Raw genomic sequence first — 43,940 nt, 5'->3', positions numbered from 1 at the left:
TTGTCACTGTCTTCATCCAAATAATCCTGCTCGTCCTCACCGTCCGTGTTCACTGGGTCAAGGCCATCGGGATAGGCAGAGTTCAATCCGTCGTTCTCCGCATAGGTCGCCGCATCGTCATCGTTGGGAGCTACATAACCATCAGTGGTCTGGGCCTCTACATTGTCAGGGATCCCGTCATTGTCGGAATCGATGTCCAAATGGTTCGGGTAACCGTCACCGTCACTGTCCAATGGATTCGTCAATGGATCATTGTCGTTATCCAGGTTTGGATCTTCCGTTGTATCCAAAATTCCGTCGTTATCGTCATCTAGGTCCGTAACATCAGGTACCCCGTCACCATCGGTGTCAGTGCATATGTATGGCATAACATACATAGTAATTAAACTAGAAGCCGTTGAAGTAGTGTAAAACTCTATTTCAGAAATAGGAGACTCAGACTCCCATTCAACATTAATTTCAGGATGATTGTCATAAACAGTCGTATTCTGCACATAATAATCGTTTCCATCATTAAAAGGTAAAATACCAGAACTTAAAGTTCCAACGAAATTATATTTCACATTATCCAATGCTATAATACCATCTCTAGCACCAGCAAGTATCCCAGAAGAATGATGTGCCTTTACCATTACCGGAACAGACCCTTTTATTTTAAAAACAATCGGAGAATCCAATATCGTTCTAAAAAAACCATTAGAATCGGAACTGGCTCCCTCCACACTAATTAAAACACTACCTAATGGCAATCCCCATTTACTACTTAAGTCAACATCAACAGCACATAAACTACCATCACTAACGTTTTTTTGAAAACCAAAATCAGTTGCTTTAAGAATACTGGAAGACATAAGAGTACATCCATTGTCTATTGTATTTTCATACTCATCACCCCTGATATCCAAAGTACCGACTATATCGGAATCTAAATTATCCTTTTTTGTGTTAGATGACATAACATCAAAAGACGATAGCCCAACTAATAGGAAGAGTATTAAAACCAGCTTAATACCATTCAATACCTGATTTTTAAAATATAAAAAAGTAAAAATTTCCATAAGCGTCAGTAATTGATTACTAATCACCATGGCAAAAAGCTGTTAAGTGTATAAGAGATGGGATTCTATTATAAGCTCTGCAAGATATATTTAAAATTTTGATGGACAAATAGATTATAACACATTAATATCAAAATTCTGTCAACAACTAATATTATCGACCAAGTGCAAATTGGGATATATTCAATTGCCTGTTTATCGATGATTACCAACATTTTATGATTTATTGCCACAATAAAACGTTTTGAACATTTAAATAATTAAATAACGGAGTTACAATAATTCAATACTATTTCATCAAGCTAAAAAGAAGAACCGAATGAGGCCAAACATCTAACTGAAAAGAGGCATTCAAAAGAGTCTTATTCCTTAATTTTCCTTTATTTTTGCCGAAAATAAGAACATGGGGTTTACAAATCAAATTGAGCGACGACGCACCTTCGGTATTATTTCGCATCCAGATGCGGGCAAGACAACTTTAACCGAAAAATTGCTTTTATTCGGTGGAGCCATACAAGAAGCCGGAGCTGTCAAGAACAACAAGATCAAAAAAACAGCTACCAGCGACTTCATGGAAATTGAGCGACAAAGAGGTATATCTGTTGCCACATCTGTTTTGGCTTTTATTTATCGTGATAAAAAAATAAATATTCTTGACACCCCTGGCCACAAAGACTTCGCTGAAGATACCTTTAGGACACTGACTGCAGTAGATAGCGTAATTGTAGTGGTCGATGTAGCCAAAGGTGTTGAAGAACAAACAGTTAAACTCGTAGAAGTATGTAGAATGCGAAACATACCTATGATCGTTTTCATTAACAAATTAGACCGGGAAGGTAAAGATGCATTTGATCTATTGGATGATTTGGAACAAAAACTAGGACTATCGGTAACGCCATTAAGCTTTCCTATTGGAATGGGTTATGATTTCAAAGGCATCTACAATATATATGAAAAGAACATCAATCTCTTTAGTGGCGACAGCAAGAAGAATATAGAGGATACGATAGCTTTCGACGATATAAACAATCCGGAATTAGAAACGATCATCGGTGAGAACGCTGCTCAAAATTTAAGGGATAATCTGGAACTGGTACACGGTGTATACGCCCCATTCAATAAAGATAGCTACCTAAATGGGGAACAACAACCCGTTTTTTTCGGCTCAGCCCTAAATAATTTCGGGGTTCGCGAACTACTTGATTGCTTCATAGAAATTGCACCCTCCCCACGTCCGAAAAAAGCGGAAGAACGAATTGTAGAACCAAAGGAAAAGGAACTAACAGGCTTTGTATTTAAAATACATGCCAATATGGACCCTAAGCATCGTGACCGACTAGCATTCATAAAAATCGTTTCGGGAACTTTTGAGCGGAACAAACCTTATCTACACGTACGTCAAGGAAAAAAGCTTAAATTTTCAAGCCCTAACGCATTTTTTGCAGAAAAAAAAGAAATTGTAGACATTTCATATCCTGGTGATATTGTAGGTCTGCATGACACGGGTAATTTTAAGATCGGTGACACCTTAACAGAAGGTGAAGAACTACATTACAAAGGTATCCCCAGTTTTTCTCCTGAACATTTTCGTTACATCAACAATGCAGATCCTATGAAATCCAAACAATTAGGAAAGGGGATCGATCAACTAATGGATGAGGGTGTTGCTCAATTATTTACCCTGGAAATGAACGGAAGAAAAGTTATCGGCACTGTTGGGGCACTTCAATTCGAAGTAATCCAATATCGCCTGGAACATGAGTATGGCGCTAAATGTAGCTATGAAAACTTCCCAGTACACAAGGCCTGTTGGGTTGACCCACAAGACCCAAAAAACAATGAATTCAAGGAATTCAAAAGGGTTAAACAAAAATTCTTGGCAAAAGACAAGCAAGGCCAATTGGTATTCCTTGCCGATTCACAGTTCTCGCTACAAATGACCCAACAAAAGTACCCTTCGGTAAAATTACATTTCACCTCTGAGTTCAAGTAAAAAACCAAAATTGTTATTAAAAGAAAAAACCCATGAAAAAATTCATGGGTTTTTTTATTTGATCAAGCTTCTCCCGATGGACCGAAATTAATCGGAATGGGAGGCTGTTCATAATCCTTGATGGTGCCGTGTGCTTTTTCGAACCGACTCACATTCTCTCCTAAAGCCTTCAAAAACTTTTTGGCATGTTGTGGTGTCAATACGATCCTGCTTTTAACCTTGGCCTTAGGAGCCCCAGGCATCATACTGATAAAGTCTACTACAAATTCAGAAACCGAATGATTGATAATCGCTAAATTGGAATACGTTCCATCAGCCATCTTCTCATCCAACTCAATATTGATCTGCTTTTGTTTTTGTTCTTTATCACTCATAGGTCAAGATTAAAATTTCAACGCTTCCTTACGAGCCATGATCTCATCATACTCTTCTTTGGAACCAACAATGATATTTTCATAGTCACGCATACCGGTACCTGCAGGAATTTTATGTCCTACAATAACATTTTCCTTCAAACCTTCAAGTGTATCCACTTTACCGCTAACAGCAGCTTCATTCAACACTTTAGTAGTTTCCTGGAATGATGCTGCAGAGATGAATGATTTCGTCTGTAATGAAGCTCTTGTGATACCCTGTAAAATAGGTGTCGCGGTAGCCGCTACGGCATCCCTTGCTTCAACCAACGCTTTATCTGCTCTTTTCAGGATTGAATTTTCATCCCTTAATTCACGTGCCGTAATGATTTGACCCGCTCTTAAGTTTTCAGAATCTCCGGCTTCAGCAACTACTTTTTTACCGAATATTTCATCATTTTCAGTAATAAAGTCAGACTTATGCACCAATTGGTTTTCCAAGAAAATGGTATCTCCTGGATCTTGAATACGCACTTTTCTCATCATTTGACGAACGACGACTTCAAAATGTTTGTCATTGATCTTCACACCTTGTAATCGATATACCTCTTGTACTTCATTTACCAAATACTGCTGCACAGCTGAAGGGCCTTTTATTGCAAGAATATCTTCTGGCGTAATGGAACCATCTGAAAGTGGCATACCGGCACGTACATAATCGTTTTCCTGAACCAAAATCTGATTGGATAATTTCACCAAATATTTCTTTACTTCACCCAATTTGGATTCAATAATAATCTCCCTATTACCTCGCTTTATCTTACCGAAAGAAACTACACCGTCTATCTCTGACACTACTGCCGGATTTGATGGATTTCTAGCTTCAAAAAGTTCCGTAACCCTAGGAAGACCACCTGTAATATCACCTGCTTTAGCAGATTTACGCGGTATTTTCACCAAAATCTTACCTTCCTTGATCTTATCTCCATCATCTACCATAAGGTGAGAACCGACCGGTAAGTTGTAAGAACGTAATACCTCGTCCTTGTTGTTCATGATCAACAAAGTAGGGATGAGTTTTTTGTTCCTTGATTCAGAAATTACTTTCTCTTGGAAACCGGTCTGCTCATCAATTTCTACTTGATAAGTAACACCTTGCTCAATGTTCTCGTAAGCAATTTTTCCAGGGAATTCCGAAACGATAACACCGTTGTACGGATCCCATTGACAAATAACATCACCACTCTTTATCTTTGCACCGTTCTTAATGAACAATTGAGAACCATAAGGAATGTTATTGGTACTTAAAGTAATGCCTGTCTTAGCATCAACAATCTTGATTTCAGAAGTCCTTGATATTACAATATCTGCAATATTACCTTCTCCATCTTCACCTTTTACGATTCTTAAATCCTCAATTTCAGCAACACCTTCGAACTTAGCTGTTAACTTATTGTCCTCCGAAATGTTACCTGCAATACCCCCAACGTGGAAGGTACGTAATGTCAACTGAGTTCCTGGCTCCCCAATGGATTGTGCAGCAACAACACCTACAGCTTCTCCTTTTTGGACCATTTTATTCGTTGAAAGGTTTCTACCATAACATTTGGCACAAATACCTTTTTCGGCTTCGCAAGTCAATGCAGAACGCACTTCGATCTTTTCGATTGGGGATGCTTCTACCTTTTTGACATCTTCTTCCATGATTTGTTGTCCCGCTTCTAAAAGAAGTTCATCATTCAATGGATTATACACATCATGAAGGGAAACCCTACCTAGGATTCTTTCACCTAATGTTTCTACTATTTCCTCATTTTTCTTCAATGGCTCTACTTCAATACCTCGTAGTGTTCCACAATCTTCGGTATTGATAATAACGTCTTGTGAAACATCTACCAAACGACGAGTCAAGTAACCAGCATCCGCAGTTTTCAAAGCTGTATCCGCAAGTCCTTTACGTGCACCGTGCGTAGATATAAAGTATTCCAAAATCGATAAACCTTCCTTAAAGTTGGAAAGAATCGGGTTTTCGATAATTTCACCGCCACCAGCAGTCGATTTTTTAGGCTTGGCCATAAGACCACGCATACCGGTCAACTGACGTATCTGCTCTTTAGAACCCCTTGCACCAGAATCCAACATCATATACACCGAGTTGAAACCTTGCTGATCCTCACGGATACGTTTCATGGCCAATTCGGTCAACATTGCATTGGTAGAAGTCCAAACATCAATAACCTGATTATAACGTTCGTTATTGGTAATAAGACCCATATTATAGTTGGCCATAATACCATCTACCTGAACATTGGCCTCCGCGATCATCGTATGTTTTTCGGGTGGTATAATAATATCACCCAAACTGAAGGACAATCCTCCTTTAAAGGCGAACTCGTACCCCATTGTTTTAATCTTATCCAAGAAATCAGCTGTAGTAGGAACATCCGTTACAGCAAGGATTCCACCGATAATATCCCTCAATGATTTTTTGTTCAATACCTCATTGATATAACCTGCTTGTTGAGGCACGTTCATGTTGAACAACACCCTACCTACGGTTGTCGGGATGATTTGGTAAACCAACTCTCCTTCTTCATTGAAATCCTTAGCGCGAACTTTAATACCAGCATTAAGGTTAACCATTCCTTCATTAAAGGCAATCTCAACCTCTTCCGAAGAATAGAAAGTCAAACCTTCACCTTTAATTGGCACTTCGGGAGTAGACTTACGTTCTTTGGTCATATAATACAGACCCAAAACCATATCCTGGGAAGGTACTGTTATAGGTGAACCATTAGCCGGGTTCAGGATATTCTGAGATGCCAACATCAATAGTTGAGCTTCCAAAATAGCCTCTGGCCCTAATGGTAAGTGAACCGCCATTTGATCCCCATCAAAATCCGCATTAAATGCAGTACATGCCAATGGGTGTAAACGAATAGCCTTACCTTCTATTAGTTTTGGTTGGAATGCTTGAATACCTAAACGGTGTAATGTAGGAGCCCTGTTCAATAAAACTGGGTGACCTTTCAATACATTCTCCAAAATATCCCAAACAACAGGTTCTTTCTTATCTATTATCTTCTTGGCAGATTTAACCGTCTTAACTATTCCCCTTTCAATCAATTTACGGATTACAAAAGGTTTGTAAAGTTCGGCTGCCATATCTTTTGGAAGACCACATTCATATAAATGTAATTCAGGTCCTACAACAATCACGGAACGAGCTGAATAATCAACACGTTTACCCAAAAGGTTTTGACGGAAACGTCCTTGCTTACCTTTTAATGAATCCGATAGGGATTTCAAAGGTCTGTTAGACTCCGTTTTAACCGCAGATGCTTTTCTTGTGTTATCGAATAAAGAATCGACAGCCTCTTGAAGCATACGTTTCTCATTTCTTAGAATCACCTCTGGGGCTTTAATCTCTACCAATCGTTTTAGACGATTGTTCCTTATAATCACCCTTCTATAAAGGTCATTTAAATCGGAAGTAGCAAAACGACCACCATCCAATGGTACCAAAGGACGTAATTCAGGTGGAATTACCGGAATGACCTTCATGATCATCCATTCCGGTCTATTTTCCCTATTCTCTTGAGATTCCCTTAATGCTTCAACAACCTGAAGTCTTTTTAAGGCCTCAGTTTTACGTTGTTTAGAAGTTTCTGTATTGGCCTTATGCCTTAATTCGTATGATAATTCCTTAAGATCTATTCGAGCCAAAAGATCTATAAGACACTCAGCTCCCATTTTAGCTATAAACTTATTGGGGTCAGTATCTTCTAAATATTGGTTTTCTTGTGGAATGGATTCAAGGATGTTCAAATATTCCTCTTCGGTCAAGAAGTCCATTTTATTAACCTCTTCCCCTTCAGGTCCTTTTGCGATACCCGGTTGTATTACTACATAACGTTCGTAGTAAATGATCATATCCAATTTCTTGGAAGGTAACCCCAAAAGGTAACCAATCTTGTTCGGCAAAGAACGGAAGTACCAAATATGGGCGACGGGAACAACTAAATTAATATGTCCTACCCTATCTCTTCGTACTTTTTTCTCGGTAACCTCGACCCCACAACGGTCACAAACAATACCGCGGTAACGGATTCTCTTATATTTCCCGCAAGCACATTCATAATCCTTAACAGGACCGAAAATACGCTCACAGAAAAGACCATCACGTTCCGGTTTATGTGTTCTGTAGTTTATGGTCTCAGGTTTTAAAACTTCACCCCTTGACTCTGCCAAAATAGCTTCTGGAGAGGCCAATCCGATTGAAATCTTATTAAACCTTTTAACTGGGTTATTATCTTTTATTCTAGCCATAATTAATGGTGATACTAAATTAAATGTGTTCTAAAATCCTTTCTAAAATAGATTTATCTATTCCTCCAATCTAATGTCCAAACCTAATCCCTTAAGTTCGTGCATCAATACATTGAAAGATTCTGGTAAACCAGGCTCTGGCATAGTTTCTCCTTTGACAATTGATTCATAGGTTTTGGCCCTACCAATTACATCATCGGATTTAACCGTAAGTATTTCACGCAACGTTGCCGATGCGCCATATGCTTCTAGTGCCCAAACTTCCATTTCTCCAAAACGCTGACCTCCAAATTGTGCTTTACCACCTAATGGCTGTTGTGTGATCAAAGAGTATGGCCCTATTGAACGAGCGTGCATTTTATCATCTACCATATGACCTAATTTCAACATATAGATTACCCCTACAGTAGCAGGTTGGTCAAAACGTTGACCAGTACCACCATCGTGAAGGTAAGTATGTCCGAATCTAGGTATACCGGCTTCATCTGTATATGCATTGATTTCATCTAAAGTAGCACCATCAAAAATCGGTGTTGCATATTTTCTGCCTAATTTAAGACCTGCCCAACCAAGAACGGTTTCATAGATCTGACCAATATTCATACGCGATGGCACCCCTAATGGGTTCAAAACTATATCAACCGGTGTACCGTCTTCCAAGAAAGGCATATCTTCCTGACGAACGATTCTCGAAACGATACCCTTGTTACCGTGACGACCTGCCATTTTATCACCAACTTTAAGCTTACGCTTTTTAGCTATATAGACCTTGGCCAATTTCATGATACCCGCTGGTAATTCATCACCAACAGAGATTGTGAACTTGTCCCTTCTCAAGTTACCTTGAAGGTCATTAAGCTTGATCTTGTAATTATGTAATAAATCGGCCACCAAAACATTCGTATCTGCATCCGTAGTCCATGTACCTGCAACTAAATGCGCAAAATCATCTACGGAGTTCAACATTTTCATGGTGTATTTCTTGCCTTTCGGAAGAACCTCCTCCCCAAGATCATTCAATACACCTTGCGATGTTTTCCCGTTGATCAAAGTGAATAATTTCTCTACAAGAACATCCTTCAGTTGTTGGAATTTTACTTCATATTCCAATTCCAAGTTTGAAATCGCTTCTTTATCCTCAGAGCGCTTGCGCTTGTCCTTAATAGATCTAGAGAATAATTTCTTGTCGATTACAACCCCTCTTAATGATGGGGACGCTTTCAAAGAAGCATCTTTTACATCACCTGCTTTGTCACCGAAAATGGCACGAAGTAATTTTTCTTCCGGAGTTGGATCCGATTCCCCTTTCGGAGTAATCTTACCTATTAGGATATCACCTGGTTTCACTTCAGCACCGATACGGATCATACCGTTTTCATCAAGGTCTTTAGTAGCCTCTTCAGAAACATTAGGAATATCGTGGGTCAATTCCTCAGCCCCTAACTTGGTATCCCTAACTTCCAATGAATATTCATCAACATGAATGGATGTAAAGATATCTTCACGAACAACTTTTTCAGAAATTACGATCGCATCCTCAAAGTTATATCCTTTCCAAGGCATAAAGGCTACGGTAAGGTTTCTACCTAATGCCAATTCACCTTTTTCAGTTGCATACCCTTCACAAAGAACCTGTCCCTTTTTAACCTTATCACCTCTTTGAACAATAGGTTTTAGGTTAATACTGGTACCTTGGTTTGTTTTTCTGAACTTTACCAAGTTATAGGTTTTTTCATCTTCATCGAAACTAATCAACCTCTCTGTATCTGTTCTTTCGTATTTTATAGTGATCTTCTGAGAATCTACATATACGATAGTACCGTCACCTTCTGCATTTATCAATACCCTTGAATCGGAAGCAACCTGTCTTTCCAAACCTGTACCTACAATCGGTGATTGTGGTTTCAATAACGGAACTGCCTGACGCATCATGTTCGACCCCATCAAAGCCCTGTTCGCATCATCATGCTCCAAGAAAGGAATCAAAGATGCGGAAATAGAGGCAATCTGGTTTGGCGCAACATCTGTATAATTTATCTCTTTGGGATCTACAACAGGGAAATCACCTTCTTCCCTTGCAATAACCTTTTCAGCATCTATAGCACCGTCTTCTTTTAACGGAATGTTCGCTTGAGCGATTTTCATCCCTTCTTCTTCCTCGGCACTTAGATATCTATATTCATTAATATCAACAGTAGCATCGGTTACTTTTCGATACGGTGTTTCTAAAAAGCCCATTGGATTAACCTTGGCAAAAACCGCCAAAGAAGATATTAGTCCAATATTCGGACCTTCTGGAGTTTCTATAGGACATAATCTTCCGTAGTGCGTATAGTGAACATCACGTACCTCGAAACCTGCCCTTTCCCTAGAAAGACCACCTGGACCTAATGCGGACAATCTTCGCTTGTGCGTTATTTCGGCCAATGGATTTGTTTGATCCATGAACTGAGACAACTGGTTCGTTCCAAAGAATGAGTTGATAACGGAAGACAATGTCTTGGCGTTGATCAAATCGATAGGCGTGAACACCTCATTGTCACGAACATTCATTCGCTCACGAATGGTCCTGGCCATACGAGCCAAACCAACACCGAATTGAGAGGACAATTGCTCACCTACGGTACGTACACGACGATTGGAAAGGTGGTCAATATCATCGATCTCTGCTTTAGAATTGATCAACTCTATCAAATATTTGATAATCGTTATGATATCTTCCTTGGTCAAGACCTGCTTGTCCATTCCAATATCCAACTGTAATTTTTTATTCATTCTGTAACGCCCAACTTCACCTAAGTTGTAACGTTGATCAGAGAAGAACAATTTGTCAATTATACCACGTGCCGTTTCCTCATCGGGCGGTTCGGCATTACGCAATTGACGGTATATATGTTCTACAGCTTCTTTTTCAGAGTTTGTAGGATCTTTTTGTAAGGTATTATGGATTATGGCATAATCAGATTGTGCATTATTCTCTTTATGCAAAAGAATGGTCTTAACATCTGTTTCCAAAATCTCTTCTATATGGTCTTTTTCTAAAACCGTATCACGATCTAGGATAATCTCATTTCTTTCAATAGATACAACTTCACCGGTATCTTCATCCACGAAATCTTCATGCCAAGTATTCAAGACCCTTGCGGCCAACTTACGACCCAAGACCTTTTTAAGTCCGGCTTTTGATACTTTCACCTCTTCGGAAAGATCGAATATTTCAAGAATATCCTTATCACTTTCGAATCCGATGGCCCTGAACAATGTTGTTACAGGTAATTTTTTCTTTCTATCGATATAGGCATACATAACACCATTGATATCGGTAGCAAACTCTATCCAAGATCCTTTAAAAGGAATAACCCTTGCAGAGTATAATTTTGTTCCATTAGCATGGAACGATTGCCCAAAGAATACACCAGGAGAACGGTGTAACTGAGAAACAACCACACGTTCCGCCCCATTGATAACGAAAGTACCACTAGGTGTCATATAAGGAATAGTACCTAGATAAACATCCTGTACGATAGTTTCAAAATCCTCATGTTCGGGATCGGTACAATATAATTTTAACCTAGCCTTTAATGGTACGCTATAAGTTAGCCCACGCTCTATACATTCTTGGATTGAATATCTTGGTGGATCTATGAAATAATCGAGAAATTCCAACACAAACTGATTTCTTGTGTCTGTAATTGGAAAGTTTTCCATGAAGGTATTGTATAATCCTTCATTGCCCCTTTGATCAGATTTAGTTTCAAGTTGAAAGAAATCTTGAAATGATTTAATCTGAATGTCCAAGAAATCCGGATATTCCGGTGTGTTCTTAGCGGATGCAAAATTTATTCTCTCAGTCTGATTTGTGAACATCTATGGACAAAATTTTGATCGTGAATACTAACGGGTCGTATATGACTTCATATACTTAATGCATAAAAAGGGTTAGGTCTAACCACAAAATGCGGTAAGACCTAAACCCAAACTGTTATGGTAGTAGCGACTATTTAAGCTCAACTTCTGCTCCTGCTTCTTCCAATGACTTTTTAATACCTTCAGCTTCGTCTTTAGCAACACCTTCCTTAACGGCTTTTGGCGCGCTATCAACAATATCCTTAGCATCTTTCAAACCTAAACCAGTTAATTCCTTAACCAATTTAACAACTGCTAATTTAGAAGCACCTGCTGCTTTCAAGATAACATCGAATTCTGATTTTTCCTCAGCAGCTTCACCACCTTCAGCGGCTCCACCTCCTGCGGCAACAGCTACTGCAGCAGCTGCTGGCTCAATACCGTATTCTTCTTTTAATATATCAGCCAACTCATTAACCTCTTTTACGGTCAAGTTAACCAATTGTTCTGCGAAATCTTTTAAATCTGCCATTTTTCTATCGTTTAATAAAATTTTTAAAAATATAATTGTTTAAGTGCGTACTATTCCCTTTCTGATAATGTCTTTAAGATACCTGCAAGTTTACCACCACCGGACTTAAGACCAGAAATAACATTCTTGGCTGGTGATTGCAACAAGCCAATAATTTCCCCGATCATCTCCTCTTTGGATTTTAAACTTACCAATGCATCCAATTTGTCATCACCAACAAATATGGCTTCCTCAATGAAAGCACCTTTTAACAAAGGTTTTTCAGACTTTTTCCTAAAAGTCTTTATAACTCTTGCCGGACCATTCCCTACTTCGGAGAACATCAATGAAGTGTTTCCTTTTAGGACCTCAGGAAGTTCCCCGAAATCTTTATCGGAAGCCTCCATCGCTTTGGCAAGAAGTGTATTCTTAACTACTGCAAGTTTAATATTGGATTTAAAACAAGCCCTTCTCAAGTTTGAAGTGGTTGTTGCATCCAATCCTGAAATATCAGCTAAATAAATAGTTGAATTTTCAGCCAACTGAGCAGTTAAATCTTCTATAACGTTTAATTTCTCTTCTCTTGTCATAATTAAAATTTTGAACTACCAGTTAGTTAAACTGTTTTTGGATCTAATTGAACACTTGGGCTCATTGTACTTGACATGAAAATACTTTTCATGTAAACACCCTTAGCCGCAGAAGGTTTCATTTTGTTCAAAGTATCTAACAACTCCTTAGCGTTGCCAGCAATTTTATCCGCTGGGAAGGAAGCTTTTCCTATCGCAGCATGGACAATCCCTGTTTTATCAACTTTGAAATCGATTTTACCAGCCTTTACTTCAGTTACGGCCTTGGCCACATCCATAGTTACTGTACCTGTTTTTGGATTGGGCATTAAACCTCTTGGTCCTAAAACACGTCCTAAAGGTCCTAATTTACCCATTACGCTTGGCATGGTGATGATTACATCAACATCGGTCCAACCGCCTTTGATTTTATCCAAATATTCGTCTAACCCAACATAATCAGCTCCGGCTTCCTGAGCCTCCGCTTCTTTATCCGGGGTTACCAAAGCCAAAACCTTTACATCTTTACCTGTACCATGTGGTAGACTAACTACCCCACGTACCATTTGGTTCGCTTTCCTAGGATCAACTCCCAAACGTACGGCCAAATCTATAGATGCGTCAAATTTTGTGTTGGTTATCTCTTTTACTAAAGCTGAAGCCTCTTCCAAAGAATAAAGTTTATCCTTCTCAATTTTAGCGTGGGCCTCTTTTTGCTTCTTTGTTAACTTTGCCATTTAATTGCTTTTTAAGATTTTAAAAAGGTCTTTTACCTGCTACTTTAAGACCCATTGATCTAGCCGTACCAGCAACCATGCTCATAGCGGACTCGATAGTAAATGCATTTAAATCTACCATTTTGTCTTCTGCTATAGTTTTAACCTGGTCCCAGGTAATACTCCCTGATTTGACTCTGTTAGGTTCGCCAGATCCTTTTTTAATCTTAGCTGCTTCCAAAAGTTGAACTGCCGCTGGCGGTGTCTTTACGATAAAGTCAAATGACTTATCTTTATATACCGTGATAACAACTGGTAAAACCTTACCTGGTTTATCCTGCGTACGAGCATTGAACTGCTTACAGAACTCCATGATGTTAACACCGGCAGCACCTAAGGCGGGTCCAACCGGTGGCGATGGATTCGCTGCACCTCCCCTAACTTGTAGCTTAACTACTTTACCTACTTCTTTTGCCATTGTTTTAAATTAAATTTAAAGTGTGTTTTTAGGAAGCAACACAACTTTGTAAATATGTAACAAAAATTTTATATTTTCTCTACTTGCATGTAACTCAACTCCAATGGTGTTTTTCTTCCAAAAATCTTCACCATTACCTCAAGTTTACGTTTCTCTTCATTGATTTTCTCAACGGTTCCGTTAAAACCATTGAAAGGCCCATCAATAACCTTAACGGTTTCACCATGTACAAAAGGTATGGCCACACTATCGGTGTTAACCGCCAATTCATCTACCTTACCAAGCATACGGTTTACCTCTGACTTCCTTAAAGGAACAGGATCCCCTCCTTTTGTTTCGCCCAAAAACCCTATTACATTGGTTATTGAACGTATAATATGTATCATTTCACCACCTAAATTGGCTTTGATCATGATATATCCAGGGAAATAAACCCGCTCTTTATTTATTTTTTTACCATTTCGAATTTGAACCACTTTTTCAGTAGGCACCAAAACTTCTTCCAAGTAATCGGAAAAACCGAGTCTGGCAACTTCACTCTCAATATAGCCTTTGATTTTATTCTCTTGACCACTGACTGCCCTCACCACATACCATTTCTTTTCCAATACTTCTGACATAAGGCTAGACTAATTTAAAACGTTCGTAAAATAAAGCTTGATCAATTTACTGAAGACAGAATCCACACCCCATGTAGCCAAGGCGAACAAAATAGAGAATACAGCCACTACGACCATAAGATTGGATGATTCTTCCTTAGTAGGCAAAGTAACATTATGCCTTAACTCTTCGATTGATTCCTTTATATACGTCAACATTAGTTTTACTCTTTAAATTATTCCGAAAGAAGTCCTTCACTGTACAAATGAACCTCAATCTAACTTTTGCACGGGAGGAGAGACTCGAACTCCCGACACCTGGTTTTGGAGACCAGTGCTCTACCAACTGAGCTACACCCGTTTATATTTACATTGAAAGGTATCCCGCGCGATAGCGGGACACCTTAAATGCAATATAGTACTTATCTAATATTAATCTATAATCTTGGTTACCTGACCAGCACCAACTGTTCTACCACCTTCACGGATAGCGAAACGCAATCCTTCGCTCAATGCGATAGGTTGAATCAAATCAACAGTAATAGTAAGGTTATCACCAGGCATTACCATTTCAACTCCACTAGGAAGATTAATGTTACCAGTAACATCAGTGGTTCTTACGTAGAATTGTGGACGATAGTTATTATGAAATGGTGTGTGACGACCACCTTCTTCTTTTTTAAGGATATAAACCTCAGCTTCAAATTTAGCATGTGGTTTAACAGAACCTGGCTTACAGATTACCATACCTCTTTTGATGTCTGATTTTTCAATACCTCTCAACAAGATACCTACGTTATCACCAGCTTCACCTCTATCCAAAATCTTACGGAACATTTCAACACCTGTAATGGTAGAAGACAATTTCTCAGCTCCCATACCGATGATATCAACAGCATCACCTGTATTGGCAACACCAGTTTCTATACGACCTGTAGCAACAGTACCACGACCAGTAATAGTAAATACATCTTCAACAGGCATTAAGAAATCTTTATCTACATCCCTTTTTGGCAATTCGATCCAATCATCAACAGCATTCATCAATTCCATTACAGTATCTACCCATTTTTGCTCACCGTTAAGTGCACCTAAGGCAGAACCGGAAATAACAGGTCCGTTATCACCATCATACTCATAAAAAGAAAGTAATTCCCTCACTTCCATTTCAACTAACTCTAAAAGCTCCTCATCATCAACCATATCAACTTTGTTCAAGAAAACAACGATTCTAGGAATACCTACCTGACGACCTAAAAGGATGTGCTCACGAGTTTGTGGCATTGGACCATCCGTAGCAGCAACTACCAAGATAGCACCGTCCATTTGGGCAGCACCAGTTACCATGTTCTTCACGTAATCCGCGTGACCTGGACAGTCAACGTGTGCATAGTGACGATTCGCAGTTTGATATTCAACGTGCGATGTGTTAATGGTTATACCTCTTTCTTTTTCTTCAGGAGCGTTATCGATAGAATCGAAACTTCTCAATTCAGAAAGTCCTGCATTAGCCAATACTGTAGTAATAGCTGCAGTCAATGTAGTTTTACCGTGATCTACGTGTCCAATAGTACCTATATTTAAGTGCGGTTTGGAACGATCAAAAGTTTCCTTTGCCATTTTAAATGAATTTTAATCTTAGTTTATATATTAGTGTACAATTATATGCCTTAATTGAGCCAACGACGAGATTTGAACTCGTGACCTCTTCCTTACCAAGGAAACGCTCTACCCCTGAGCTACGTCGGCTTGTTGGGTCCCTGGTTGATGTTATGCGCTCTTTCAAACAAAAACAACATCGAAATTACAACAAACGTTAACCCATGGTTTTTTGAGTGCTAGACCAAGTTCTACCGACCTTTACAGTATCGAAACAATTACCGACACCTTCACATCCACTACCCAAAGAACATACCAAAAGAACAGGTTCTCCCGATATTGAGGCGGAAGAACGGGCTGCCTTAGATAAACTCTGGACTGACTTCTCACCCTTACCTCCCAAGAGCAACATATTTGAACAAACGAATATATTTTTCTTGCGAAATATTAGAGCGGGAGACCGGGTTCGAACCGGCGACATTCAGCTTGGAAGGCTGACGCTCTACCAACTGAGCTACTCCCGCATTTTAAACTTCAAAATTTCAATTTACACACCTTAACCAAAGATGTTTTCCAATTCCGGACTTCCCGAACTTGCTTGCCACCCCAACTTCTCAAAACAAGAAGCAAAAGTAAGCTATTTTTAAAATATAGTGGGGAGAGCAGGATTCGAACCTGCGAAGACGTAGTCAGCAGATTTACAGTCTGCCCTCGTTGGCCGCTTGAGTATCTCCCCAATCCCATATTTTAAAGAACTTTTGAGCCGATAGAGGGACTCGAACCCACGACCTGCTGATTACAAATCAGCTGCTCTAGCCAGCTGAGCTACATCGGCTTATCATCACCTTTTTTAGCATAAAAAAGTCCGCTATTTCTAACGGACTGCAAATGTATATATTTATTTGTTTAATCAAAACAATTTTCAATAAATTTTTATCATACTTTTTCGCGTTGTAATTCCTTCATCTTTTTCACCTTCCTTTCCAGGGAGTTACAAGCAGAATCAATTGCCTCTTCAAATGATTTACATTGCTTATTCACAACAAACTTATCTTTAGGTACATTTAGCCTGATATCCACCACTTTATTCTCTTTTGCACTCGTGTTCTCTACTTTTAAATAGACATCCGCACTTATTACCTTGTCATAGAACGTTTCCAATTTATCCAATCTATTTTGAACAAAATCCAACAACTTCCTATCGGCATTGAAGTTTACTGATTGCGCATTTACTTTCATAAGCTTAAATTTAAAATGTTAAACGAATTTATCGTCCTTGCGATTTTTTACCCCTTGGGTGGGCCGATGCATGAATTTTCTTTAGTTCAGCAATACTATTATGGGTATATACCTGTGTTGAAGCCAAACTTGAATGGCCTAGCAACTCTTTTACTGAATTTAAATCTGCCCCTTTATTGAGTAAGTGAGTCGCAAAGGTATGTCTTAAAATATGTGGACTCCTTTTTATTTTGGAGGACACCTTACTAAAATACCCATTTATAATTCTATAAACAAGGGTTTCATATATTTTATTGCCCGCACCGGTAAGAAAAACGAACTCCTTATCCACTTTGTTTTCCAACTCGTTTCTTAAAGGCAAATACATAGCGAACAAATCTATTGTCGACACCAATAATGGAACAATACGTTCCTTATTGCGTTTTCCTAATACCTTTAAAGATCTTTCCGATAAATCTACATCACCCATTTTAAGATTGACCAACTCCGCCCTTCTTATTCCCGTTGTATACAACAACTCTATGATCAACTTATCCCGACTACCTTCGAAATCATCTGAAAATGGCAACTGGGACAAGACACGGCGCATTTCCTCCTCTGAAAAGGGAACTTCTATCTTTTTGGATGTTTTGAGTGCTTTGTGCTTTGCTAACGGATTAGCCGCTATGAGATCGATTTGTTGAAGAAATTTATAATAAGCCTTTAATGAGGCGATTTTTCTATTTACCGATCTATTTGAAATGCCAGAGTTTACAAGTTCAACTATCCAACTTCGTATCACCGGATATTCTACCCTTTCAATTTGAACCAAGCTATACTTGTCTTCACAAAAATTTGTAAATGACAGAATATCTTGCTGGTAAGCATTTACAGTATGCCCAGAATATTTTTTTTCTAAGCGCAAATAGGATACGAACTTGGATACCGACATACCACAAAGTTAGTAAAGTAGGCCCAGCTATTTCTGAAAATAAAAAAATCCTATCGGAAGATAGGATTTTTTTCAACAATTGTACACTGCCATATTAGATTTTAGATTTCTTCTTGATCTCTTAAACCTTGTATGTATTGTGCTTTTTGTATTTGAGCTCTTCGCTGTACTGAAGGTTTCGTGAATTGCTGACGTTTACGCAACTGACGCATGGTACCTGTCTTGTCAAACTTTCGCTTGAAGCGCTTTAAAGCTCTGTCTATGTTTTCTCCTTCTTTAATTGGTATTATTAACATGGGCTACAACCTCCTTTCTTTAGTGATTAGGGGTGCAAATATAAAAACTTATTTAGAATGGGCACTACTTATTTTCGAATTATATTCCAATATGTACCAGATCGGCCAATAACACCCCTACAAGCATTTGGAAATCAAGCCTTAGGAACGCGATATTCCTTTTTATCTATAATGATCTTTGCGATAATCTCTTTTAATATTTCCGATGTTCCTCCACCAATGGGTCCCAATCGGCTATCCCTGAACATACGGGCCATGGGATAATCTTCAATATAACCGTACCCGCCCAAAAACTGCAAACAATCATATGCCACCTTATCTGCCATTTCCGTAGACTTCAATTTTGAAATAGTCGCTTCTTTCACAACATATTCCCCTTTGTCCATTTTAAAAACCACACCATAATTATATTGCTTACACAGGTCCATATTGGCATAACCATCTACCAACTTATGCCTTAAAGCTTGATATTGATTTATTGTTTTGCCAAAAGTTTCCCTTTCCGACATATATTGCATGGCATATTCCAAGGCGTATTCTGCCCTAGCATGGGCGTTGATACCCATAACCAATCGTTCTAGTGCAAATGCCTCCATTATCAAGGTAAAACCAAGACCTTCACTACCCATTAAATTCGAAGCAGGAACCCTAACGTTATCAAAGGCAAGCTCTGCCGTATCCGAAGCATGCCATCCCAATTTATTCAATTTATTGGCTGAAATACCCTCACTGTCCAAATCAACTATAAACAGACTTATACCCTTATTACCTGACGCCGGATCTGTTTTTGCCGCAAGAATACAATAATCACCGCACACACCGTTCGTAATGAACGTCTTTGACCCATTGATTATATATGTTTCACCATCCTTAACAGCTGTTGTTCGCATACCGGCAACATCACTACCGCCAAAAGGCTCCGTAACCCCTAAACAACCGATTTTTTCACCGTTTACACTTGGTGTTAGATAGGCTAACTTTTGTTCGTGGGTAGCGTTTTTATTCAGGTGCACCATAGCCAAGTAAGAATGTGCCCACATTGCAGCGGCAAAACCTCCTGAATTTACCCTCTGAAGTTCTTCCAAAAAGATGACAGTATAAAAGAGATCAAGCCCAAGCCCTCCATAAGTTTCATCAATGGCAAGACCAAAATAACCCATTTCCCCGAACTTTTTCCAGATGAAACGCTCTATACTGCCCGCGGCCTCCCATTTATTAATATGGGGAATAACTTCTTTGGCTAAAAAATCCCTGAGACTCTCTCTAAATAACTGATGTTCTTCAGTAAAGTACATGCTCTGCATTGCAATTAAATTTATAACGTCAAATATAGCTTAATTCTATCAATCTTATCTTTCGGGAAATTTTCAATATTCATCAATTCATCAAAAGAAACAATGCTTCCGTTAACGTTTCTGTAATCAATTATGCCGTTGGCTACGTTTCTTTTAATATATACCAATTCCATTAGTTTTTTAGCAGATGCCGTATTAATGTTTATTTTTTCAAAATCGGGTTTTTTCAGTACCTGAAATCGTAATAATGTTCGTTCAACGACCTCCGGCTCCAAACCATAAACATCATACAATTGTTCATTTACCATAAAACCACCTAAACGATTCCTGAATTTTACAATTCTCTGTGACAATTTTTCCCCTATTCCGTAAATTGATTTCAGTTCTTCGACGGTTACGGAATTAAGGTCCTTGATCTTGGTAGTTTCCCCATAATCGTACACCTTTCTTTTAGCTGTAATCGAATTTGGGGTTGGAACACTTCCCTCCTTCAGGTTATTTTTGTTTACCCAATCAGGAAATTTAAAATAAGGTGACATGCTTTTCAATAATGAATCGGACACTTTGGTGACTTGTTGGAACTCTTCGGCAGTGTTTACGAACAAATTACTTTTTCGATAGGTAAGTAACCGATCTATTTGCTCTGGGGACATACCTAAAGTGTACCCTTTATAATCTGTAATATAATTTGGATTGAAGGGGTAAATGGCCGTTGAAGATTTTCTGCCTGCAACCTTCTTCAAAGAATCTATTTCAATTTGGGCTTCTTTATCCACTGAAAAGTTCCCTTTGGTCGAGGAACCCTTCATTAGAAAAAGGATAACCTGTAAAACCACAATTATCAAAAGCAAAAAGAAAACCCCACTTTTCTCCTGTCTATTAAGAGAAAAATAGGGTTTAAAATCCATCGGTAAATTAAAATTATTTTCTAAACGGTTTAATAGCACTCATATAATTACCCATTTCTTCTTTAACACGCGGGAACAATATCAATAAACCTATCATATTCGGAAAGACCAAGGCCAAGATCATGGCATCTGAGAAAGCAAAAACAGCTCCCATTGAAGCGGAAGCCCCTATTATAATAAAGGCAATAAAAAGAACCTTATAAATCATATCCGCCAATTTACTTCTACCGAACAAGAATTTCCAAGACTGAAGTCCGTAATAAGACCATGAGATCATGGTGGAAACAGCAAACAGCACAACTGCCAATGTCAACACATAAGGAAACCATGGGATAACGGATTGAAATGCCATAGAAGTTAAATTAACACCTCCTAGCGAAACACCGTCAACCACAACTTTACCTGCCCCATCACCTCCATATTCAAAAATACCACCACTATTATAAAAAATAATTACCAAGGCAGTCATTGTACAAATAACAACTGTGTCTATAAAAGGCTCTAATAAGGCAACAATCCCTTCACTGGCAGGATATTTCGTCTTTACAGCGGAATGCGCAATAGCGGCAGACCCGGCACCGGCTTCATTTGAGAACACGGCCCTTCTAAAACCAACTATCAACACTCCGAACAATCCTCCCAATCCTGCTTCCGGAGTAAAGGCCCCTTTGAAAATCAATACGAATGCATCATCTATATAAGAGAAATTAGCGAAAATTACGACCAAACACGCCAATGCATAGATAATCGCCATAAAAGGAACTACTTTTTCAGTAACCTGGGCAATTCTTTTAATTCCACCGATAATCACAATACCTACAACTATGGCTAAAATTATTCCGATTACAAATCCGGTTGATCCTCCTTGCAAGCCCATCATTGCCGCTAATTGTTCTGCAGCTTGGTTAGACTGCACTGCATTACCGCCACCAAAAGATGCACCGACACATAATATCGCAAAAACTACTGCCAAGGCTTTTCCCAATCCTGTAAAACCTCTTTCTTTCAATCCTCTTGAGAGATAATACATTGGCCCACCGTGTACGGTACCATCAGCATCAACATCCCTATATTTAACCCCTAAGGTACATTCAACAAATTTTGTAGACATACTTAAAAGGCCACATAAAATCATCCAGAAAGTCGCTCCTGGACCACCTATGGCTATTGCCAATGCAACACCGGCAATATTCCCTAGACCAACGGTACCGGAAACAGCTGTCGCAAGTGCTTGAAAATGGCTTACCTCACCATGTTTACTCTCGTCACGAATGGTATCTGGTAAATCGCCATCCACTATATTAACCTCAGCTTTTTCGACACCGTGCCCTTCTGGGGCCTCCACTTCATCATACTTACCTCGAACTACATTGATCGCCAGTGGAAATCTGGTGATATTAACAAAACCAAAATACAAAGTGAAAAAGGTAGCCCCTAACACCAAGACTATTACAACCAGAGGTATACCTGTCCCAGGAACCTGCCAAAAAACTATCCCCTCCCAAACTGCCGTTATCGGCTCAAACCAAGCATTTATTCGTTCATCTATCCCCATTTCCGCTGTTTCTTGGGAAAAGGTTAAAAAAGGTAGCAAAAAGGTTAAAAAGGAAAGCAGTTTATACTTCATATGAGGTAATTTGGTTGGTTAAAAATTGAATTTGGCAATATCTAAAAAAAAACACTTCAATCAAAGATTATTAGACAAAAAGAAACTCCTTAAAGATTGAACATTTCATTTAATTTACGAATCTGCTCAGGTCTTCCAAGAACAATAACCTTACTTTTAGGCTGTAATTGCATATTTGCTTCCGGATTTATGGTATACTTGCCATCTGGGGCAATATAACCTATAATAGTGCATCCCGTTTTTCGTCTTAAATCCAAATCCCTTAAGGATTTGTGCTCGCCGTGACCTGAAAAATCCTCAATGGCAACTTCCTCTAGATTGGTTGTGTGCTCGCCTTCCAACGACAATTCATCCATAAAAGAAATAAGATCGGGCATTACGACCAAAGAGGCCATATGGTCACCACCTATCTTATCTGGCATGATTACTTGATCAGCCCCGGCCAACATCAGTTTTTTCTGGGAAGAAATCAAAGAAGCCCTACTTATGATCTTCAATCCTTTGTTCAACTGCCTTGCGGACAGTACCAAGAAAAGATTGGCCGCGTCATCAGGCAACGTGGTAATAATAAATTTAGCACGGTCTATACCAGCCTGTAATAATATTTCGTCATCACTGGCATCACCTTCGACAAACAAATAACCATTCCCGAACTTTTCGATTACCTCTTTATCATTCTCAATGACCACAAAAGGTCTATTATATGCACTCAAACGAACGGCGGCCTGGTTTCCATTACGACCAAATCCGCATATAATCACATGGTCGGACAGTTTATTTATCATGTTCTTCACTTTTTTCTTTTTTAGAACCTCCAAGGAATTCCTACTTAAAATATACTCGGTAATTACAGAAATGGCAAATGCAAATATGAAAACACTTGAGATTATTAAAAAAACCGTAAAAACCTTTGCCTCGGCACTTAAAGGACCAACTTCGGAAAAACCTACGGTAGTAACCGTGATTACGGTCATATAAAAAGCATCTAACCATGAAAGATTGGACAATAACCTATAGCCAATGATACCCGTTGCCAAAACAACCACTATTAAAATAATGGCCAAATAAATTTTGGAACGAAAAAGTCGTATCATATTAAAGGTCAAAAACCGAGGTTCTTTTTGTATACACCAAATCTTTGATCTTTAACCAAAAAGCCAAAAACAGATATAGCGCAAAACCGAACCCCAAGGTTACGAAAGTAAGGTAAATGAACGATGTTCTAACCACCCTGGCACGGATTCCCATACGTTCTGCAATACGCCGACACACCTCGAAACCCCTTTTCTGGAAATAATACAAAAGTTGATATAAAACATTCATGGAATAAATTTAAATATTTCCATGTAATAAATTACTACCTATCGCACATTGCAGGCATTTATTTTTTGTGCAATACTCATTATACAACTGTAAGGCTGCCTGACTTTCGCCGGAAGACCTAACCCCCAATCCCAACTTATTGAATTTATCGACAACCCTGTTTTCTTCCTTTTTGATTTTTTCTACGATGGAAAAAACGACATCAACACCATCTTTACCTTGATTTTGGGCATAACAGAACCTTAATGGTAAAACGGTATTTATGATCAAGAGATCTATAAATGACTTAGTCAACTTCTTTTTGCTTTTTTTTGATAGCTTCCCGAAAGTAAAATGATCATCCCAATAAGAACTTGCCGAAATTTCGAAAATAACATATAAATCGTCCAGACTTTCGGTTAAAATCAATTTATGAAAAAGGTTTTGATGCCTTTCATACAAGTTGGCAAGTTGTGAAAGCCGAATTGTAGGGAAATTAGCAGGTCTAAGTTTAAAGAATTCCGGCTTTTGGACACCTTGTGGATTAAACCCAAATTTCTTGGATAAATATCCGTACTCTTTCTGCAACGTAATATAATATGGATCGATGACTTCATCGTTTGCCAATAGTCCTGCCAAACCTAGCAAGGCACTTTCCAGTTGCATAGGATTCCGTTGCAACTTCCTGACCACTGAAAAGTCCAATGTTTGGGCAATACTTAAAAAAGAAGTAGCGTTTACATTAAGTCCGAAATTCTTTAAAAGTAGGCAGAACAATACTTTCTCCCAGTCGTTTTTGGAACTTTCCAACAGGGAGTGGATCAAAATTGATTTTTGCTCCAAACGCTCAATATAAAGTCGCTCTAACCAGTTGGCTTTCGTAAATTCATCTACCTTGGAAATCCCATTTTCACAATTGACGAACTTTGCCCTTCTTTTATCAAATAAATCGCTATAGCTTTTTAAAATATCCTCGGAGACATATCTGTTCAGTTCCAAAGTCGGAATCAAGGTATTGTCCCGTCTATGGACCTCCAAATCATGGTTCCAAACCACATGAAGTATAACATTTTCGTAATTAACGTCCTTTTCATGATGATGGGCGTACCAATCCGAAGAATTAATATGTATTTCAACATTTCCGGCCCATAATTGTCCATTGATCTTCAGCTTTGCATTAAAGAAATCCGGGCCCGATTTTTGGTTATGGGTTCCTACATCCAGGATTTCGATAGTTTCGTTTTGGCTTGTGGCCAAGTGCTGTAATTGTAGCTTTTTATATTTCCATATAAAGTGGAGTAAATCTTCACGCATTCCCCTAAAATAAAAAAATCCCACAAATTGCGGGATTTTCTTTCTTTAAAGCGTAGTATTTACTGTACTACCTCACCCTGCCAGGCCATAATACCGCCTTGAAGGTTATATGCTTTTTCAATACCAAGGCTATTCATGATATTACATGCCTGTCCACTTCTGGCCCCTGACCTGCAATAAACATAATAATTTTTGGTTTTGTCCAATTTCTCAACTTCCTCAACAAATTTTTGACCTAGATAAATGTCGATATTTGTGGCTTCCGGAATAAAACCTTGTTGAAATTCTGCTGGAGTTCGAACATCCAAAATAAATGCATTGTCATCAGCTTTCAACTGCTCTACCCATTCTTTCTGAGATAAATCTGCCATTTTGTATAATTTTTAAGGTGCAAAAATAATGCATTTAAATAAAATAAAAATAGAATTGCCCTGAATACATCGGCCTTGGACAATCATTCAGACTTTTTAACACAAATTTAGCCTTTGTATTATATTTTGCTTCCGCTAAACCTATACATTTGTATATACAATAATTGTATATACATGAATGTAGAGGAGCGAATTAAAACAGAAGGGGAAATTCCTTTGGAACGAAGGACGATCATACATCTTATGCTAGTGACGAATTCTATTAACGATAAAATGTCGCTCGCACTTAAACCTTTTGACATATCGATTCAACAATTCAATGTGTTACGTATTTTAAGAGGTCAAAAGGGTAAACCTGCCAATTTAAGCACATTGAATGAAAGGATGGTGACCAAGATGAGCAATACGACGAGATTAGTCGATAAATTGATTCTAAAGGAATTTGTAGAAAGGCATATTTGCCCATCAAACAGAAGAAAGGTAGAAATATCAATAACCGATAAAGGATTGGAACAACTTAGAAAGTTGGATGTCTTGATAACAGAAACCGAATCAAGATTATTAAATGAATTCACCGTTGACGAATTAAAACAATTGAACACATTATTACATAAATTTTAATCTTAAATAGTAACAACCCTAAAAAGCAAAACAAATGAAAAAGAACTTATTCGCATTGGCCTTGGCCGTTATTTTCGGTTTCTCAGCAACCGCGACCGAACCCATTGAAAAAGAAAAGAAAGAAGTTAATACCGATGAAAGCTCCGTTGCTTGGAAAGCTTACAAAGTTACAGGTTCCCATAATGGTACTGTGGCCTTGGAAAGTGGCACATTGATATTCGATGACGGAAAACTTACCGGAGGGGAATTCAAGGTTGATATGACTTCTATGATCTGTACCGACCTTGAAGGTGAATATAAAGGCAAATTGGAAGGACACTTGAAATCAGACGATTTCTTTGGCGTGGCCACCCACCCTTCTTCTTCATTGGTCTTTACCAAAGTGGAAGCTTCAGGTAAAAACTCTTATGAAGTAACCGGGGATTTAACGATCAAAGGCATAACCAAACCCGTTACTTTCGACGTTTCGATTTATGGCAGTAAAGCAACCGCAACAATGAAAATAGACCGTACGGCATATGACGTTAAATACGGTTCCGGTAGCTTTTTCGATAATTTAGGAGACAAAACGATCTATGATGAATTCGACTTGGTCGTAGATTTGGTGTTCTAACAAAACAGCTCCCATATGGTTAGCTCTGGTGGTTTATATCCTCCAGAGCTTTTTTTTTACAAAAAACGTATTTGTTGTTTTAAAAATCATTTCTATATTTGATGCAATGAAAATCAACGGATCAAATACATGGTGGTGGAGTAACTTACGAACAACGTCGTGAGCGAAGCATCATTGTAGTAAAACTATACAAAAGGCTTGTCTATCACGACAAGCCTTTTTTAATTTTATATTTTAATATGGATTACAAATTTAAATCGCACCATAAGAAAATACTTGCAGATACGATCACTCCCGTAAGTGTCTATTTAAAGATCAGGGACAGGTTTCCTAACAGTATACTTTTAGAGAGTAGTGACTATCATGCCAATGATAATAGCTTTTCCTATATATGCTGCAATCCCATAGCTTCAATCAAAATTGAGGATGAAACTATTTTGGAGCAATTTCCCGATGGTAAAATCGTAACAAGCGAAATAGGACCGGAAACGGATGTTGTACAGACCATAAATGACTTCAGTCAAAAATTCGAGGCTGATGAAAATTCATTTAAATTCATTAACAACGGTCTCTTCGGCTATATGGCCTATGATGCGGTACGTTATTTTGAAGACATTGAAATAGGGAAAAAAGACAAAAGCCTGAATATTCCCGACATTTATTATGCGGTTTACCAAAATATCATCGCCATAAACCATTTTAAGAACGAGGCGTACATCTTTGCCCATTGCTATGAAAAAGACAGTAATATCAATGAGATTGAGCGCGTTCTAAATGTAAAGAATTTTGCATCATACAATTTTAATAAAGAAGGGGCACCTACATCTAACCTTAAAGATGAGGAATATAAAGAGCATGTAGAGTTGGCCAAAAAGCATTGCCAAAGAGGCGATGTTTTTCAACTGGTACTTTCAAGAAGGTTTTCCCAAGGATTCAAAGGGGATGAATTCAATGTATACAGGGCCTTACGTTCTGTAAACCCATCACCTTATCTCTTTTACTTTGATTACGGGGATTTTAAGATTTTCGGGAGTTCCCCGGAGGCCCAATTGATCGTTAGCGAGGGTAAAGCGGAAATACATCCTATCGCCGGTACTTTTAAAAGAACGGGCAATGATGAGAAAGACGCAGAGCTTGCCAAGAAATTGACCCTTGATGATAAGGAAAACAGTGAACACGTAATGTTGGTAGATTTAGCCCGGAACGACTTAAGTAGAAACGGCAATATGGTCAGCGTTGATAATTATAGGGAAGTACAGTTCTTCTCACATGTGATTCACCTAGTTTCAAAAGTAACGGGACAAAAGAAAAAGGACATAAGCACTATGAAGGTCGTAGCCGACACTTTCCCAGCCGGTACTTTGAGTGGCGCGCCCAAACATATGGCCATGCAACTTATAGAAAAATACGAAAAGACCAACAGGGCATATTACGGTGGTGCTATCGGGTTTATGGACTTTAAAGGGAATTTTAACCATGCCATCATGATCCGTACCTTTTTAAGCAAGAACCATCAATTACATTATCAGGCAGGGGCAGGATTGGTAGCAGCTTCAAACCCTGAAAATGAATTACAAGAAACATATAACAAATTGGGAGCATTGACCAAGGCTTTGGAAATTGCGGAAACCATCTAAAATTTCCAAAATCAAGACGATTATGAAAAAAATATTGGTAATAGACAACTATGACAGTTTCACCTATAATCTAGTCCATTATTTGGAAGATTTGGATTGCGAGGTCATCGTTAAAAGAAACGACCAGCTCACCCTGGAAGAAGTTGGTGCTTTCGAAAGAATAGTACTGTCTCCCGGCCCGGGCATTCCAGATGAGGCCGGACTTTTAAAACAAATCATTGCGGAATATGCCCCTTCCAAAAAAATATTTGGAGTATGCTTGGGACAGCAGGCCATAGCCGAGGTATTCGGTGGTTCTTTGATCAATCTTGATAAAGTATACCATGGCATCGCAACAAAGATATCGGTGACCAAAGACGATATCCTTTTTGATGGATTGCCTAAGGAAATAGAAGTTGGCCGTTATCATTCTTGGGTGGTTGACCCCAACTTGCCAGATGTTCTGGAAGCTACTTCAATAGATGAAAACGGTCAGATCATGTCTATTCGACATAAAGATTATGATGTGTGCGCGGTACAATTCCACCCTGAGTCGGTTTTGACCCCACAAGGTAAGACCATGTTAAAAAATTGGTTACAGGATAAAGAATAAATAAGCCCTGAAATAAATTCAGCATTTATGAAAGACATTTTAAACAGATTGATCAACCACGATTTCCTTACCAAGGAAGACGCCAAACAGGTTTTGGTCAACATAGCCAAAGGAGAATACAATACGAGTCAGATTGCAGCTTTTCTAACGGTTTACATGATGCGTAGCATTACCATTGAAGAGTTGGAAGGTTTTAGGGATGCGTTGTTAGATTTATGTTTGGCCATTGATCTATCAGAATACAATCCCATTGACTTATGTGGTACGGGTGGTGATGGCAAAGACACCTTCAATATATCAACACTGGCCTCTTTTGTTACCGCCGGTGCGGGTGTAAAAGTTACAAAGCATGGCAATTATGGGGTATCCTCGAAATGCGGTAGTAGCAATGTCATGGAATTTTTAGGGATAAAGTTCAGCAACGAAGCCGACTTTCTTGAAAAGTCGATCGATGAAGCCGGAATTTGTGTATTACATGCCCCCCTCTTTCACCCTGCCATGAAAAATGTTGCGCCGATCAGAAGGGAATTGGCCGTAAAGACCTTTTTCAACATGTTGGGCCCAATGGTAAACCCTGCTTTTCCAAAGAACCAAATGGTAGGGGTGTTTAATTTGGAATTGGCACGTATGTATGGGTATCTCTACCAAAAAACCGATAAAAACTTTACGGTTTTACATGCGTTGGATGGGTATGATGAAATATCTTTGACGGGGGCCACCAAAACCATATCGAACAAATCGGAAGGTATGTTGCATCCTGAGGATTTTGGAATAAAAAGTGTGGAACAATCACAAATTGTAGGAGGGGACAGTATAGAAGAATCCGCACAAATATTCTTGAATGTTTTACAAGGAAAAGGTACCGATGCCCAAAACAATGTGGTCTGTGCCAATGCCGGAATCGCAATAGCTACCGTAAATGGAGTTACACCAAAAGAAGGTTTTGAAAGCGCCAAAGAATCATTATTATCGGGCAACGGATTAAAAGCTTTGAAGAAATTACAGGCATTAAGCGTCAAATAAAGTATCAAATGAACATCCTAGATAAAATAGTTAAAGACAAAAGGGTCGAAGTAGATCTTCGAAAAGGATTGATTCCCATATCCCAACTCGAGACTTCCGTCCTTTTTGATAGGCATTCCAATTCTTTGGCTCATACACTCCGTACCAGTAGCACAGGAATTATTGCGGAGCACAAAAGACGTTCCCCTTCCAAATCAGTTATTAACCACGATTTGAACGTGCAAGATGTAGCCAAAGGATATGACCAAGCCGGTGTTTGCGGCATGTCGGTTTTAACCGATGGCAAATACTTCGGAGGCTCCCTTGATGACCTTCTCTTGGCAAGGGCTTCGGTAAAAATGCCGTTGTTGCGAAAAGAATTCATCATAGATGAATATCAGATATTAGAAGCTAAGGCATATGGTGCCGACGTAATTTTGTTGATTGCGGCAATATTGACCACATCGGAAATAAAGACGTTTTCCGAATTGGCCAAAAGTTTACGTTTAGATGTTTTATTAGAAGTGCACAATGAGGAAGAACTTCAAAAATCGATTATGCCGAGTTTAGACATGTTGGGCATTAACAATCGTAACCTAAAGACTTTCGAGGTAAGCTTGGAGACCAGTAAAAAACTATCAAAGATCATTCCCGATGATTTCGTGAAAGTATCCGAAAGTGGCATCAGCAACATTGAGGCTATCAAAGAACTAAGGCCTTTCGGGTATCAAGGATTCCTAATCGGTGAAAATTTCATGAAAACAGAGGATCCAGGAGCAAGTGCAACCACTTTTATTAATGCCTTGAACTGACACAAGAAAACCCATGAGCCAATATCATAAAAACACAGATACTTCCGAAAAGGAACCATTAAAGATCAAGGTCTGTGGTATGAACAAAAATACGGCTGAAGTAGGTGCCCTAAAACCCGATTACCTAGGTTTTATTTTTTGGGAACCTTCGAAAAGGAATTATGACGGGCAACCTGTAACCTTACCACATAGTATTAAAAAGGTGGGTGTTTTCGTTGATGCCTATATGGAAGAAATCGTTGAGAAGGTTAAAACCCACCAATTGTTGGCAGTACAATTGCACGGGAAGGAATCCCCCAGTTTCTGCCGCATGCTTAAATCCGAACTGAAAGGAGTTGATATCATCAAGGTATTTTCTATAAAAGAAGATTTTGATTTTAAGGAACTTGATCCATTTGAATCGGTTTGTGATTTTTACCTGTTCGACACCAAAGGAAAACTTCCCGGAGGCAATGGGTACAAATTCAACTGGCAAATCTTAAAAGACTATCCATCCAAAAAACCTTATTTCCTAAGCGGTGGGATTGGTCCTGAGGACTTGGATTCAATTCAGGAATTCATGAAACTACCGGAATCGAACCATTGCCATGCCATTGATGTGAACAGTAAGTTTGAAATTGGGCCAGGTCTTAAGGACATTGGTAAACTAAAAGATTTTATAAAAGAATTGAGATGAGTTATAACGCAGACGAAAAAGGCTATTATGGAGAATTTGGAGGGGCATTTATCCCAGAAATGCTTTACCCCAATACTGAGGAATTACGCCAAAATTACATCCAGATCATGGAGGAACCTTCGTTCAAAAAGGAATTCGACCATTTACTTCAGGATTATGTGGGCCGACCGACTCCATTATACTTTGCAAAAAGATTATCGGAAAAATACAACACAAAAATATACCTAAAAAGAGAAGACCTCTGCCATACGGGTGCCCATAAGGTAAACAATACCATTGGGCAGATACTCATGGCCAAGAAATTGGGCAAAAATAGGATCATTGCCGAAACTGGTGCCGGCCAACACGGTGTTGCCACCGCCACGGTTTGCGCTCTAATGGGGATTGAATGTGTGGTTTATATGGGTGAGATAGACATTGCCCGACAAGCGCCTAATGTAGCTCGGATGAAAATGTTGGGTGCCGAAGTGCGTCCGGCATTATCGGGAAGCAGAACATTAAAAGACGCAACCAATGAGGCTATACGTGATTGGATCAACAATCCGGTCGATACACATTATATCATAGGCTCGGTGGTTGGGCCACACCCCTACCCCGATATGGTAGCTCGGTTCCAATCCGTTATTTCACAAGAAATAAAATCGCAATTAAAAGAAAAAGAAGGTGTAGAAAACCCTGATTATGTAATTGCCTGTGTAGGTGGTGGCAGTAACGCTGCAGGTGCCTTTTATCATTATTTGGACAATCCTGATGTTGGGATCATAGCTGTAGAAGCCGCAGGAAAAGGAATTGATTCCGGTGAAAGCGCTGCAACTTCCGCTTTAGGTAAGGTCGGAATCATTCATGGTAGCAAAACCCTATTGATGCAAACTCCCGACGGACAAATAACGGAACCGTATTCGATATCGGCCGGACTCGATTATCCCGGTGTAGGCCCCATGCATGCCCATCTCTTTAGATCGGGCCGCGGTGAGTTCATTTCGATAACCGATGCCGAAGCTATGAAAGCCGGCTTGTTATTATCTAAACTAGAAGGTATCATTCCCGCCATCGAAAGCTCACACGCCTTTGCCATTTTAGAACAAAAGACATTTAAACCGGATGATATCGTGGTCATAAATCTTTCCGGTCGCGGGGATAAGGACCTTGACACATACATTGATTATTTCAAGTTATAATTCATTTTTGATGAACAGAATAAACCAAAAACTCAAAGAGGGTAAAAAAATACTTTCTATTTATTTTACTGCTGGATACCCTAAAATAAATGATACCGTAAAGATCATTGAAGATCTTGAAAAAAACGGGGTTGATCTTATAGAGATCGGATTACCTTTTTCGGATCCATTGGCAGACGGCCCTACCATTCAAGAAAGTTCAACGGCCGCATTGAAAAATGGGATGCACACCGAATTACTTTTTGAACAATTGAAGGATATTCGTAAATCCGTCTCCATTCCCTTGATCATTATGGGCTATTTTAATCCGGTGTTTCAATATGGCGTTGAAGCCTTTTGCAAACGTTGTCAGGAAATTGGTATAGACGGACTCATTTTACCCGATCTTCCATTAGATGTGTATCTTCAGGATTATGAAGCCACGTTTAAAAAATATGGCCTGATCAATGTATTCCTCATAACTCCACAAACCAGTGTCAAACGTATTAAGGAAATCGATGCGGCATCCACTGGATTCATTTACATGGTTAGTTCTGCAAGTACCACAGGTGCCACGACAGGTTTCGGGCACGAACAACAAGCTTATTTTGAGCGCATTGCAGCACTGAACCTCAAAAACCCACAAATCGTAGGGTTTGGAATCAACAATGCTGAAACCTTTGATCAAGCGACCCGAACCACAGCAGGGGCGATTATCGGCTCAGCCTTTATTAAACATTTGAACCGATTTGGAATCGATAGCATTCCAGATTTTATCAAAACAATTCGATAACCATGGAAATCATCAACAATTGGAAACTCGTTATTTTACTATGTTTGACCCTCGGTTTAGCCCCTTTTTTCCCTGAACCCCACATATGGGGCAAATTACGCTGGATAGCTGGAGGGGCAAATGGTATGGGCCCGATGGACTGGTTCGATGTTCTTTTGCACGGATCCCCGTTCATCCTTTTGCTTCGATTGATTATTTTAAAGGTAATTGCCTTGCTAAAAAAGTAGAATTGCCTACTTTTAAAACTTATTCCAGCAAAGAAAATGAAAAAGATTATTGTCCTATTTCTAGTAATTGCATCATCTTATACTTTTGCCCAAGATAATGATGCCATCAACACCTATGTTAGCCACACAATCAATGAATTAAGGGAATTCGTTGCCATACCCAATGATGCCCTTGATCATGCCGACATTAACAGGAACCTAACTTGGCTCACCAAGAAATTCAATGAAAGGGGCTTTAACTCATCTATATTACCTACAAAAGGGGAATCATTGTTTTTTGCGGCCTTGCCGATAGAAGACAACAAACCCACCATTCTTTTTTACATGCATCTCGATGGCCAATCCGTTGACCCATCTAAGTGGGATCAACCCGACCCGTACAAAGTTGTTTTAAAATCTAAGGATGGTGACCAATGGAAGACCCAACCGTTTGATAGCCTTACCAATAATCTTAATTCTGATTGGCGCCTTTTCGGTCGTTCAACTTCAGATGACAAAGGTCCAATCGTTATGCTGTTGAACGCTATTGACTTAATGAAAAAAGACAATGTGGAACTCCCTTTCAATGTAAAGGTGATTTTAGATAGCGAAGAAGAAAAAAGTAGTAAGCCATTACCGGAAGCCGTAAAGGAATACCGCGATTTATTAAAAGCCGATTTTCTGGTAATCAATGACGGTCCCGTTCATGTTTCGGGCAAACCCACGGTGGTTTACGGATGCAGGGGAATAACCACCATGTCTTTAACTACATACGGCCCTATTAAACCCCAGCATAGCGGGCATTATGGTAATTATGCGCCAAACCCGGGATTTCAACTGGCCCAAATATTGGCAAGTATGAAAGACGATAATGGCAAAGTAGTGATCAAAGGATATTACGATGGCATTACCTTGGATGACGCTACAATGGAAATTTTGAAAAAAGTACCTGAAGATGCTGAAACCATTAATGGTAATCTTGCCATAAAGACACCTGAACAGGTAGGTAGCTTTTATCAGGAATCTCTGCAATACCCTTCATTGAACGTACGTGGTCTAGAATCTGGGTGGGTCGGTAAAAAGGCAAGGACCATTGTTCCGGAAAGTGCCTCCGCCGAAATAGATATGCGCTTAGTACCCGAATCTGACGGAAATAGATTGAAAAACCTCGTGAAAAAACATATAACCAATCTAGGATTCCATGTTATGGAAGGCATTCCTACCAAAGAGGACCGCATGGCCTATGATAAGATCATTACCATTACCGAAGGTTCAGTGACCAATGCTTTTAGAACAGACCTGAACAATACTTATGGAAATTTTCTGGTTAAGGTCTTAAACGATTCATTTGGTGACGATGTAGTTCAGATCCGGATTATGGGAGGTACCGTGCCCATTGCGCCGTTTATCAATGAATTGAAAATTCCGGCTTTTGTTGTACCCATGGTCAATGCCGACAACAATCAGCATAGCCCGAACGAAAACCTCAAAATAAGCCAAATAGCCTACGGTATCAAAGCATTTTATGGTATTTTAAGTACTCCTATGGAGTAACTTTCGCTATCGGTTATTGATTCCAAAATTAGGATAGTTCCTTTAAGGTTTTTATTAAATCACAAACCGGTAGCCAACATTTCCTTAGCTTCGAGGATAAATCCTTTATTAAGTTTATAGCTTGATTTGGACATGCCTTGTGATTCTGTCACGATATCATTAAGGGTTTCCCGAGCCTTATCGGTTTTCGCATTACGGATATTGAATTTGGCCAATTCCAACCTTTCGGCATATCTACTATACGGGGCATTGAATTGGTTCAAATACTCTTCGGCCAAATCCACATCTCCCGTTTTTTCCAACGTAAGTGCATACAAGAACATCGCCTTCGATTTCTTGAACCGTGGAGAATCTTGTATAACCTTAATGCGGTCAACCACTTCAGCATACTGTTCGGAATAATAAAAAGCCTCGATCAGATTGGCATTCCCATAATAATCCTTCTCGAATGTACCGGTCAGGGCAGACTTGTATAAATCAATTGCCTTTTGATATTGTCTGGCACCTAAATAGGCATCTGCCAAAGAAACTTTATTTTCGAACGTATCGGCAAAACTTAATTTCTTCTCTAAGTCGTTGATTTTCTTTGTCGGATTAATCACCGTTATAATGCCATCCTGTACTTTATCCATTTCACGCTTTTGAAGAACGTTCAAAAATAGGTACAACAGGGAACCCACAACGGGAAGGAACAAAATTGCGAAATACCAATAGAAATGGTTTTTATTTATGTAGCAATGATAAAGACAGTAAGCTTGTAACGCTATGGTTAAATAATACAACATTTAGCTCTGGTTAGTTTAAATAGCTCCAAGATCCCGGCTCTAGTCTTTTAAATTCCACAAATTATTTAGGCCGAATTTCGACTTGCATTAATGTTACCGTAAAGGGATCTGGTCACTATCTTCTCATAGATTTCCTTATAATCGGTTTCTTGCCCTATTTTCTGAAGGGCATACTGTTGTATCACTAAAAGTGGAAGAACAATGTTCTCCCTAATCTGAATAGACTCCCGTGAAATCGCTTCATTTTCCATTAAAACATCATATCCCGAAATAAGTAGTAACATTTCTTTGGACAACAGGTACTCCTCATAAAGAATGTTCCAAAATTCACCGTACTTCTCGTCTTCCTTCATGTAGCTTGTCAACTCAAAATAACATTTGGTGAGCGACATCATACTATTATGCATCAATGCCTTGAAAAAAGGAACTTCCTTGTACATTTTTTTCAACTCCCTTAACCTCCCAGATTCGCGAATGGTTTTTATGGCCGTACCAATACCAAAATAACCTGGCACATTCTGCTTTAATTGGCTCCATGAACCAACAAAGGAAATAGCCCTAAGATCACTCAATGTCAATTTCTCCTTATTACCACGTTTCCCTGGCCTACTACCGATATTGGCTTTTTGATAGTACTTAAGGGTACTCCTGTTTTCGAGATACGAAATGAACATTTCATGGTTTTTCAACGCATCGTACTTGGCAAAACTCAGCTCTGAAAGTTCTTCCAAAAGTTTTCTATGTTCTTTCGAAATAACGTTTTCCTTACCAAAAAGGTTATTGGATAAACCAGCCGTCAATAATTGCTCGCTATTGTGTTTAAACTGTTCTTTGGTACCATACGTACTTGTAATGGTCTGACCTTGGATGGTAAGCTGTATTTCATTATTGGCAATATCCTTGGTTTGAGCGGCATAAAAACGATGGGTTCTACCACCACCCCTAGCTGGTGGGCCTCCCCTACCATCAAAGAACATGGCCTTGATGTTGTTCTTTTTACACACTTTGGAGAGTTGTTCTTTCGTTTTCAGGATAGACCAGTTGGCTTTTACATAACCACCATCTTTGGTGCCATCTGAAAATCCGAGCATCATGGTTTGTCTATCCCTTCGTTGTTCCAAGTGTTTTCTATATTCTGGTAGATCAAACAAGAATTGCATAACACCTTCTGCTTCCGACATACCCTTCATGGTTTCAAAAAGGGGAATTATATCAAAAGTGATGGCATCTTCATCCCAGCCGGACCATCTAAACAATCCATAAACAAATAATACGGAGAAAATATCTTCCGAATTGCTAATGATATACCTATTGCAACCGTCTTCCCCATTTTTTGACTGAATTTCTTTCAATTGCCTAATGTTCAACAAGGTATCTTTTACAATATCTTCATAGGATTCAGGATCGGCATTGATTTTTTTCCTTACCAATAGTTCTATGAGTTCGGAATCTGACAACTCGGCCAGACTTTCCTTGATAAATCCCTTTTCCTTTAAAATTGTTTCCACCGCTAGGAAATGTTTACTATGGTCTTGGCGAATATCCAAAGTGGCAAAGTGGGTTTTGAATATCTTGACCTTATCAATGAAGTGGTCCAATTCTCCCAAAAACAACCCGTGGTAATCATTGACCAACATTTCCCGCATTGCCATTAAAGGATCTAAGATCTCGCTATAACCAACTATCTTCTTAGAATCGAACATAGCGGAATAAATCTTATTTCGAAGCTGTTTTAAAGGATCTTGCACCTTATTGAAGGTCAGCTTTTTCTGCAGTACCTTAAGATCGTTATAATAGCATTTTAATAAGGTTACCCTTAATTCATCGGCCACGTTTTTGGTTATTTCAGCTGTAACAAAGGGATTACCGTCACGGTCACCTCCCGGCCAAAATCCAAGCTTCATGATGTTGTGGTTCTCAAAATCATCATTGTCTATATTCTCCTTAATATAGGCATACAAATCGCCCATGGCATCATAATAAACGTGCCTTAAAATATAAATGATATTCTTCGCCTCATCGAAAGGTGTTGGTTTCTCCCTGTTCATTAATGAGGTAAGCCCCAATTGCTGTAAGGTAACATCAATATCATCTATCTTATTATCTACAATAAGACAACGAAGATCATTCATGATATCCAAAACGGCTGGGGTATAAAATTGTGTTGGGTGTGCCGTTAGCACGATCCTAGCACTGAAATTCGAAAGTTTTTCGGCTACTTTGTCCCAACTTTTGGTCTTGTTCACCAATTGAAAGTAATCCTTTATTGACAACGAATCACTATGTTCTTGAAGTTTCGGAAAAGCGGCATCTTCTACACTATCATATAGGACCACTTGTCTTTCTACATATTGGATGATACGGAACATAAAATCTATTTGGTCCTTTTCATCCTCTATATTCACATAATTTTTAAAAAAAGATTCCAGAATATCCTGTGGATTAAGACCTTCTTTCAACCCATTTAAGGATTGATGGTGCAAAAGTGGCACTACCATACCCACATTTTCGATATTCCGATATGGTAAATTCAAGAACAGACTATTATAAACATTGAACTTGTTCTGTACCGATTTTTTAAATTCCTGTAATCTTTCTATTTGATGCATAGTTTTTACTGAATGTATCCTTAGTAAGTAAGGGACACGGATTTACACGCCCCCATTTATAAAACAAATATCGACATATTACACATACCAATATCGGTTAATTTTTCAATTAACAAAATAAGGTGTTGATGGCATAAAACCAACATAAAATCGATTAAAATATTTAAATGTTTCCCCTTGATTTGTTCAAAAAAACGGGCGGTACTGCAACACTCTATAATCCAACGTATTGAAGTTTGGGTTTTTGGCCTTCAATTCTTTATATTCGGCAAGGCTACCGACTGCCCTATTAGCCGCCCCTGATGGTGCGGTTAATGAAACCGTACGGACCTTCCTCTCCAATAGTTGATTCGAGGGGAGCGTAAATTGATGGATTCTGGGCACTTGAGCATTCACCACCTCCAGATCAATACCATATTCCTTCAGGTGTCTTCGGAAGAAATATTCAGGTCCGTTTTTACTGTTTCCACCGGTAAACAACAACGTATCAACTTTCTTGTATTCGTTTAAATAACCTATCAGATTCCTAAGTTCTATATTGGCCATTCCCAAATCCGAAGCATCTATTTTTGAACGTTCGGCACTTTGCACAATATCACAAATGCCGATTTTACGCTCGATTAGAAACCGCTTTCGTTGTTCAATAGCTTCCGGTGTAGTCTCAAACTTCAGGTCGAGTTCGAATATGCGGTCGAGAATCGGCCAAAGTTGCCCGTCCTTACTACCGTAGCAGAAATCCACATCTCCTTCTTTCAACATACCCATAGTAAATCTTGGAGGCGGCAAAGTACCAACGATCAATTTGGTGGCTTCTTTAAAAAGAAAGGGTTCGTATGGGTGATAGTGGAAAAACATAAGGTAAATATCCGATTATTTCGAAAAAGTATAAATTTAAAACCAAAAATACATTTTGAATGCGCTCTGATTAATATTGACAAATCCTTATAAAATGATTACATTTAAAGGTTACTAAAAAATCAAATCATGGGAAAAGGGGACAAAAAATCGAAAAGGGGAAAAATAGCCAATAATTCATATGGGGCAAGAAGACCCAGAAAAATAAAAAAGAGGATTAGCGTAGAAGATAAAATAGATATTAAGAAGAAGAAATAACGTTTAGTCCACTACAAACACCAATGTAACGTTACCTTCATCATCAATTCCGACCTCATAGGTATAGAACCCAAAAGGTAATGGCGCCTCCCCAACATAATCGATGGGTTGCAGAACATAGGTTTCCTCACCTGCCGAAATATTGATATAATTGTAGGTATAGGCAGTTTCGTATTCCAAATAATCCGAAAACGAATCGGGTGAAAGGTTTTCATGAACCATCTCTTCACCTCCTACTTGAATGGTTTCATATACTAAGGAACTTACATTCTTTACCCTAATCTGCACCCCTTCCAATTCATCATCACGATCGGTACAACCGATAAGGAATACAAATACACTGATTGTTAACATTAAGAACCGTTTCATCTTCTTTGATTTAGAACTGTATGATAACAACGAATGAAGTACGGAAATATTCTATCGAACAAAAACGGGTTCGTTTTCTTTTAAGGTATGTTCCTTACTATACATATATCCATCACCGTTAAAAGCTCGGATATCGTCTAAGGTCCTTACATCTGAATCAACGATATACCTAACCATTGAACCACGTGCTTTTTTAGCGAAAAAGCTAATGATCTTTAATTTATCATTCTTCCAATCTTTGAAAATAGGCGTTATCACAGGTACTTTAAGTTTCTTTTGATCAATGGCACCGAAATACTCCTTACTGGCCAAGTTTACGAACAATTCATCATCACCCAACTCGGAATTCAAATAATCGGTCAACTCTTCCTTCCAAAATTCATATAAGTTTTTTTTACGGCCGATCTTTATCGTGGTACCCATTTCCAAACGATAGGGTTGCATAAGATCTAAAGGTTTAAGAACCCCATATAAACCAGAAAGTATACGTAAAGTATCTTGAAGTTTATCCAATTTTTCCTCTGGAATGGTATACGCATCCAACCCTTGGTATACATCTCCACTGAATGCATAAACGGCGGGTCTGGCATTAGACGGATCAAAAGGAACGGAAAAACTTTGGTTACGCTCCCAATTCAATTCTGCCAGCTTATTCGAAATACCCATTAATTTTGATAAAGCAGCAGGTTTCTTCTTTACCAATACCTTATTTAAGGTTTGGGCCTTATCTAAAAACACAGGTTGTGAAAACCTATCAACAGGTATTTTACTTTCAAAATCCAACGATTTTGCCGGAGAAACAACAATCTTCATATTCTTCTAATTTACCAAATAAAAATAAAAAGGATTATGGTACAAACCTACCGTATTGGGGTAGTAGTTTTCAATACCTATATAAACGGAATTTATTATTGCTTGCTGTGTTTGGAATAATCTTGCCATTTTGCGATGCAATTGGCCATATCTTCTGGGATTTCCGAATCAAAACGCATATGCTTTCCTGTAACCGGATGCACAAAACCCAAGGTTTTGGCATGCAATGCCTGTCGCGGCAAAATTTTAAAAGCATTATCAACAAATTGTTTGTACTTGGTGAACGTAGTACCCTTCAATACTTTATCTCCACCATAGCGTTCATCATTAAATAGAGTATGCCCAATATATTTCATATGCACACGTATTTGATGGGTTCGCCCGGTTTCCAATTTACAGGACAACAGGGTTACATAACCCAAACGCTCTAACACTTTATAATGCGTTACGGCTTCCTTTCCCTCATCACCTAAAGGGAAGACCTGCATTTGTAATCTATTTTTGGGATTGCGGGCAATATTGCCCTCGACCGTACCTTCATCATCCTCTACATTACCCCACACCAAGGCAATATACTCTCTTTCAGAGGTTTTGTCGAAAAACTGTTTGGCTAAATGAGTCATTGCAGCTTCAGTCTTGGCGACCACTAAAAGTCCGGAAGTGTCCTTATCGATTCGATGCACCAATCCTGGACGTTCATTATCATTAGTTGGCAAATCCTTCGTATGGAACAATAAGGCATTGATCAAAGTGCCTGAATAATTCCCATGCCCGGGATGCACGACCATACCGGCAGGTTTATTGACTACCAATAAAACATCATCTTCATAAACGATATCTAACGGAATATCTTCTGGAGTGAGCAATAGTTCATGCGGAGGGTGTTCAAATAAAACCTTCACTTCATCACCTGCCTTTACCTTGTAATTCTGTTTTACGATCTTATCGTTTACCCAAATATGGCCATCCTTTGCTGCCTTTTGAATTTTATTACGCGTAGCGTTTTCAATGAAATTCATCAAAAACTTATCAACCCGCAAAGGTTCCTGTCCTTTTGAGGCTACGAATTTATGATGTTCATAAAGTTCTTCCTCATTGGGTTCTTGTAGATGTGGGCCCATAGATTATTCTGAATCGGCTTTAACTTGGGCACGTTCGGTAATACTCCCATTTCCGCATACCAACTCTATTTTAGAAGTCTTGGGAAGTTTATCCCCAGGTTTAATATACTTGCCCTTAAATTTTATTTGGTACACCATATCTTTCCCTAGTTCATCGATATAGGTGACCCGTTGCACATCTAAACCAACCGCCTTGAGCATTGATGAGGCATTACGTTGAGTAACTTGGATAATATTGGGTACGGTTACTTTTTTATATCCCGAAGGGTTTACCGTAAAATAGATCTTACGGTCTTCTTTCACCTTTGTTCCCGCTTTTGGATCTTGTTCAATAATTGAAAACCTAGGGTAATTGGGATTATAATTGGCCGAATCCAAAACCTCATAACGCAGTCCAGCATCTTCTATAGCCGAACGCATATCCATGACCGACATCTTTGCAAAATCGGGTACCTCAACAAACTCCCCATGATTGGTAGAACTGTTCAACCAGCGCAAAGTCACAATGACCAATACCACAGTGACCACAAAGGCCAAAACCAATTGTATTAAAAATGTACGACTGCGTAAAAAGTTAAAAAAATGTCTCATTGAATTTTATTGATCCCACAAATATAGGAAATGAGCCAAAACTTTAAGCGACCATGCTCCCAAATGTTGGTTAAAGAACGATGCTATTATGTAAACTCCAAAAAAAACATTCTCAGGTTAAAAGAAACCCATGGCTTTTTCTTTACTTTGAACCTTGAAAATCGCTTCTAAATTAATTGAATCGGCATGAAGAAAAAAGTAGCCATTATCATGGGTGGATATTCGAGTGAATATAAAATATCATTGAATAGCGGCAATGTAGTACATACATATCTGGATAAAAATGAATTCGAAAGTTACCGCATTCATATTTTTAAGGATAAATGGGTCTATGTTGATGAGAATGACAAGGAATTCCCTGTAAACAAAGATGATTTCTCGATTAGAACCAATGGCAAGACCATTACTTTTGACTGCGTTTTCAATGCGATTCATGGCACACCGGGCGAAGACGGATTAATGCAGGCTTATTTTGAATTGCTCAACATACCTCAAACGTCCTGTGATTACTACCAAGCCGCCTTGACCTTCAGCAAGAGGGATCTTTTAAGTGTTTTAAAACCTTACGGAATTAAATCGGCACCTTCTTATTATCTTAATATGGGTGACAGCATTGACTTGGATGCCATAGTAGAAAAAGTAGGACTACCCTGCTTTGTAAAGGCCAACAAGGCCGGAAGCAGTTTTGGTATTTCCAAGGTATATAAAAAAGAAGATTTACAATCCGCCATTGAACTAGCCTACAAGGAAGACAATGAAATAATCATCGAGGCCTTTTTAGAAGGCACGGAGGTTTCTGTTGGAGTTATTAAATTTAAAGGGGAAACGAAGGTTTTGCCCATTACCGAAATAGTAACAGAAAACGACTTTTTTGATTATGAGGCCAAGTACGAAGGCAAATCCCAAGAAATCACTCCTGCAAGAATAACCCCTGAACAAGAAAAGAAAGTTAGCGAAATGGCCAAACATGCTTATGAAGTGCTAAAGATGAAAGGGTTCTCCCGGAGTGAGTTCATTTTCGTGAACAATGAACCTTATATGCTCGAAATGAATACCACCCCTGGGCTAACAACAGAGAGTATATTGCCACAACAAGCAAAAATCGCGGGAATATCGCTTGCAGAACTTTTTGGAAATGCAATAAAGGAAGTATTACCTAAAAACTCCTAACTTTACCACATGAGACGCGCTATTTTTCCTGGTTCATTTGATCCTTTGACCCTAGGCCACCATGATATTATCATGAGGGGCATTACGCTTTTTGACGAACTTATCATCGCCGTTGGTGTCAATGCGGATAAAAAATACATGTTTACCCTTGAGCAAAGACTAGAGTTCATCACCAAGGAATTCAGCCATGAACCAAAAATAAAAATCCTGACCTATGAAGGACTTACGGTAGATTTTTGTGAGAAAGTAAATGCAGGATTCATATTACGTGGTTTAAGGAACCCTGCGGATTTTGAATTCGAAAAAGCGATTGCACATACCAACAGAAAACTCTCTGACATAGAAACTGTCTTCTTATTGACTTCTTCAGGT

42 protein-coding genes, 5 tRNA genes and 1 pseudogene (1 of these 48 running past the window's edge) are annotated in these 43,940 nt (G+C 38.9%); 14 read left to right on the top strand and 34 right to left on the bottom strand.

All coding sequences use genetic code 11. The features are described from left to right. A pseudogene (locus GJ691_RS19745) lies at positions 1-1,019 on the bottom strand (hypothetical protein); the annotation flags it as partial. Between the two features lie 442 nt (positions 1,020-1,461). Here GJ691_RS19745 and GJ691_RS14040 point away from each other — a divergent pair. Then, positions 1,462-3,051 (top strand): peptide chain release factor 3, encoded by a 1,590-nt coding sequence (locus tag GJ691_RS14040; protein ID WP_154367962.1) that lies wholly within the window; start codon positions 1,462-1,464, stop codon positions 3,049-3,051. Between the two features lie 62 nt (positions 3,052-3,113). Here the strand turns inward: GJ691_RS14040 and GJ691_RS14035 are convergent, their stop codons facing one another. From GJ691_RS14035 to GJ691_RS13910, 26 genes are all read right to left on the bottom strand, one after another. Further along, positions 3,114-3,425, bottom strand: coding sequence for a DUF3467 domain-containing protein (locus GJ691_RS14035; RefSeq protein ID WP_154367960.1), 312 nt, complete (start codon positions 3,423-3,425; stop codon positions 3,114-3,116). Between the two features lie 9 nt (positions 3,426-3,434). Then, complete coding sequence (gene rpoC / locus GJ691_RS14030) at positions 3,435-7,733, bottom strand: DNA-directed RNA polymerase subunit beta' (RefSeq protein WP_154367958.1); 4,299 nt, start codon at positions 7,731-7,733, stop codon at positions 3,435-3,437. Positions 7,734-7,790: 57 nt separating this feature from the next. Further along, positions 7,791-11,600 (bottom strand): DNA-directed RNA polymerase subunit beta, encoded by a 3,810-nt coding sequence (gene rpoB, locus GJ691_RS14025; RefSeq protein WP_154367956.1) that lies wholly within the window; start codon positions 11,598-11,600, stop codon positions 7,791-7,793. Between the two features lie 130 nt (positions 11,601-11,730). Beyond that, positions 11,731-12,111: a 50S ribosomal protein L7/L12 gene (rplL, locus tag GJ691_RS14020; RefSeq protein WP_154367954.1), complete on the bottom strand. Its 381-nt coding sequence runs from the start codon at positions 12,109-12,111 to the stop codon at positions 11,731-11,733. 50 nt (positions 12,112-12,161) lie between these two features. Next, complete coding sequence (gene rplJ / locus GJ691_RS14015) at positions 12,162-12,680, bottom strand: 50S ribosomal protein L10 (protein ID WP_154367952.1); 519 nt, start codon at positions 12,678-12,680, stop codon at positions 12,162-12,164. 26 nt (positions 12,681-12,706) lie between these two features. Further along, entirely contained in the window at positions 12,707-13,396 is a 690-nt protein-coding gene (rplA, locus tag GJ691_RS14010; protein ID WP_154367949.1) for a 50S ribosomal protein L1, read from the bottom strand. Positions 13,397-13,415: 19 nt separating this feature from the next. After that, complete coding sequence (gene rplK / locus GJ691_RS14005) at positions 13,416-13,853, bottom strand: 50S ribosomal protein L11 (RefSeq protein ID WP_154367947.1); 438 nt, start codon at positions 13,851-13,853, stop codon at positions 13,416-13,418. Positions 13,854-13,921: 68 nt separating this feature from the next. After that, positions 13,922-14,473, bottom strand: a complete 552-nt coding sequence (nusG, locus tag GJ691_RS14000; RefSeq protein ID WP_154367945.1) for a transcription termination/antitermination protein NusG — start codon at positions 14,471-14,473, stop codon at positions 13,922-13,924. Between the two features lie 9 nt (positions 14,474-14,482). Then, positions 14,483-14,671, bottom strand: coding sequence for a preprotein translocase subunit SecE (gene secE / locus GJ691_RS13995; RefSeq protein ID WP_154367943.1), 189 nt, complete (start codon positions 14,669-14,671; stop codon positions 14,483-14,485). A gap of 69 nt (positions 14,672-14,740) precedes the next feature. Continuing rightward, positions 14,741-14,813, bottom strand: a tRNA-Trp gene (locus GJ691_RS13990). A 71-nt stretch (positions 14,814-14,884) separates the two neighbouring features. Beyond that, complete coding sequence (gene tuf / locus GJ691_RS13985; RefSeq protein WP_154367941.1) at positions 14,885-16,072, bottom strand: elongation factor Tu; 1,188 nt, start codon at positions 16,070-16,072, stop codon at positions 14,885-14,887. Between the two features lie 57 nt (positions 16,073-16,129). Continuing rightward, positions 16,130-16,201, bottom strand: a tRNA-Thr gene (locus GJ691_RS13980). 67 nt (positions 16,202-16,268) lie between these two features. Then, the gene (locus tag GJ691_RS13975) at positions 16,269-16,463 is read right to left on the bottom strand and encodes a hypothetical protein (protein WP_154367939.1); all 195 of its coding nucleotides are present in this window, start codon (positions 16,461-16,463) and stop codon (positions 16,269-16,271) included. 39 nt (positions 16,464-16,502) lie between these two features. After that, positions 16,503-16,575, bottom strand: a tRNA-Gly gene (locus tag GJ691_RS13970). A 130-nt stretch (positions 16,576-16,705) separates the two neighbouring features. After that, positions 16,706-16,787: transfer RNA gene (locus GJ691_RS13965), tRNA-Tyr, on the bottom strand. Between the two features lie 25 nt (positions 16,788-16,812). After that, positions 16,813-16,886 (bottom strand) — tRNA-Thr (locus tag GJ691_RS13960). 101 nt (positions 16,887-16,987) lie between these two features. Further along, complete coding sequence (gene hpf, locus GJ691_RS13955) at positions 16,988-17,290, bottom strand: ribosome hibernation-promoting factor, HPF/YfiA family (protein WP_154367937.1); 303 nt, start codon at positions 17,288-17,290, stop codon at positions 16,988-16,990. Between the two features lie 28 nt (positions 17,291-17,318). Beyond that, positions 17,319-18,221 carry a tyrosine-type recombinase/integrase gene (locus GJ691_RS13950; RefSeq protein WP_154367935.1) on the bottom strand — a complete coding sequence of 301 codons (903 nt, stop codon included), beginning with the start codon at positions 18,219-18,221 and terminating at the stop codon, positions 17,319-17,321. 101 nt (positions 18,222-18,322) lie between these two features. After that, complete coding sequence (rpsU, locus tag GJ691_RS13945) at positions 18,323-18,517, bottom strand: 30S ribosomal protein S21 (protein ID WP_109654682.1); 195 nt, start codon at positions 18,515-18,517, stop codon at positions 18,323-18,325. 134 nt (positions 18,518-18,651) lie between these two features. Beyond that, positions 18,652-19,821 (bottom strand): acyl-CoA dehydrogenase family protein, encoded by a 1,170-nt coding sequence (locus tag GJ691_RS13940; protein ID WP_154367933.1) that lies wholly within the window; start codon positions 19,819-19,821, stop codon positions 18,652-18,654. An 11-nt stretch (positions 19,822-19,832) separates the two neighbouring features. Continuing rightward, positions 19,833-20,720, bottom strand: a complete 888-nt coding sequence (locus tag GJ691_RS13935; protein ID WP_154367931.1) for a ComEA family DNA-binding protein — start codon at positions 20,718-20,720, stop codon at positions 19,833-19,835. A 13-nt stretch (positions 20,721-20,733) separates the two neighbouring features. Then, positions 20,734-22,347, bottom strand: coding sequence for an alanine/glycine:cation symporter family protein (locus GJ691_RS13930; RefSeq protein WP_154367929.1), 1,614 nt, complete (start codon positions 22,345-22,347; stop codon positions 20,734-20,736). A gap of 89 nt (positions 22,348-22,436) precedes the next feature. Then, positions 22,437-23,441 (bottom strand): potassium channel family protein, encoded by a 1,005-nt coding sequence (locus GJ691_RS13925; RefSeq protein WP_154367927.1) that lies wholly within the window; start codon positions 23,439-23,441, stop codon positions 22,437-22,439. Between the two features lies 1 nt (position 23,442). After that, the gene (locus GJ691_RS13920) at positions 23,443-23,670 is read right to left on the bottom strand and encodes a PspC domain-containing protein (RefSeq protein WP_154367925.1); all 228 of its coding nucleotides are present in this window, start codon (positions 23,668-23,670) and stop codon (positions 23,443-23,445) included. A 9-nt stretch (positions 23,671-23,679) separates the two neighbouring features. Then, complete coding sequence (locus tag GJ691_RS13915) at positions 23,680-24,963, bottom strand: DUF2851 family protein (RefSeq protein ID WP_154367974.1); 1,284 nt, start codon at positions 24,961-24,963, stop codon at positions 23,680-23,682. 59 nt (positions 24,964-25,022) lie between these two features. Beyond that, complete coding sequence (locus GJ691_RS13910) at positions 25,023-25,334, bottom strand: rhodanese-like domain-containing protein (protein WP_154367923.1); 312 nt, start codon at positions 25,332-25,334, stop codon at positions 25,023-25,025. A 174-nt stretch (positions 25,335-25,508) separates the two neighbouring features. Here GJ691_RS13910 and GJ691_RS13905 point away from each other — a divergent pair, with 174 nt between their 5' ends. The 10 genes from GJ691_RS13905 to GJ691_RS13860 all read left to right on the top strand — a co-directional run bounded on the left by GJ691_RS13905 (position 25,509) and on the right by GJ691_RS13860 (position 34,997). Further along, the gene (locus GJ691_RS13905) at positions 25,509-25,955 is read left to right on the top strand and encodes a MarR family winged helix-turn-helix transcriptional regulator (RefSeq protein ID WP_154367921.1); all 447 of its coding nucleotides are present in this window, start codon (positions 25,509-25,511) and stop codon (positions 25,953-25,955) included. 34 nt (positions 25,956-25,989) lie between these two features. Next, positions 25,990-26,568: a YceI family protein gene (locus tag GJ691_RS13900; RefSeq protein WP_154367920.1), complete on the top strand. Its 579-nt coding sequence runs from the start codon at positions 25,990-25,992 to the stop codon at positions 26,566-26,568. 239 nt (positions 26,569-26,807) lie between these two features. Further along, entirely contained in the window at positions 26,808-28,205 is a 1,398-nt protein-coding gene (locus GJ691_RS13895) for an anthranilate synthase component I family protein (protein ID WP_154367918.1), read from the top strand. Between the two features lie 22 nt (positions 28,206-28,227). After that, positions 28,228-28,797 (top strand): anthranilate synthase component II, encoded by a 570-nt coding sequence (locus GJ691_RS13890; RefSeq protein WP_154367916.1) that lies wholly within the window; start codon positions 28,228-28,230, stop codon positions 28,795-28,797. Between the two features lie 27 nt (positions 28,798-28,824). Next, positions 28,825-29,820, top strand: coding sequence for an anthranilate phosphoribosyltransferase (gene trpD, locus GJ691_RS13885; protein ID WP_154367914.1), 996 nt, complete (start codon positions 28,825-28,827; stop codon positions 29,818-29,820). 8 nt (positions 29,821-29,828) lie between these two features. After that, entirely contained in the window at positions 29,829-30,611 is a 783-nt protein-coding gene (gene trpC, locus GJ691_RS13880) for an indole-3-glycerol phosphate synthase TrpC (protein ID WP_154367912.1), read from the top strand. Positions 30,612-30,624: 13 nt separating this feature from the next. Further along, positions 30,625-31,287 (top strand): phosphoribosylanthranilate isomerase, encoded by a 663-nt coding sequence (locus GJ691_RS13875; protein ID WP_154367910.1) that lies wholly within the window; start codon positions 30,625-30,627, stop codon positions 31,285-31,287. Beyond that, positions 31,284-32,465, top strand: coding sequence for a tryptophan synthase subunit beta (trpB, locus tag GJ691_RS13870; RefSeq protein WP_154367908.1), 1,182 nt, complete (start codon positions 31,284-31,286; stop codon positions 32,463-32,465). The genes GJ691_RS13875 and trpB overlap by 4 nt, the downstream gene beginning before the upstream one ends. A 10-nt stretch (positions 32,466-32,475) precedes the next feature. Beyond that, positions 32,476-33,237, top strand: a complete 762-nt coding sequence (trpA, locus tag GJ691_RS13865) for a tryptophan synthase subunit alpha (RefSeq protein WP_154367907.1) — start codon at positions 32,476-32,478, stop codon at positions 33,235-33,237. A gap of 263 nt (positions 33,238-33,500) precedes the next feature. Continuing rightward, complete coding sequence (locus tag GJ691_RS13860; protein WP_154367905.1) at positions 33,501-34,997, top strand: M20/M25/M40 family metallo-hydrolase; 1,497 nt, start codon at positions 33,501-33,503, stop codon at positions 34,995-34,997. A gap of 59 nt (positions 34,998-35,056) precedes the next feature. On the opposite strand, the gene GJ691_RS13855 is transcribed toward GJ691_RS13860, so the two are convergent. The 3 genes from GJ691_RS13855 to GJ691_RS13845 all read right to left on the bottom strand — a co-directional run bounded on the left by GJ691_RS13855 (position 35,057) and on the right by GJ691_RS13845 (position 39,246). After that, positions 35,057-35,629, bottom strand: coding sequence for a tetratricopeptide repeat protein (locus tag GJ691_RS13855; protein WP_154367903.1), 573 nt, complete (start codon positions 35,627-35,629; stop codon positions 35,057-35,059). Between the two features lie 218 nt (positions 35,630-35,847). Continuing rightward, positions 35,848-38,391, bottom strand: a complete 2,544-nt coding sequence (locus tag GJ691_RS13850; RefSeq protein ID WP_154367901.1) for a phosphoenolpyruvate carboxylase — start codon at positions 38,389-38,391, stop codon at positions 35,848-35,850. A gap of 186 nt (positions 38,392-38,577) precedes the next feature. Continuing rightward, positions 38,578-39,246 carry a uracil-DNA glycosylase family protein gene (locus GJ691_RS13845; RefSeq protein WP_154367899.1) on the bottom strand — a complete coding sequence of 223 codons (669 nt, stop codon included), beginning with the start codon at positions 39,244-39,246 and terminating at the stop codon, positions 38,578-38,580. A 129-nt stretch (positions 39,247-39,375) separates the two neighbouring features. On the opposite strand from GJ691_RS13845, the gene GJ691_RS13840 reads away from it, so the two are divergent. Next, positions 39,376-39,504: a 30S ribosomal protein THX gene (locus GJ691_RS13840; RefSeq protein WP_154367897.1), complete on the top strand. Its 129-nt coding sequence runs from the start codon at positions 39,376-39,378 to the stop codon at positions 39,502-39,504. 3 nt (positions 39,505-39,507) lie between these two features. On the opposite strand, the gene GJ691_RS13835 is transcribed toward GJ691_RS13840, so the two are convergent. The 4 genes from GJ691_RS13835 to GJ691_RS13820 form a co-directional block, all read right to left on the bottom strand. Next, a complete protein-coding gene (locus tag GJ691_RS13835) occupies positions 39,508-39,858 on the bottom strand; it encodes a hypothetical protein (protein ID WP_179955123.1) in 351 nt (116 codons plus the stop codon). A gap of 66 nt (positions 39,859-39,924) precedes the next feature. Further along, positions 39,925-40,686: a peroxide stress protein YaaA gene (yaaA, locus tag GJ691_RS13830; RefSeq protein ID WP_154367893.1), complete on the bottom strand. Its 762-nt coding sequence runs from the start codon at positions 40,684-40,686 to the stop codon at positions 39,925-39,927. 95 nt (positions 40,687-40,781) lie between these two features. Next, the gene (locus tag GJ691_RS13825) at positions 40,782-41,807 is read right to left on the bottom strand and encodes an RluA family pseudouridine synthase (protein WP_154367891.1); all 1,026 of its coding nucleotides are present in this window, start codon (positions 41,805-41,807) and stop codon (positions 40,782-40,784) included. 3 nt (positions 41,808-41,810) lie between these two features. Further along, positions 41,811-42,398, bottom strand: a complete 588-nt coding sequence (locus tag GJ691_RS13820) for a PASTA domain-containing protein (protein WP_154367889.1) — start codon at positions 42,396-42,398, stop codon at positions 41,811-41,813. Positions 42,399-42,584: 186 nt separating this feature from the next. Between GJ691_RS13820 and GJ691_RS13815 the strand changes: the two genes are divergently transcribed. Then, positions 42,585-43,568: a D-alanine--D-alanine ligase gene (locus GJ691_RS13815; RefSeq protein ID WP_154367887.1), complete on the top strand. Its 984-nt coding sequence runs from the start codon at positions 42,585-42,587 to the stop codon at positions 43,566-43,568. Positions 43,569-43,577: 9 nt separating this feature from the next. Next, positions 43,578-43,940, top strand: the 5' portion of a protein-coding gene (gene coaD, locus GJ691_RS13810; protein ID WP_154367885.1) for a pantetheine-phosphate adenylyltransferase. The gene runs 93 nt beyond the window's last position; only the first 363 of its 456 coding nucleotides appear in the window; its start codon is at positions 43,578-43,580; the stop codon falls past the right edge of the window.

The sequence above is a fragment of the Maribacter luteus genome, from assembly GCF_009674825.1.
Taxonomy (GTDB): Bacteria; Bacteroidota; Bacteroidia; order Flavobacteriales; family Flavobacteriaceae; genus Maribacter_A; species Maribacter_A luteus.
Note: the sequence above shows the minus strand (reverse complement) of the source record. Positions and strands in the feature narration are given on the sequence as shown.

Coding starts and splice junctions, on each gene's coding strand:
- trpD (WP_154367914.1), top strand. CDS start 28,825: ATGAAAGACATTTTAAACAGATTGATCAACCACGATTTCCTTACCAAG.
- tuf (WP_154367941.1), bottom strand. CDS start 16,072: ATGGCAAAGGAAACTTTTGATCGTTCCAAACCGCACTTAAATATAGGT.
- rpsU (WP_109654682.1), bottom strand. CDS start 18,517: ATGTTAATAATACCAATTAAAGAAGGAGAAAACATAGACAGAGCTTTA.
- GJ691_RS13905 (WP_154367921.1), top strand. CDS start 25,509: ATGAATGTAGAGGAGCGAATTAAAACAGAAGGGGAAATTCCTTTGGAA.
- rplL (WP_154367954.1), bottom strand. CDS start 12,111: ATGGCAGATTTAAAAGATTTCGCAGAACAATTGGTTAACTTGACCGTA.
- GJ691_RS13815 (WP_154367887.1), top strand. CDS start 42,585: ATGAAGAAAAAAGTAGCCATTATCATGGGTGGATATTCGAGTGAATAT.
- GJ691_RS13855 (WP_154367903.1), bottom strand. CDS start 35,629: ATGGATAAAGTACAGGATGGCATTATAACGGTGATTAATCCGACAAAG.
- GJ691_RS13860 (WP_154367905.1), top strand. CDS start 33,501: ATGAAAAAGATTATTGTCCTATTTCTAGTAATTGCATCATCTTATACT.
- GJ691_RS13840 (WP_154367897.1), top strand. CDS start 39,376: ATGGGAAAAGGGGACAAAAAATCGAAAAGGGGAAAAATAGCCAATAAT.
- yaaA (WP_154367893.1), bottom strand. CDS start 40,686: ATGAAGATTGTTGTTTCTCCGGCAAAATCGTTGGATTTTGAAAGTAAA.
- rplK (WP_154367947.1), bottom strand. CDS start 13,853: ATGGCAAAAGAAGTAGGTAAAGTAGTTAAGCTACAAGTTAGGGGAGGT.
- GJ691_RS13975 (WP_154367939.1), bottom strand. CDS start 16,463: ATGTTGCTCTTGGGAGGTAAGGGTGAGAAGTCAGTCCAGAGTTTATCT.
- GJ691_RS14035 (WP_154367960.1), bottom strand. CDS start 3,425: ATGAGTGATAAAGAACAAAAACAAAAGCAGATCAATATTGAGTTGGAT.
- GJ691_RS13890 (WP_154367916.1), top strand. CDS start 28,228: ATGAAAAAAATATTGGTAATAGACAACTATGACAGTTTCACCTATAAT.
- nusG (WP_154367945.1), bottom strand. CDS start 14,473: ATGTCAGAAGTATTGGAAAAGAAATGGTATGTGGTGAGGGCAGTCAGT.
- trpB (WP_154367908.1), top strand. CDS start 31,284: ATGAGTTATAACGCAGACGAAAAAGGCTATTATGGAGAATTTGGAGGG.
- GJ691_RS13825 (WP_154367891.1), bottom strand. CDS start 41,807: ATGGGCCCACATCTACAAGAACCCAATGAGGAAGAACTTTATGAACAT.
- hpf (WP_154367937.1), bottom strand. CDS start 17,290: ATGAAAGTAAATGCGCAATCAGTAAACTTCAATGCCGATAGGAAGTTG.
- GJ691_RS13935 (WP_154367931.1), bottom strand. CDS start 20,720: ATGGATTTTAAACCCTATTTTTCTCTTAATAGACAGGAGAAAAGTGGG.
- trpA (WP_154367907.1), top strand. CDS start 32,476: ATGAACAGAATAAACCAAAAACTCAAAGAGGGTAAAAAAATACTTTCT.
- GJ691_RS13835 (WP_179955123.1), bottom strand. CDS start 39,858: ATGTTAACAATCAGTGTATTTGTATTCCTTATCGGTTGTACCGATCGT.
- secE (WP_154367943.1), bottom strand. CDS start 14,671: ATGTTGACGTATATAAAGGAATCAATCGAAGAGTTAAGGCATAATGTT.
- GJ691_RS14040 (WP_154367962.1), top strand. CDS start 1,462: ATGGGGTTTACAAATCAAATTGAGCGACGACGCACCTTCGGTATTATT.
- GJ691_RS13925 (WP_154367927.1), bottom strand. CDS start 23,441: ATGATACGACTTTTTCGTTCCAAAATTTATTTGGCCATTATTTTAATA.
- rplJ (WP_154367952.1), bottom strand. CDS start 12,680: ATGACAAGAGAAGAGAAATTAAACGTTATAGAAGATTTAACTGCTCAG.
- GJ691_RS13900 (WP_154367920.1), top strand. CDS start 25,990: ATGAAAAAGAACTTATTCGCATTGGCCTTGGCCGTTATTTTCGGTTTC.
- GJ691_RS13915 (WP_154367974.1), bottom strand. CDS start 24,963: ATGCGTGAAGATTTACTCCACTTTATATGGAAATATAAAAAGCTACAA.
- GJ691_RS13930 (WP_154367929.1), bottom strand. CDS start 22,347: ATGAAGTATAAACTGCTTTCCTTTTTAACCTTTTTGCTACCTTTTTTA.
- rpoC (WP_154367958.1), bottom strand. CDS start 7,733: ATGGCTAGAATAAAAGATAATAACCCAGTTAAAAGGTTTAATAAGATT.
- GJ691_RS13895 (WP_154367918.1), top strand. CDS start 26,808: ATGGATTACAAATTTAAATCGCACCATAAGAAAATACTTGCAGATACG.
- GJ691_RS13940 (WP_154367933.1), bottom strand. CDS start 19,821: ATGCAGAGCATGTACTTTACTGAAGAACATCAGTTATTTAGAGAGAGT.
- GJ691_RS13845 (WP_154367899.1), bottom strand. CDS start 39,246: ATGTTTTTCCACTATCACCCATACGAACCCTTTCTTTTTAAAGAAGCC.
- GJ691_RS13875 (WP_154367910.1), top strand. CDS start 30,625: ATGAGCCAATATCATAAAAACACAGATACTTCCGAAAAGGAACCATTA.
- GJ691_RS13950 (WP_154367935.1), bottom strand. CDS start 18,221: ATGTCGGTATCCAAGTTCGTATCCTATTTGCGCTTAGAAAAAAAATAT.
- GJ691_RS13820 (WP_154367889.1), bottom strand. CDS start 42,398: ATGAGACATTTTTTTAACTTTTTACGCAGTCGTACATTTTTAATACAA.
- trpC (WP_154367912.1), top strand. CDS start 29,829: ATGAACATCCTAGATAAAATAGTTAAAGACAAAAGGGTCGAAGTAGAT.
- rplA (WP_154367949.1), bottom strand. CDS start 13,396: ATGGCAAAGTTAACAAAGAAGCAAAAAGAGGCCCACGCTAAAATTGAG.
- GJ691_RS13850 (WP_154367901.1), bottom strand. CDS start 38,391: ATGCATCAAATAGAAAGATTACAGGAATTTAAAAAATCGGTACAGAAC.
- rpoB (WP_154367956.1), bottom strand. CDS start 11,600: ATGTTCACAAATCAGACTGAGAGAATAAATTTTGCATCCGCTAAGAAC.
- GJ691_RS13910 (WP_154367923.1), bottom strand. CDS start 25,334: ATGGCAGATTTATCTCAGAAAGAATGGGTAGAGCAGTTGAAAGCTGAT.
- GJ691_RS13920 (WP_154367925.1), bottom strand. CDS start 23,670: ATGAATGTTTTATATCAACTTTTGTATTATTTCCAGAAAAGGGGTTTC.